61 protein-coding genes (2 of these 61 only partly in view) are annotated in these 55,367 nt (G+C 53.4%); 36 read left to right on the top strand and 25 right to left on the bottom strand.

Annotated elements, in window-relative coordinates; all coding sequences use genetic code 11:
• The 19 genes from KI809_RS04480 to KI809_RS04390 form a co-directional block, all read left to right on the top strand.
• On the top strand, nt 1-130 hold the final stretch of the coding sequence (locus KI809_RS04480; RefSeq protein ID WP_214170287.1) for an HD domain-containing protein. 275 nt of this gene lie to the left of the window's left edge; only the last 130 of its 405 coding nucleotides appear in the window; the start codon falls outside the window, past its left edge; the stop codon is at nt 128-130.
• Nucleotides 131-235: 105 nt separating this feature from the next.
• Entirely contained in the window at nt 236-1,687 is a 1,452-nt protein-coding gene (locus KI809_RS04475) for an ammonia-forming cytochrome c nitrite reductase subunit c552 (RefSeq protein WP_214170286.1), read from the top strand.
• Between the two features lie 442 nt (nt 1,688-2,129).
• Nucleotides 2,130-2,378, top strand: a complete 249-nt coding sequence (locus KI809_RS04470) for a hypothetical protein (RefSeq protein WP_214170285.1) — start codon at nt 2,130-2,132, stop codon at nt 2,376-2,378.
• A 116-nt stretch (nt 2,379-2,494) separates the two neighbouring features.
• Nucleotides 2,495-3,139, top strand: a complete 645-nt coding sequence (locus KI809_RS04465; protein WP_214170284.1) for a DUF6448 family protein — start codon at nt 2,495-2,497, stop codon at nt 3,137-3,139.
• Between the two features lie 137 nt (nt 3,140-3,276).
• Nucleotides 3,277-3,504 carry a thioredoxin family protein gene (locus KI809_RS04460; RefSeq protein ID WP_214170283.1) on the top strand — a complete coding sequence of 76 codons (228 nt, stop codon included), beginning with the start codon at nt 3,277-3,279 and terminating at the stop codon, nt 3,502-3,504.
• On the top strand, nt 3,501-3,884 hold the full coding sequence (locus KI809_RS04455) for a thioredoxin family protein (protein ID WP_214170282.1): 384 nt from the start codon (nt 3,501-3,503) through the stop codon (nt 3,882-3,884). The genes KI809_RS04460 and KI809_RS04455 overlap by 4 nt, the downstream gene beginning before the upstream one ends.
• Nucleotides 3,881-4,567 (top strand): cytochrome c biogenesis CcdA family protein, encoded by a 687-nt coding sequence (locus KI809_RS04450; RefSeq protein ID WP_214170281.1) that lies wholly within the window; start codon nt 3,881-3,883, stop codon nt 4,565-4,567. The genes KI809_RS04455 and KI809_RS04450 overlap by 4 nt, the downstream gene beginning before the upstream one ends.
• A gap of 63 nt (nt 4,568-4,630) precedes the next feature.
• Nucleotides 4,631-5,641 (top strand): 4Fe-4S binding protein, encoded by a 1,011-nt coding sequence (locus KI809_RS04445; RefSeq protein WP_214170280.1) that lies wholly within the window; start codon nt 4,631-4,633, stop codon nt 5,639-5,641.
• A 193-nt stretch (nt 5,642-5,834) separates the two neighbouring features.
• Complete coding sequence (locus tag KI809_RS04440; RefSeq protein WP_214170279.1) at nt 5,835-6,293, top strand: HPP family protein; 459 nt, start codon at nt 5,835-5,837, stop codon at nt 6,291-6,293.
• Nucleotides 6,294-6,300: 7 nt separating this feature from the next.
• Complete coding sequence (locus tag KI809_RS04435) at nt 6,301-6,993, top strand: hypothetical protein (RefSeq protein WP_214170278.1); 693 nt, start codon at nt 6,301-6,303, stop codon at nt 6,991-6,993.
• Nucleotides 6,994-7,211: 218 nt separating this feature from the next.
• Nucleotides 7,212-7,433 (top strand): hypothetical protein, encoded by a 222-nt coding sequence (locus KI809_RS04430; RefSeq protein ID WP_214170277.1) that lies wholly within the window; start codon nt 7,212-7,214, stop codon nt 7,431-7,433.
• A gap of 3 nt (nt 7,434-7,436) precedes the next feature.
• Entirely contained in the window at nt 7,437-7,892 is a 456-nt protein-coding gene (locus KI809_RS04425; protein ID WP_214170276.1) for an iron-sulfur cluster-binding oxidoreductase, read from the top strand.
• Complete coding sequence (locus tag KI809_RS04420) at nt 7,892-8,449, top strand: hemerythrin domain-containing protein (protein ID WP_214170275.1); 558 nt, start codon at nt 7,892-7,894, stop codon at nt 8,447-8,449. Before KI809_RS04425 ends, KI809_RS04420 begins: the two co-directional genes overlap by 1 nt.
• Nucleotides 8,450-8,471: 22 nt before the next feature.
• On the top strand, nt 8,472-8,642 hold the full coding sequence (locus KI809_RS04415; RefSeq protein WP_214170523.1) for a hypothetical protein: 171 nt from the start codon (nt 8,472-8,474) through the stop codon (nt 8,640-8,642).
• Between the two features lie 169 nt (nt 8,643-8,811).
• On the top strand, nt 8,812-9,402 hold the full coding sequence (locus tag KI809_RS04410) for a TetR/AcrR family transcriptional regulator (RefSeq protein WP_214170274.1): 591 nt from the start codon (nt 8,812-8,814) through the stop codon (nt 9,400-9,402).
• Between the two features lie 69 nt (nt 9,403-9,471).
• Nucleotides 9,472-10,731 carry a TolC family protein gene (locus tag KI809_RS04405; protein WP_214170273.1) on the top strand — a complete coding sequence of 420 codons (1,260 nt, stop codon included), beginning with the start codon at nt 9,472-9,474 and terminating at the stop codon, nt 10,729-10,731.
• A gap of 24 nt (nt 10,732-10,755) precedes the next feature.
• Nucleotides 10,756-11,928, top strand: coding sequence for an efflux RND transporter periplasmic adaptor subunit (locus KI809_RS04400; protein WP_214170272.1), 1,173 nt, complete (start codon nt 10,756-10,758; stop codon nt 11,926-11,928).
• Complete coding sequence (locus KI809_RS04395; RefSeq protein WP_214170271.1) at nt 11,925-13,127, top strand: ABC transporter permease; 1,203 nt, start codon at nt 11,925-11,927, stop codon at nt 13,125-13,127. The genes KI809_RS04400 and KI809_RS04395 overlap by 4 nt, the downstream gene beginning before the upstream one ends.
• Before the next feature lie 4 nt (nt 13,128-13,131).
• On the top strand, nt 13,132-13,836 hold the full coding sequence (locus KI809_RS04390; RefSeq protein WP_214170514.1) for an ABC transporter ATP-binding protein: 705 nt from the start codon (nt 13,132-13,134) through the stop codon (nt 13,834-13,836).
• A 191-nt stretch (nt 13,837-14,027) separates the two neighbouring features.
• Here the strand turns inward: KI809_RS04390 and KI809_RS04385 are convergent, their stop codons facing one another.
• Nucleotides 14,028-14,462 (bottom strand): ATP-binding protein, encoded by a 435-nt coding sequence (locus tag KI809_RS04385; RefSeq protein WP_246559171.1) that lies wholly within the window; start codon nt 14,460-14,462, stop codon nt 14,028-14,030.
• Nucleotides 14,463-14,530: 68 nt separating this feature from the next.
• On the opposite strand from KI809_RS04385, the gene KI809_RS04380 reads away from it, so the two are divergent.
• Nucleotides 14,531-16,129: a recombinase family protein gene (locus tag KI809_RS04380; protein WP_214170270.1), complete on the top strand. Its 1,599-nt coding sequence runs from the start codon at nt 14,531-14,533 to the stop codon at nt 16,127-16,129.
• Entirely contained in the window at nt 16,126-16,500 is a 375-nt protein-coding gene (locus tag KI809_RS04375) for a hypothetical protein (RefSeq protein WP_214170269.1), read from the top strand. Before KI809_RS04380 ends, KI809_RS04375 begins: the two co-directional genes overlap by 4 nt.
• Here KI809_RS04375 and KI809_RS04370 read toward each other — a convergent pair.
• The 4 genes from KI809_RS04370 to KI809_RS04355 form a co-directional block, all read right to left on the bottom strand.
• Nucleotides 16,472-17,074, bottom strand: coding sequence for a heavy metal-binding domain-containing protein (locus KI809_RS04370; protein WP_214170268.1), 603 nt, complete (start codon nt 17,072-17,074; stop codon nt 16,472-16,474). The genes KI809_RS04375 and KI809_RS04370 overlap by 29 nt on opposite strands.
• Before the next feature lie 36 nt (nt 17,075-17,110).
• Nucleotides 17,111-17,449, bottom strand: coding sequence for a YHYH domain-containing protein (locus tag KI809_RS20915; RefSeq protein WP_214170267.1), 339 nt, complete (start codon nt 17,447-17,449; stop codon nt 17,111-17,113).
• A gap of 100 nt (nt 17,450-17,549) precedes the next feature.
• The gene (locus KI809_RS04360) at nt 17,550-18,572 is read right to left on the bottom strand and encodes a RelA/SpoT-related domain-containing protein (protein ID WP_214170266.1); all 1,023 of its coding nucleotides are present in this window, start codon (nt 18,570-18,572) and stop codon (nt 17,550-17,552) included.
• Nucleotides 18,573-18,835: 263 nt separating this feature from the next.
• A complete protein-coding gene (locus KI809_RS04355) occupies nt 18,836-19,378 on the bottom strand; it encodes a recombinase family protein (RefSeq protein ID WP_214170265.1) in 543 nt (180 codons plus the stop codon).
• Between the two features lie 227 nt (nt 19,379-19,605).
• On the opposite strand from KI809_RS04355, the gene KI809_RS04350 reads away from it, so the two are divergent.
• Together KI809_RS04350 and KI809_RS04345 are read left to right on the top strand one after the other, a co-directional pair.
• The gene (locus KI809_RS04350; RefSeq protein ID WP_214170264.1) at nt 19,606-20,340 is read left to right on the top strand and encodes a hypothetical protein; all 735 of its coding nucleotides are present in this window, start codon (nt 19,606-19,608) and stop codon (nt 20,338-20,340) included.
• Between the two features lie 122 nt (nt 20,341-20,462).
• Nucleotides 20,463-20,891: a hypothetical protein gene (locus KI809_RS04345; protein ID WP_214170263.1), complete on the top strand. Its 429-nt coding sequence runs from the start codon at nt 20,463-20,465 to the stop codon at nt 20,889-20,891.
• Nucleotides 20,892-21,120: 229 nt separating this feature from the next.
• On the opposite strand, the gene KI809_RS04340 is transcribed toward KI809_RS04345, so the two are convergent.
• On the bottom strand, nt 21,121-21,321 hold the full coding sequence (locus KI809_RS04340) for a hypothetical protein (protein WP_214170262.1): 201 nt from the start codon (nt 21,319-21,321) through the stop codon (nt 21,121-21,123).
• A gap of 563 nt (nt 21,322-21,884) precedes the next feature.
• Complete coding sequence (locus tag KI809_RS04335; RefSeq protein ID WP_214170261.1) at nt 21,885-22,280, bottom strand: hypothetical protein; 396 nt, start codon at nt 22,278-22,280, stop codon at nt 21,885-21,887.
• Nucleotides 22,281-22,375: 95 nt separating this feature from the next.
• Between KI809_RS04335 and KI809_RS20680 the strand changes: the two genes are divergently transcribed.
• Nucleotides 22,376-22,504: a hypothetical protein gene (locus tag KI809_RS20680; protein WP_281416779.1), complete on the top strand. Its 129-nt coding sequence runs from the start codon at nt 22,376-22,378 to the stop codon at nt 22,502-22,504.
• A gap of 92 nt (nt 22,505-22,596) precedes the next feature.
• Here KI809_RS20680 and KI809_RS04330 read toward each other — a convergent pair whose 3' ends face one another.
• The 7 genes from KI809_RS04330 to trxB form a co-directional block, all read right to left on the bottom strand.
• A complete protein-coding gene (locus KI809_RS04330) occupies nt 22,597-22,818 on the bottom strand; it encodes a hypothetical protein (protein WP_214170260.1) in 222 nt (73 codons plus the stop codon).
• Nucleotides 22,811-23,290 (bottom strand): hypothetical protein, encoded by a 480-nt coding sequence (locus KI809_RS04325; protein ID WP_214170259.1) that lies wholly within the window; start codon nt 23,288-23,290, stop codon nt 22,811-22,813. Before KI809_RS04325 ends, KI809_RS04330 begins: the two co-directional genes overlap by 8 nt.
• 401 nt (nt 23,291-23,691) lie before the next feature.
• Nucleotides 23,692-23,982, bottom strand: a complete 291-nt coding sequence (locus KI809_RS04320; RefSeq protein WP_214170258.1) for a hypothetical protein — start codon at nt 23,980-23,982, stop codon at nt 23,692-23,694.
• The gene (locus tag KI809_RS04315) at nt 23,970-24,119 is read right to left on the bottom strand and encodes a hypothetical protein (RefSeq protein ID WP_214170257.1); all 150 of its coding nucleotides are present in this window, start codon (nt 24,117-24,119) and stop codon (nt 23,970-23,972) included. Before KI809_RS04315 ends, KI809_RS04320 begins: the two co-directional genes overlap by 13 nt.
• 140 nt (nt 24,120-24,259) lie before the next feature.
• Nucleotides 24,260-25,321, bottom strand: coding sequence for a replication initiation factor domain-containing protein (locus KI809_RS04310; RefSeq protein WP_214170256.1), 1,062 nt, complete (start codon nt 25,319-25,321; stop codon nt 24,260-24,262).
• Between the two features lie 361 nt (nt 25,322-25,682).
• Complete coding sequence (locus KI809_RS04305; protein ID WP_214170255.1) at nt 25,683-26,345, bottom strand: magnesium chelatase domain-containing protein; 663 nt, start codon at nt 26,343-26,345, stop codon at nt 25,683-25,685.
• Nucleotides 26,346-26,391: 46 nt separating this feature from the next.
• Nucleotides 26,392-27,339, bottom strand: a complete 948-nt coding sequence (gene trxB, locus KI809_RS04300; protein ID WP_214170254.1) for a thioredoxin-disulfide reductase — start codon at nt 27,337-27,339, stop codon at nt 26,392-26,394.
• A 150-nt stretch (nt 27,340-27,489) separates the two neighbouring features.
• Here trxB and KI809_RS04295 point away from each other — a divergent pair, with 150 nt between their 5' ends.
• Genes KI809_RS04295 through ilvA form a run of 3 tightly spaced genes read left to right on the top strand, consistent with a single transcriptional unit; the run spans nt 27,490 to nt 30,476 of the window.
• On the top strand, nt 27,490-28,242 hold the full coding sequence (locus tag KI809_RS04295; protein ID WP_214170253.1) for a hypothetical protein: 753 nt from the start codon (nt 27,490-27,492) through the stop codon (nt 28,240-28,242).
• A 13-nt stretch (nt 28,243-28,255) separates the two neighbouring features.
• On the top strand, nt 28,256-29,245 hold the full coding sequence (locus tag KI809_RS04290) for a cation diffusion facilitator family transporter (RefSeq protein WP_214170252.1): 990 nt from the start codon (nt 28,256-28,258) through the stop codon (nt 29,243-29,245).
• Between the two features lie 22 nt (nt 29,246-29,267).
• A complete protein-coding gene (gene ilvA / locus KI809_RS04285; protein ID WP_214170251.1) occupies nt 29,268-30,476 on the top strand; it encodes a threonine ammonia-lyase in 1,209 nt (402 codons plus the stop codon).
• Nucleotides 30,477-30,478: 2 nt separating this feature from the next.
• On the opposite strand, the gene KI809_RS04280 is transcribed toward ilvA, so the two are convergent.
• From KI809_RS04280 to KI809_RS04245, 8 genes are all read right to left on the bottom strand, one after another.
• Nucleotides 30,479-31,147 carry a TIGR04282 family arsenosugar biosynthesis glycosyltransferase gene (locus tag KI809_RS04280; RefSeq protein ID WP_214170250.1) on the bottom strand — a complete coding sequence of 223 codons (669 nt, stop codon included), beginning with the start codon at nt 31,145-31,147 and terminating at the stop codon, nt 30,479-30,481.
• 179 nt (nt 31,148-31,326) lie between these two features.
• Nucleotides 31,327-32,103, bottom strand: coding sequence for a GTP cyclohydrolase FolE2 (gene folE2, locus KI809_RS04275; protein WP_214170513.1), 777 nt, complete (start codon nt 32,101-32,103; stop codon nt 31,327-31,329).
• A 67-nt stretch (nt 32,104-32,170) separates the two neighbouring features.
• A complete protein-coding gene (gene queC / locus KI809_RS04270) occupies nt 32,171-32,854 on the bottom strand; it encodes a 7-cyano-7-deazaguanine synthase QueC (RefSeq protein WP_214170249.1) in 684 nt (227 codons plus the stop codon).
• Between the two features lie 89 nt (nt 32,855-32,943).
• Nucleotides 32,944-34,026 carry an MlaD family protein gene (locus KI809_RS04265; protein ID WP_214170248.1) on the bottom strand — a complete coding sequence of 361 codons (1,083 nt, stop codon included), beginning with the start codon at nt 34,024-34,026 and terminating at the stop codon, nt 32,944-32,946.
• 8 nt (nt 34,027-34,034) lie between these two features.
• Nucleotides 34,035-34,841, bottom strand: coding sequence for an ATP-binding cassette domain-containing protein (locus KI809_RS04260; protein ID WP_337833274.1), 807 nt, complete (start codon nt 34,839-34,841; stop codon nt 34,035-34,037).
• 4 nt (nt 34,842-34,845) lie between these two features.
• A complete protein-coding gene (locus tag KI809_RS04255; protein WP_214170247.1) occupies nt 34,846-35,616 on the bottom strand; it encodes an MlaE family ABC transporter permease in 771 nt (256 codons plus the stop codon).
• 43 nt (nt 35,617-35,659) lie between these two features.
• On the bottom strand, nt 35,660-37,987 hold the full coding sequence (lon, locus tag KI809_RS04250) for an endopeptidase La (protein WP_214170246.1): 2,328 nt from the start codon (nt 37,985-37,987) through the stop codon (nt 35,660-35,662).
• 26 nt (nt 37,988-38,013) lie between these two features.
• Nucleotides 38,014-39,924, bottom strand: a complete 1,911-nt coding sequence (locus KI809_RS04245; protein ID WP_214170245.1) for an ABC-F family ATP-binding cassette domain-containing protein — start codon at nt 39,922-39,924, stop codon at nt 38,014-38,016.
• A 221-nt stretch (nt 39,925-40,145) separates the two neighbouring features.
• On the opposite strand from KI809_RS04245, the gene KI809_RS04240 reads away from it, so the two are divergent.
• The 4 genes from KI809_RS04240 (at nt 40,146) to KI809_RS04225 (ending at nt 45,900) form a co-directional block, all read left to right on the top strand.
• Nucleotides 40,146-42,020: a tetratricopeptide repeat protein gene (locus KI809_RS04240; protein ID WP_214170244.1), complete on the top strand. Its 1,875-nt coding sequence runs from the start codon at nt 40,146-40,148 to the stop codon at nt 42,018-42,020.
• Nucleotides 42,021-42,057: 37 nt separating this feature from the next.
• Nucleotides 42,058-42,525, top strand: coding sequence for an EVE domain-containing protein (locus KI809_RS04235; RefSeq protein WP_214170243.1), 468 nt, complete (start codon nt 42,058-42,060; stop codon nt 42,523-42,525).
• A 163-nt stretch (nt 42,526-42,688) separates the two neighbouring features.
• Nucleotides 42,689-45,067: a ribonuclease E/G gene (locus KI809_RS04230; RefSeq protein WP_214170242.1), complete on the top strand. Its 2,379-nt coding sequence runs from the start codon at nt 42,689-42,691 to the stop codon at nt 45,065-45,067.
• 5 nt (nt 45,068-45,072) lie between these two features.
• A complete protein-coding gene (locus KI809_RS04225; protein WP_214170241.1) occupies nt 45,073-45,900 on the top strand; it encodes a hypothetical protein in 828 nt (275 codons plus the stop codon).
• Between the two features lie 60 nt (nt 45,901-45,960).
• Here the strand turns inward: KI809_RS04225 and KI809_RS04220 are convergent, their stop codons facing one another.
• A complete protein-coding gene (locus KI809_RS04220) occupies nt 45,961-46,179 on the bottom strand; it encodes a hypothetical protein (protein WP_214170240.1) in 219 nt (72 codons plus the stop codon).
• A 40-nt stretch (nt 46,180-46,219) separates the two neighbouring features.
• Nucleotides 46,220-46,438 (bottom strand): hypothetical protein, encoded by a 219-nt coding sequence (locus tag KI809_RS04215; RefSeq protein WP_214170239.1) that lies wholly within the window; start codon nt 46,436-46,438, stop codon nt 46,220-46,222.
• 161 nt (nt 46,439-46,599) lie between these two features.
• On the opposite strand from KI809_RS04215, the gene KI809_RS04210 reads away from it, so the two are divergent.
• From KI809_RS04210 to KI809_RS04195, 4 genes are read left to right on the top strand one after another with little or no spacing between them, the layout of a single operon-like run.
• Complete coding sequence (locus tag KI809_RS04210; RefSeq protein ID WP_214170238.1) at nt 46,600-49,311, top strand: 2-oxoglutarate dehydrogenase E1 component; 2,712 nt, start codon at nt 46,600-46,602, stop codon at nt 49,309-49,311.
• A gap of 4 nt (nt 49,312-49,315) precedes the next feature.
• Entirely contained in the window at nt 49,316-50,494 is a 1,179-nt protein-coding gene (gene sucB, locus KI809_RS04205) for a dihydrolipoyllysine-residue succinyltransferase (protein WP_214170511.1), read from the top strand.
• Nucleotides 50,495-51,910 (top strand): dihydrolipoyl dehydrogenase, encoded by a 1,416-nt coding sequence (lpdA, locus tag KI809_RS04200; protein WP_214170237.1) that lies wholly within the window; start codon nt 50,495-50,497, stop codon nt 51,908-51,910. It abuts the gene before it with no gap.
• Between the two features lie 17 nt (nt 51,911-51,927).
• Nucleotides 51,928-54,381, top strand: a complete 2,454-nt coding sequence (locus tag KI809_RS04195) for a Lon protease family protein (RefSeq protein ID WP_214170236.1) — start codon at nt 51,928-51,930, stop codon at nt 54,379-54,381.
• A 63-nt stretch (nt 54,382-54,444) separates the two neighbouring features.
• Here the strand turns inward: KI809_RS04195 and KI809_RS04190 are convergent, their stop codons facing one another.
• A complete protein-coding gene (locus KI809_RS04190; RefSeq protein WP_246559170.1) occupies nt 54,445-54,855 on the bottom strand; it encodes a response regulator in 411 nt (136 codons plus the stop codon).
• A gap of 138 nt (nt 54,856-54,993) precedes the next feature.
• Here KI809_RS04190 and KI809_RS04185 point away from each other — a divergent pair, with 138 nt between their 5' ends.
• A protein-coding gene (locus KI809_RS04185; protein ID WP_214170235.1) for a carbonic anhydrase crosses the window boundary here: on the top strand, nt 54,994-55,367 show its 5' portion. The gene runs 319 nt beyond the window's last position; the window shows 374 of its 693 coding nt (coding positions 1-374); the start codon lies at nt 54,994-54,996; its stop codon lies off the right edge, out of view.

The following is a 55,367-nucleotide window of genomic DNA, read 5'->3' as shown; positions in this document are numbered from 1 at the left end:
GGATTGTAAAACAATGAAAGTGTATGAAATCATTGCTAATCATCATTCTCCTTCAAGGCATGATTATGTAGAACTTAAAATCATCAAAGAGGCTGACAGAATCGTGAACAAGCTGGAAGGCGAGAGATAGACTCAAATCTATGTCTTCAGCTTCCATTTGAATAAAATTTTCTCGTGAAGCAACAGTTCAAATTTACAGTTGTAGCGTAAATATTCCAACCATAGGAGGTAGGACATGCAGACGAAGTATGTGAGTCGATTCACCGTACTGGCAATACTGGCAGCTACGGCAATTTGGTCAGGATGCTCGCCAAAGAAGGTAGAGCCCTTGAAGACTGTGGCAATCGAAGACGGCACGATTGACCCAGCTGAGTGGGGTAAAGTATATCCCACTCAGTATGAACTATGGAAGCAGACCGGCGAGCCGACCCCGGCTGGGAAGAGCAAATACAAGAAGGGCTACGATGTCGGCGAGGATCGTCGGGACAAACTCGACGAGTACCCGTTTCTGGCGTTGCTTTACAATGGCTGGGGTTTTGGCTCTGAATACCGGGAACCGCGTGGACACTACTTCATGGTTCAGGATCAGCTTGAAGTTGATCCTGGCAGGGTGAAAGCAGGGGGCTCTTGTCTGACCTGTAAAACGCCTTACGCACCGGCACTTGAGCAACAGATGGGGAAAGCCTACTTCTCAACTCCATACAAGGAAGTGCTTGCGAAACTTCCGAAGGACCAGCAGACCCTCGGTGTCTCCTGTATTGACTGCCACGACAACAGAGGCATGGCCCTCAAGATTTCCCGTGGCTTCACGCTGGGCAAGGCACTCAAGGTTATCGGCGTGGACGAAGCAAAGCTCACTACCCAGGAAAAGCGGACCCTGGTCTGTGCCCAGTGTCATGTCAGCTACATAATCAGCAAGGACAAAGAGATGCATTCGACGGATGTCGTCTTTCCTTGGCAGGGCAGCAAAGCCGGCAATATTAGCATTGAAAACATAATTACCCAGATCAAGAGCTCACCTGCAAACGCAGAGTGGACTCAGAGCGTGACGGGTTTCAAATTGGGCTTTATTCGTCACCCGGAGTATGAACTCTTTTCCAACAACAGCCCACACTGGGTCAACGGGGTGAGTTGCGCGGATTGCCACATGCCGACCGTTACAAGAGATGGTCAGAAGATTTCCGATCACAGGATCATGAGCCCGCTCAAAAATGATCTGGTCGCCTGTGCAGCCTGCCATGACGAGAAGCCGCAAGCACTTCGCGATAAGATCTTTGCTATCCAGGATAACACCATGATTGTGTACCTGAAGGCGGGTTATGCAACAGCAACCGACGCCAAGCTGTTCGAGATGGCGAACAAGGTCGAGGCTACAGGTAAAAAGATCGACAAGGCCCTCTACGCTGAGGCAAAAGAGCATTACGAACAAGCCATCTATCGTGTCATATTCATCGGGGCAGAGAACTCTAACGGTTTCCATAACCCAAAAGAAACCATGCGTGTTTTAACCGATGCCCTAAAACATGCAGCATCTGCCGAGGCACAGCTTCGCAAGCTGCTCGCGCAGGCTGGAGAAAAGGTGCCGGAAAAGATCGACCTTGAACTCTCAAAGTACACCAACAACCGGGGTGCAAAAAAAATCATGTTCAGACCCGAGCATGAGATAAAGTCCCCCGAAGCTAAATAACTCCATTTCCGGAGAGCGGCACATATCCGCTCTCCGGTTTTAGACAGCTATTTCGGCTTTTCGTCATTTGAATCTTCGGTGAGCGATGAAACTGGCCGTAAGCGGGGTTGTGCCTTGATCATGTGGGACGTATCTGCGAGGTGGAAGAAAGAGAGGGAATTGTAGGTGCATAAGGCTGTTTGCGAAACTAAATTGGCAGGGACATGTGGCTAGATTTCAACATATATCAAGTTATTTTGTTTATTACTCTTAAATTGACCTGAATCAAACTTATTGCGAACATACCATGAGATCGTTGAGCAAGAGTTTTCAAATTCAGGACGTAGTACATCGGAAGATGCTTATGATGTTCTCAAACAGACATAGTAGGATAGTAATAATATTATTACTGCTGGTTCAGATCTGTCTACCGCTTACCGGTTCGCTCTACATCTCAACTAATATGAGTACAAGTGAAACCGGTCATACGGAAACCGCGTGTGTCCATTCTGACGCCGATGCCGACCATGAATCCGGGGACCGGCACGATCAGATTCCCCACTGCCACGAACTTGATGCACCATGCGACGCTGTCTCCGGTACGGTAGTTAAACACTCTCCGCTCATTTCGCTTCACAAGGTCTCATACAACGGTGCCTTTCTGCCAGGCTACGGCGCTCCGCTGGAAATCCCCCCGAAATATAACGTTTGACTCATATCTGCCGGCATTATCTTCCTTCGTTGTAAGGCAGTCCCGGCAATAACGTGCAAATTCGCTTAGTACTGGTGAATCAACCGTCAAACCATACACATAAAGGAGAATAACTCATGAGATATACACACATATTTAAAACAGGCATGTTGGCAGTTTCAGTATTTACGGTGCTATTTCTTGCAACCCCGCGCGAAGCTGCTGCCCATTGTGACACCCTGGACGGCCCGGTTATCCAGGATGCCAGAATGGCGATCGAAGGCAAGGATATCACTCCAATTCTGAAATGGGTGAAGCCAAAGGATGAAAAAGCTGTCCGAGCTGCCTTTAACAAAGTGTTGTCCAGTAAATCAAAGAACCAGGAAGAAACAGAGCACAAATTCTTCGCAACCCTTGTCAAAATCCATCGGGCCGGAGAAGGTGCATCATTTACCGGTCTGAAACCGGCTGGCGCAGTAGAACCGGCCGTTGCCGCAGCGGACAAGGCCTTGACGAGCGGTTCAGCCGACGCTCTGGTGAAACTGGTCACCGATGATGTATCCGCTGGTATCAAGACCCGTTACGAGCATGCAGCGACTACATACAAGCATAAGGATGAAAGTGTTGCCCAGGGACGGGAATTTGTGGAAGCTTATGTTGCGTACACCCATTATGTAGAGCGGCTTCATCAGGATGCAACCGCTAAAGGCGCACATGGCGAGCATGGCAAAGTCGAAAAACATAACGCGCATAAAAAAGAGTCAGCGCACTCTACACACTGACGTTATTAGAGGTGTATCAGATTTGACCTCATAACACAGGATTGCTGCCTGGCAGGGACAACGCCCCGTCAGGCAGCTTTTTACTGCGAGTACCATATCGTGGACTATTGATACGTGACCAATAAGGAGATTTTACAATGAAAATACAAGTATTAGGCACCGGTTGTGCCGATTGCATCACACTTTACGAGAATACAAAGAAAGCACTCGATGAAAGTGGGAAACAGGGCGAGGTGCTGAAGGTCGTGGAAATAACCGCAATGTTAAAATATGGCGTCACCACTCTACCCGCGCTGGTTATCGACGGTCAGCTCAAGTGTTCGGGCAAAATGTTGTCAGTAGCCGAAATCAAGGGAATGCTATGAGACTGCCCTTTAAGGTGTTAGCCATAATCGTGATGCTTACAAGTACTGCCAGGGCCGAACTCCCTGCAGCTACCGCGACAGCCGTCAATCAGGCCCTGTCGTCCGGCAAGCCGACATTGATCGATTTCGGCCTCCGCACCTGTCCCGTATGTAAGAAGATGGCACCCTACCTGGAATCTCTGTCCAATGAGTACCAGGGCCGTGCCAATATTCTCTTCATTGACGTACGTGCGGACCAAACAACCGCCCAGAAATTCCGCGTTCAGATGCTGCCCACCCAAATCTTTATCAACCCGCAAGGGAAAGAGATACAACGTCACACCGGTTTTATGGACAAAGAAAATATCGTCAAAGGATTGAAATCGGCAGGGCTCAAGTGACCTTCATCGATAACATTGAGCAGGTCATTGCTGCCTATCCTTTGCTGGCTTTCGGTGCAGTATTTCTGGCAGGCGTCATCTCTTCAGCTTCACCCTGTGTACTCAGCACAATCCCGCTGGTGGTCGGATTCGTCGGCGGATATAGCGATGGTGACCGCTGGAAGGCATTCCGTTATTCCCTGATGTTCATTGTTGGACTGTCTCTCACCTTCACAGCCTTCGGCGCTGCAGCCGGATTGCTCGGCACGGTTTTCGGGGTGGTCGGTGTTTGGTGGTATGCTATTGCCGGTACCGTGGCACTGGTAATGGGTGGCCAGCTGATGGGGTTGTATGAAATCCGTCTGCCGATCAAGCGCGATTTCAAGCCGAGACAAGGCGGTATCATTGGAGCGTTCATGCTTGGTCTGTTCTTTGGCCTTGTATCTTCGCCCTGCGCCACACCGGTAATGGTTGTGTTACTGACCGTCGTCACCGGCAAGGGTCAGGTTCTCTACGGCATCATGCTGATGTTCAGCTATGCTGTCGGCCATTGTCTACTCATGCTCGTTGCCGGGACGTTTACCGGTTTTGTGGAGTCTTTTGCCAAAGCGCGAGGGGTGCTCAATTTTTCGAACTGGAGCAGAAAGATAAGTGGTTTCATAATCTCTCTTGCCGGGGCCTGGTTCATCTGGCAGGCATTCTAGGCGCTTATAAAAAGGATTGAGAAGAGTATCTCGGCAAATGCCCATGATACGAAGAGGATAATCATGTACCTAAATGGGATTTCTACAAAATCTGCCAGTACCATACGGACTGTTGTGCAGTGGTGCTTTATGTTGTGGGTGATCGGGATCGGCATCCGCTTCGGCATGTTTGTCAATTCTGTTGAACGTGGCGCAGTCGTTCCGCTGGTTTCCCGCCCTCCGGGTGTGGAAGGCTTTCTGCCAATCGGAGCTCTAACAAGTCTGAAGTACTGGCTGGTTTCAGGAGAAATTCATCCGGTACATCCAGCTGCACTGGTAATATTCGTGACAATTTTGCTCATGAGTCTGCTTGCCAAGAAATCATTTTGCTCATGGCTTTGCCCGGTCGGCACTCTTTCGGAAGGGGCATTCAAAATTGGCCGGAAGTTAGCTGGCCGGAATTATCGAATATGGAGATGGCTTGACTATGGATTGCGGAGTATCAAATATCTGCTATTGCTGATGTTTGTGAAATTTATCCTGGTGGACATGTCAGTCGAAGCGCTTGGCGGATTTTTGGATGCTCCATACTGGGCAGTTAGCGACGTCAAAATGCTCCATTTCTTCACGAGCATGTCCTTAACCACCATGGTGGTGCTGGCAATCCTGACCTTATTTTCACTTTTTTACAAAATGTTCTGGTGTAGGTATCTCTGCCCTTATGGTGCATTACTTGGACTTGCAAGTATCGTCAGTCCCTTCAAAATCCGAAGGGACTCGACTCGTTGTACTGGATGTCAACGCTGTTCCGCCATATGTCCTTCTAGCCTTGTAGTGCATTCCTCCACAGCAGTTTCTTCGCCTGAGTGCACCGGGTGCCTCACCTGTGTGGCACATTGCCCGGAGAGAAATGTCCTCGCCATGCAGCCGGTCTTCTGGAAGCGACCGCTGCCGGTGTGGGTTTTCCCTGCTGTGGTTGTGTTCATGTTCATGGCGGGAACAGGTGCTGGGATGGTCAGCGGGCACTGGCAGAGCTCGTTGAGTTATTCCGACTATCAACGGCTCATCCCTCTTGTTCAGAGCCTGAGTCATTGAGATTGAAGGACGCAATAAAATGTGGCAAAGCATTAGATAGCAAACCCGAAACATTGCGTGCGTCGGCCACATTATTGTGAAGGGAGTGTTCATCAAGAATAAAGTAAAAACTCTGGAGAGGCTCGTGCCGATAAGAAGAATCACCGGAATTGCAATACGCTGCAAGGCTCCCATGTGGGGCCCACGCCCAAAAATGTCCCTACACTATGCACTCTGGAGTTTCCTGAGTTCCACTCTTGGCATCCTGGCAATTTGCGAGATCACAAAGTTGGTCGGTCATCCCTTGCTGATCGGGTCGTTTGGAGCTTCGGCAGTTCTACTTTTTGGAGCTACTGACTCGTCGCTGTCCCAACCACGCAATCTGGTTGGTGGGCATCTCGTCTCCGCCATTGTAGCAGTAATTGTCGTTGCCCTCTTCGGGTCTACTACATTTGCCATGGCTCTTGGAGTTGGGCTATCAATTTTTGTGATGAACCTGACTCATACAACCCATCCACCGGGAGGGGCTACCGCCCTGATCGGAGTTCAAGCGGCGGTTGGCCCGGGATTCATCCTGTTGCCGGTGTTGGCAGGCGCCTTGATTCTCCTGGTTACGGCAATCTTTACGAATAATGTGGTGTACCACCGTTCATATCCTAAACACTGGCTATAGGTCTCTTATGCATCTCGTTACCGGTACCAAAACAGTTCTCTGTCTTGTTGCGATGTTCACATTTCCGCTGTCGGCATACGCCATACCCGCAATTACGTGTCATTGCTTTACCGACCGTTCTTATGATGCCGCGCATCCAGCAGCTGCCGATGCGTATTTTTTAGCCACTACGCAAAACTCCTTCTTTGCCATCGTCTTTAAAACAGACAAGAAGAGCATCGTGATGAAAAAACAGCAAGGCACTTCTCCTGACGATCTTTGGGTAGCCTATTGGGTCGCCTCAAAAGCCGGCAAGACCCCGGACAGCCTGCTCCAAGCCAAATCTAAAAGTGATTCATGGAAGAATACAGTCGTGCCATTGAATCTTCCTCCGAAATCCCTGGGAGCACGGTTTTCAAATACTCTCAACGCAAATGCACTGACTGACCAATTATCAGAAGCGGTGGTTGACGAGCTTTTTCTCAAGGAACAATTGCTGAGTGAGAGGGATTTGTCCGACATGCGTAAAGCGGGTGCCAACAATCAGGAATTGATTATCGCCACCGTTATTGCCACCAAGACGAAACAGTCGGCCAAGCAGCTCTATCTTGAAGTAAAGGCTGGAACCAAGACTTGGGGCTCACTCTTGTCGTGGACGAAGATCGACACGAAAAACATGCAGCAAGAGGTTACCAATATACTCAAATTACATTCGCAGTAGTTCATAAGCGCTATCTCAGAGTCTTGTGGATAATCACAGTATATGGACTCCGTACCTCACTCTGTTGCCTTACGAGGTGAGATTCACATAACCACGTTCTTCTCCCGTCACGATTGTAGCTCTCCCTCCGAAAATGAAATTACTTTGTTGACCCACATCAAACTAATCTGTCAATTATTTCGCTAAGCTGGATTCATAACAGAGCGAGGAGGTGTTCAATGAATTTCAATAACGAACTTGGTGATAAAGCGATACAGGATGTGATGCAGACCTACCCGGAAATCGGCGAGATACTCGCTCGTTACGAGATTGGCTGCACCACCTGTAAGGTGGGGATCTGTCTGCTGAAGGATGTTGTTTCCATTCACGGCTTATCCAAGGAAGACGAAGCGAAAATTGAGCAGGAAATCAACGCGCATTTAGCGAAAAAAGGAGAATAACTCATGGGAAATCTGGGATGTGGCTGCTCCGGCAGCATGGCGAAGGTAATCGAAAGACCGGTAACAGACGAAACAAATAACACCAGGGCCGTCTCTGAACTCAGGCAGTGGCCGGTACAACTCCATCTGGTACCGCCGACCGCACCGTACTTCAAGAACGCGGAAATCCTGGTCTGTGCCGACTGCGTGGCTTTTGCCATGGGGAGCATGCATCAGGATCTGCTGAAGGGCAAAGCACTGGCAATCGCCTGCCCGAAGCTGGATGATACGGGCGCGTATGTAGATAAACTGGCCACAATTTTTTCAACCAATGATACGCCCCATGTCACCGTGGCAATCATGGAAGTGCCTTGCTGCCGAGGGCTGGACATTATGGTAAAAGAAGCGATTCAGAAAAGTGGCCGGGATATCCCGCTGGAGACAGTGATTGTCGGTATCGACGGTGCCAGGAGGAACTGATGAAAGTAGACATCACCAAGGCCTTGGTGGACGAGCACCGTTTGATTTTGCGGATGATCGCCCTGCTTGAAAAAAATGCACCCCGGACAGCTGAAGGTAATTACCTCAACTGGCAATTCTATCTTGATGGCATCGACTTCATCCGTCAGTATGCTGACCGTTTTCACCATGCCAAGGAAGAAGATGTCCTTTTCAAAGCATTGGTTGACAACGGTATGCCGAAGGAAAACAGTCCTGTAGCTGCCATGCTGATGGAACATGATCAGGGCAGGAACTTTGTCCGCGCAATGGAATTTGCTGTTCATGAGGCACAAGCGGGGCTTACAGAAACTTACCAGGCAATTGCAGATAATGCCCTGGGGTATGCTGCCCTGCTGCGGGACCATATAAGTAAGGAAGACGAAATTCTTTACCCGTTAGCAGAACGTGTGATTCCCGAAACTATGCGTACCGGCATCCTGCAGAGGTATCAAGCCGCAGAAGCCGCAGAAGCTCAGGTACTCCCGGAGTTTGGCAAGCGTTTTCAAACCATTGTTACGCAGTATGAGCAGGAATAGTCTTGAATTCGGAGAATAAAATATGATCACCACGAGCGAAATAGCGGTTACAGCAACGATCTGGGTATTGACAGCTGCCGGTGGGTTCTTCGGTACGCGTGCGGCCTTGCGCAAAAAGAGACTGAAGTGTGAGATTACTAAAAGCAAGCTGCAGCAAACCAGCGGAGTAAATGATCGGTCAACGGACTGCTGAATCGTTGTACTCCACACGTCTGATTTGGAAAAGGAGCGGTTTCATATTTCTATCACCGTAGTCTGGTTAATAGGCCGGCATTTAATCTGATTATATTCGTTCGCTTAATCTGCTTGCACATATGTAAAAACAGGCATATTATGTGAACAGACAATCACATGAGGTGCCTATGCTAGAGAAAAAAAGCACACGCGTTCGTAAAGAAGAAATCATCCAGGCAGCCCTTGAGGTAGTAGGTAAAAATGGAGTTCGCGCTCTTACCATCGCTGCAATAGCAGCATCAGCAGGAATGAGCGAGGCCAATATTTACCGACATTTCAGCGGGAAAGACGACATCTATTCCGCTGTTGCAGAATTCATCGGAAGTTCGGTCATGAGTAATGCTTCCGCTATCGCCGGAGGGAGTCGGAAACCACTGGAAAAACTGGAGACGATCTATTTTTCCCATGTCGCTCTTATCATAGAGCATCCAGGAATTCCACGCTTCGTATTCTCCGATGATATCCATCTGGGGCAGAGGAATCTTGCTGACACCCTCGCACTGCGTATTGGTAATTATATCGAAACTATAACAGGTGTCATTGCCGCAGGCATAGCGGAAGGTGATTTGAAACCCGGCTTGTCTCCCCGGGAAACGGCCTTAACACTCCTTGGCATGATCCAGTTTACCACGTTACGATGGACAATAAGTAACGCATCCTTTGAAATACGGCCGGAAGCGGAAAAACTATGGCAAAATTTCCTGATCCTTATTCGTTGATTTTTTTTGCACCGAATGTGAATATATATTCACCTTATATTCAATTTTCAGCATGACATAGGGAACCTTATGAAACGATTTGTGTTTGTGCTGTTGTCTCTCCTGATTTCTACTCAGCCGCTGTATGCTGCAACCGACTTGACGCTGGACGAGGCGCTAGGTACAGCCCTGAAAAACCACCCCCAGGTGATCGAAGCCAAGGAAAACCTGAACGGTGCCGAAGCGAAAACTGGCCAGGCTTTGGCAAATTACTATCCTCAGATAAACCTGACTGCTGACTGGATCAGAGGCCAGACGTACTTTCCGGCCCAGGAAACCATAAAGATTTCTGAAACCAACACCGCGTCACTGTATCTGAAACAGACCATCTATGATTTTGGCCGCACCGCTGGTGTGGTCGAAGCAGCCCGTGGCAACCGCGAAGCAGCAGACAATACCCTTGCCGTGACTCGACAGGATTTGACGTTACGTGTCAGGGTTGCTTTCTATCTCGTTCTTGCGCTTGAAAAACAGGTCCAGGCCGTCAGAGAAAACGTCAAGGCTCGTGAAGAGGTTTTCCGTCAGGCGCAGGAATTTTTCACTCAGGGGATCAGGGCCAGGGTGGACGTAGCCAGGTCCGAAGCTAACTTTTTTGCTGCTAAAACGAATTTGATACGTGCGGAAAGTAATCGAGAAATTGCCCGGGTAGAACTTGCCAATGCCATGGGGATCGCCTCCCTGGGAGAACATACCCCGGTTGCAACGTCCTCCGTTTTACTGTCATTGCCGGAGCGGAACTCGTTGCAACAGGACGCCCTGCGCAACCGCGCCGAACTGCAGCAATTTGCCGCCATGAAGTCGGCAGCATCCGGTAATCTCACGTCAGCCAAAAGCAGCTATTTGCCGATTCTCTCCGGTGTCGCCAACATCGGCTATGCTGATCGTGACTTTCCACCCACCGGAAATGTCTGGGGCGTCGGTCTGAACCTGACCGTACCGCTCTTTTCCGGTTTCTCTTCCGTTGAGCAGGTGCGCGAGGCTACTGCTGCTATGAACTCCATCGAGGCCAGGCAGAATAACCTCAAACTTCAGATCATCAAAGAAGTTGAATCTGCCTGGTTTGGCGGAAACGATGCCGCTGGCCGTATAGTTTCAACACAGAAAGAAGTTGATGCAGCGAATGAAAGCAAATCGCTGGCGGAAGGGCGCTATCAGGAAGGAATCGGCAGCATCATCGAAGTCACCGATGCACAGTCCCAAACGCTTGATGCCCAGACAGCAAACATTCAGGCAAAGTTTGATTATTACACCGCACTGGCACGACTCGACAGGGCTGTGGGCAAACAATGAGAATTACCGGTAAAGGAGTGCTGTATGGATCTCTTGAATAGATTGGCAGGAAAGAAAAAATATTTGATCTGGCCCGTTGTTCTCGTGGCTGGAGGGATCATTCTCAAAATGACGATCTTAGCCCCAACAAAGGTAAATGTCGTGAGTGTTGAGAAACGCGGCCTCACTGCCCAGGTCTACGGCAACGGAACGGTTGAGGCCAAGGTTGTGGTCGGTGTTTCCAGCAAGATAACCGGCAGAATAGTGGAACTGTACGCTGATCAGGGTGATCTGGTGAAACGGGGGCAACTCCTCGTCAGGCTGGAAAATGAAGACTTTCGCCACCAGGAACAGCAGTCCGAGGCAGTACTAAGCAAATCAGCGGCCAACCTGAGTGTAGAACAGGCCAATCTCCAAAAGGCCAGGACTAATCTGACCCTGGCGGAACGGAATGCCCAGCGGTACAAAAACCTAGCCGAGAAGAACTTCGTCTCCAGGCTGGAGGCTGAACAGTATGATACCGCCAGCAAGGTAGCCAGGGAAGAGGTCGTCCGCAGCCAGGCAGCTGTAGAGGCGGTGCGCATGGAGCAGCAGGCTGGCCGGGCCAGCGTTGGTTTTGCCCGAAGCAGGGTCGCAGATACGCTGATCTACGCTCCCCAGGATGGGGTCATCATCACCCGTGACCTGGAGAAGGGAGCCACTGTTTCGCCGGGGATGTCGATCTTCACCCTGGCAGACCCCCGAACCATCTGGGTCAAGGCCAACGTGGACGAATCACAGTTGAAAGGGGTGGCTGTCGGCAAAAAAGCCATAATCACCCTACGTTCCTCGTCCGGCGAACAGCTCTCCGGTCAGGTTGCCCGTTTGGGGCGCCAGAGCGATCGGGTGACCGAAGAGCTGGAGGTGGATGTGGCCTTCAGCGAGCCCCTGAAACAGTTCCGTCTGGGGGAGCAGTCCGATGTGTACATCGTCACGGATACAAAAAAAGATGCTCCGTCGCTCCCATCCGCCGCCATTGTCGCCAAGGACAAAAAACGGGGCGTGTGGGTGATAAAAGACGGTCGGTTAACATTTAAAGAGGTGACTATCGGGATCGAGGACCGGAGCAATCTGAGCGAAATCGTTGCAGGGCTTGATGCCGGCGACCGTGTAGCAGTGGCTCCCCCCGCGAACATGGCAAAATTCAAGGAAGGCATGAAGGTACGGGCTGCGAAATGAATCTCGCCATTCGGGACATACGCTACCACCGGGGCAGGTTTATCCTGACCTCCATCGGCCTCGGGCTGCTCCTCGGGGTGGTAATAAGCATGGGAGGAATTTACCGGGGACTCATCGCCGACGCCCTGGCGATACTGCACGCGAATAAGGCCGACATCTGGGTTGTGCAGCAGAATACCAACGGCCCGTTTGCCGAGAGTTCGCGCATCCCGGAAGACATCAAGTACCGCATACGGGCGGTGCCCGGTGTGGCCGAGGCATCCCCGATTTCCTTCCAGACGATCCAGATCGAGCGTCACGGCAAACCATTCCGTTTTTTCCTGATAGGGTATGAATTGAGCGGCTTCGGCGGCCCGCCGGAGATTGTTACCGGGCGTGGTATCCGCCAGAAGCACTATGAAATGGTGGCTGCCAAGGCGATGGGGATGGAGATCGGTGAAAAGATCCATCTGGGCCTCCATGATTACACCGTCGTAGGGATAACCAGCAAGATTGTTTCTTCCAGCGGTGACCCGGCTGCCTATGTGAGCCTGGCCGACGCGCAGGATATCCAGTTCAAGAAAGACAACGACGCCATCAGGAATGACCGTGAGCGGATCGGAGCCAATCTGGCCAATATTCAAACTCTGTCTCCTGTCCAAGGAAAATACCTGCAGCAGAATATCTCAGCTATCACTGAATCAACTCACACGGTTAACACCATTGTTGTCAGATTGGCGCCGGGCGCAAACCTTCATGATGTGCAGGAGCGGATCAGCCGCTGGAACCATTTCAAGCCCATTTCCGATGCCGAACAGACCGCAATCCTGGCTAAGGGGATGATTGAAAAGGCCAGGATGCAGTTGGGGCTTTTCCGGGTAATCCTCCTCGTTATCTCGGCCGTAATAATCTCCCTGATCATCTACACCTCGACCCTCGACAAGATCAAGGTCATCGCCACACTGAAACTGATCGGGGCACAAAACCGGGTGATCATAGGCATGATTCTGCAGCAGTCGCTGCTGATGGGCTTCATTGCTTATTTTATCGGCTACGGCTTAATTCTGCTAACCTACGAAAAATTTCCCCGGCGGATCGTCCTGGAGGCTTTTGACATGCAGATACTGTTTGTCATTGTCATGGCAATTTGCATCATTTCGAGCTTTGTGGGTATCCGGAAGGCGCTCAAGGTTGAGCCGGGGGAGGCCCTGGGTGGATAAGAACATGTATGCAATCGAAGTGGAAAGGCTGACGAAGATCTACGGTAAAGGTGAGACGTCGGTGACCGCCATTGCGGATGCGACTCTGCAGGTTAAACCAGGGGAACTGGTCGCCATTCTCGGCCCATCGGGTTCCGGTAAAACGACCCTGCTGACTTGCATCGGACTGATCAATGAGCCGACCCACGGCACGGTCGTTATCGACGGCACTACTGTCGCTGATGAAGGCTGGAAAAGCGGTATTGATCTGAAGCGGATGCGCCGGGAAAAGCTCGGATTCATCTTTCAGGCCCACAACCTGATACCATTTCTGACCGCTCAGGAAAATGTCATGATTGCGTTGGAGATCAACAACGTGACAAAAAATGAAGCCAAAAGCCGTGCAACAGAGTTGCTGACTTCCCTCAATCTCGGCCACCGACTGGGCAATTACCCTTCAGCGCTTTCCGGTGGCGAAGCCCAGCGGGTGGCTATTGCACGTGCCTTGGCTAACAAACCCAGAGTGATCCTGGCCGATGAGCCGACCGCTGCGCTTGATACCGAGAATGGCAAGAATGTCATGGGGCTCCTGAAGAAACTGGCGGTGGAAAACCATTCCGCTATCCTGGTTGTCACCCACGATCATCGAATGGTGGAAGGTTTCGACCGGATATTCCAGGTCAGTGATGGTCGTATCATTGATGAGAAGAATTACATTGATGTGGGATGAGTTAATTCTAGCGGATGCAGAAATGCCTTGCCCAAATGAACGTGCAACTAATCAACGCGGATTGACATAGGCCAGATTAAGGTACTAGGAGATCGGAACTTCGATATAAATATAGATATGGTCCGTGAGAGAACCGGAGAGGTGCGTCCGATATTGGAAAACTTAACACACCGTCGAAGTGTAACAGCCTGTTATTTAAGGGTTACCTTGCAAATCCAGGGGTTCATGGCTGTCACCAGCATGAACCGGGACGGGTAGGTGATCGAGGTCAGGGCGCGGGAGATGGTGACCCGGCCGTCTTCCAGCGGCTGGCGCAGCACCTCCAGAACGTTCTTCTTGAATTCCGGCAACTCGTCCAGGAAAAGTACGCCATTATGCGACAAGCTCACCTCTCCCGGCTTGGGGGTATTGTTGCCGCCGCCGATCAGGCCGATATCCGAGATAGTATGGTGTGGTGACCGGAACGGCCTGTTGGTGATGATCGCCTTGTCCCGCTCCAACAGCCCCATGACGCTGTAGACCTTGGTGGTCTCAATCGCCTCACCGAAGGAGATCGGCGGCAGGATGGTCGGTATGCGCCGCGCCAGCATGGTCTTGCCCGATCCCGGTGGGCCCAACATCAACATGTTATGTTTACAAGACCTATCGAGATATGCCATAGTTCAAACTTATAGCATAAATAGGAGGACTTGTCATGGCACGTGCATTCAGTTATACGCGGTTTAGTCGGTTGGAGCAACGCAAGGGGGATAGCTATAGGCGGCAGACAGAAGCGGCGAAAAACTATGCTGACAGTAACGGGCTGATAATTGATGAATCTCTTGATATTGATGATCTCGGCAATTCTGCTTTCCGAGGTAATCACGCTGCAACAGGTGGTTTAAGTAAGTTTATTGAAGCAATCGAAAATGGTTATGTGAAGCCAGGAGATGTTCTCTTGATAGAGAATCTTGATCGGCTATCGAGACAAGCAATAGGTGACGCCTACGACCTTCTTAAAGCAATTTGTAATAAAGGGGTAATAGTAGTCACATTACAGGACGGCAAGCGATATGACCGCGAGACACTTAGTAATGACTTCGCATCATTAATCATTGCACTTTCATTTTTTGCAAGAGGACACGAGGAAAGTCTTACAAAGTCTGACCGGGTAGGTAAGGCCTGGGCGAATAAACGGAAAAATATATCTGATAAAGTTCTTACTAAGGCAATGCCAGCGTGGTTAGCGGTTGATGCTTCTGGGTGTATTGTGCCTATTCCTGAAAGAGCTGAGATAGTGAAAGATATTTATACTCAATATGTTTCTGGAATATCCCCACGGACAATAACAGCTAAACTAAATTCTAGTAATGTTGATACCTGGGGAACCGGTAAAAGGAAAGCTAAAAATTGGAATACTTCATATATCCAAAAAATATTGGATACTGATTATGTAATAGGTAACTTTACCTTGCACATGTATGAGCATGACAGTGGAAAGCGCAAGAGAGTACCGCTAAATACAATAAAAGACTACTATCCACAAGTTGTTCCAACAGATTTATATAATAGAGTTAGGGAGATTAGAAATAACAATAAAACTAAAGGCAGAAAGATAGACAACACTATTAATAATATCTTTTCAATGGTTTTGCGGTGTAACAAATGTGATTCTTATATGCTGCGCGTAAATAAAAGCGGAGGAAGTGTTTATCTTGTTTGTTCTGCGGCAAAGTCAGGGCTACAAAACAGTGAATCACAACATAAGGTATGTGCTGGGGGGTATGTCTCAACCCGGTATGATCTGATAGAGAAAGCGTTTGTTAGCGCTGTAATAGCTGGTAAATTCGATACCGATGGCGGCGAAGCTCTAGCGATGTTGGATGCAGATATTAAAACGACCTTGCAGCAAAAAGAAGCAACCTCACTTAAACTGTCAAATATTGCCGCGAGTATAATAGACGGTACGCTTACAGGTGATACACCGCTCCATTATGATGTGCCGAGAGCAGACGGTACAATCTCAAATTGGACAGTACGAGAAGAGCGAGAGTTCCTAGAACTTATTTTGAGAAGTGCTGATCTGCGGCTAGAACAGTTATCAATTCAACGAGAAGCATTGAAACCTCAATCAGTAGTTTTAAAGCTAGGTGAACTTAAACGAGCTGTAGAAAATGAAAGTATCGACAGAGCACGCGTGAATGTGATCCTGAGAGCGATTTGTAAAAGTGCAACTATGGATACAAAAAGGAAAGAGATTGTGTTTCAGCTGACACACTCTGTAAATCCTGTGGTGTTGGGGTGGACTAAATGAGAATATTACATTACTGCTTACTCTTTTTGCTGGCAGCAGAACCAGCTATCGCAGCCCACAAGCACCTGGAGAAGGAATATCAAAAGGAATGGTGCGACGACCACTTCTATAAAATGGAATATCCGCTTGAGGATGGCAGTCATATAGATTGCTTGACCGAGACTCACGCTGTTGAAGTAGAGTTTGCTCCTAAGTGGGCTGAGTCGGTAGGTCAATCACTGTACTATGCTTTAAAGACCGGAAAGCAGCCTGGGGTTGTGCTGATCTTGGAAAGCAGCAAAGATCGGAAGTTCCTGGAGAGACTACAGGCAGTGGCAGACGGTTACGGCATTGCTGTATGGACTATGCGACCGGGTGACTTGAAGCGTTAGGAAGTGTGGATGTTACCTTTTCAACTTTAACTGCTGTGCCCGAAGCTACGAGGAAAAGCATAGATTTTCCTTGCCCGCTGAATTCGCTGTAATTCACATTCACAGCAATAACAGCATTTGCACCGACGCAGGCTGCTTCGTGTTTCAATTCTTCTAAGCATATCAAACGAGCATCTCTTAGAGCTGTTTGTATAGAGTTGCTACGCCCTCCGATAACATCAGTAACTTTATTAAGCATATCAACAAATATATTCATACCAAATGCGCATTCAGATGTAATTACATCTATTGTTTCTGTAATTTTATAACCAGCTAACCACGGAGCTGTAGTGAGAGTTATCTTTTCTTTTTTTGGGGTTTGTTGTTGCGCGATAACTCGTTTAGACATTTTCTCTGCTAATTCGACTCTTGTTGCTTCAAGTATTTTAATTTGAGTTTTTGCGTAGTCAGCTTCTTTACTGGTAGGGTGTTGCTCTATAATTGAGCTGTACAGTGAAAATGCTTTGTCTGCATCACTTTCCTTATAATGAATATCATACGCTTTCTTGAATAAATCTTCGGTCGTATCTGGCATTGGGTTGCCTCTCCTTAACGGATTCAGTCTTTTATATTATAGCGGCGGCGTACATACCTTGCATGGAGAATACGACACTCTAGCATCCGCAAGTGATATAGGGATTTTACTCTTCAAGTGCCTGCACCCGTCTCTATGGTATTTATGACCGGTTCTTGTGACATAAACAGCCTGAGATTTTGTTTCTCTGCTATCCACCGTATGCCCAACTCTAGGACTTCTAGCGGCTGATCCCCCATTGTGGAAGTGATACTCTCCAGTTCTTCGGTTGTAATGGCCTCCGTTTGAATCTGTTCGACCTGAGTGAGCTAGTCCCAGTGATGGCAGCAAGAGAGCCAGTATTACCCATAAAGCCAATCGTTTACTTGCTTTCATTGCCGACCTCCTCTAGAGGGTGAATTGCTTTTTTTCTTCATTAGTTTAAAGGTGTTAGCACTGAATGGCGATCTTATCATATCCCTGCCTGTTGCAATGGCTAACTCATTACTTTTGCGAGGTAATTTAAAAAGGACTTAGAATCTGCAAAATAGTTTGGATAAGCAGCTTGCAGTGCATGCATTGATCCTGCCGCCACCAAAACAACATCATAAGTCGGATCATCTTTGGCGGTTCTTTCTTTCTCAAGATAAGTTCTTGTCGCTTTATCTAAGTCTGATGATGCGAATTGAGTTACCATGATTGCTTGCGCTTGGTTTGTAAGTTCTAGTAGAAAGTAGTCTGTTTTATTGTCATGTTTTGTCGCGACATATTGTGTAGAAACGGCAAAGGCATTTAGGCGGTTCACCACGTTCAAACTATTTGCAAGGTTCCTTAATTCAGTTTTGGTTTCAATCCCGTTTAGATGTTCACCTGTGGGTCTTTTCTCAAGCTTCGCAAACTCAGCACTCGCGTACTTGAAAAAGTCGAGCCAGTCTTTACTTCCTTGACTAGCCTTTAAAGCTTGTCGCGTAAAAATGTCAACTATCTCAACTGAAGTCGCCCACGCATGCTGTATTTTTGATCGCAGTTGAAGCTCCACAAAATAGTCAGCATAAGGTTTTTTGCCACCGTTGTATTTGTAAACAAGATGTATCCCTCTATAACCGGAGTCCTTTGGACATTGTATATAATCATCCTTCTTATGTAGTTTGTGCCTTGTTCTGCTATTGGTTAAAACCGTAGATAATTTTTCAACGGAATTAACAGTATTAACAACAGAGCGACAACCGCTAATATCTTGCATACGATGAAGTTTCATCTGAGGATATCTAGACAGCTTATCAAGAATTGATGGTGTTCTTTTAAGGCGTTGTACAACAACAGCCCTAGCATCTATTTTACTTGATTGAGTTCTTAGGAAAATCAGCAACGCGTGCATAGGATAAGCATGTGCGGCCCTCCAGTTGGAAAGTATATCCATAGATGCTGTTTGTTCTTCATCTGTGATATTTTCAGCTATTAATTGCTCTCCAGCTCGCATCACATCTTTTTTTGAATAAGTACATGTTACCCACTTCATCTGATTCTCCTCTGAAGGTTTTTAAACGCAGCGGTTTGGTCGCTGTTGTTAGGCATTGTAGCAGAATCTAACTCCATGGCGGCATTAATACAAGCTCATTCTATGTGTTTTTGGGTAAAATTATATAAGGTGGATTTCTTCTTTCGCGGGTGACCGGAGGGGCTAAGGCCTGGGCGAGATTCGCGCCATAAAAAGGCCACCCCCACTATATTGGGTAGGTGAAAGCAAAAAAGGCGTCAATCGACGCCTTTTTTGTCATTGTGTTACTTATATCGATACAGGGTATCCCGGCTGATCTTCAAGTCCTTGGCAATCTGTGCTTTAGGTTCCCCGGCTTCAATCCTGTTCTTGATCTCGGCAATGCGCTCCGGTGTCATCTCCTGCTTGCGGCCTTTGTAAAGTCCCTTAGCCTTGGCAATCTGGACACCTTCTTTCTGCCGCTCTTTAATAATGGAGCGTTCAAATTCTGCAACCGCGCCCATAATCTGAAGCATAAGCTTTTTCATGGGGTCATCTTCTCCGGTGAATGTCAGGCTGTTCTTGACGAACGTAACAGAGACACCCTTGTTTGTTAGTTGTTCTACAAGATTCTGAAGGTCTGCCAAGTTACGGGCAAGTCTGTCCATGCTATGCACCATAACAGTATCACCCTTGCGGACAAACTTTATCATCTCCTGCAGAGCTGGTCTTTCGGTATCCTTGCCAGACAGCTTATCGGTGAATATCTCATCAAGCTCTATTCCTTCAAGCTGGCGCTCGATGTTCTGGGTTAAGCTGCTTACTCTGATGTATCCGACCGTTGCCATGCGACACCCCCTGAATCTGATTGACTGTACGATTTACATTTTAGATGTATAGTTCAGAATGTCAAGAATTATTTTCGTACATGTATATCTGACATGAAAAGTGTCAGATGCGTCTGTACGGTTTGGGTATACCTTAATCAGGCAGAGAGGTTTATTTGAATTCGTTTAGGGGATGCTGTAGTATCGGGAACAATTAACTGACCCTCTGAAGCTATAGGCACTCAATAATGAAACTGCGGTTACTTATTTGCACTATTATCTCTGCAATCTTGTTGGCTGCTGCATTGATTACGGAAGCAGCTGAAACAGACGTTCATGTAGTGGCTCAGCAATCAAAGCATGCGCAAAGCCCTGGTAATTATTATTTAGCATTGCGGTCTTTTACCCCTGTAATTGACTCCGGAGGCGTTGTCAGGTTTGAAGTGTATATAACCGGATATGGGATTATAAGAAGCTGTAAAATTATGATGTATTCAACGACCAATAGCTTTGATGATAAGCAATCATCGGTGAATTATGGTGTAGATATATATGATGATAGTTATCAATTTGGAACATCGAGCATTAGCATGAACCCGTCCGGCTATTTCGCAATATCATTTCCAGAATTAGTACGTCACAAAAAACACTTACACCCGTTTTTTTCAGATTGCGGTACTGCTTTATTAAATCCTTCTATGATCGTCACTGAAAACAAATCTATAAGAGCACCGCTGCAATTTGATTTAAAAACAAAAGAAAAGATACCTCCTGGAACTTACAGCTGCAATTTGTACATGACTTATTTTAATGGCGTTGAGTGGAAAGGAGACACACAGCAGCTAACATTCACTGTGCGAAATATATTGCAGAGAAATGAAGAAATGGCGTGGTACTTAGCGGTTGCTGCTGCAATAGCAGCTATTGTATCGGTAATCTTTCAAGTTTTTTCATATTTCAAGAAACAGAAAAAATCTGCATAGAGGTAGCAGACTAAAAGATCAAGGCCGGGGCAAGCCGGCTTTTTCATTTTAGGATTGTTAACCGGTTAATCTTCTGCTATGCTGGCAGATGGTTAACCGGTTAATGTTTTATAGGGGGAAGTATGCCGACGAAGAAGTCTCTGGCAGTAATGAAGAGCAGGGCGAAGAATCCAGATATGCAGCGTTTAGAACTGATCGTCCCTGTCTCGGTCAAAGAGCAGTTCAAGGAGCTGGCGAAGGTTAACCGGTTAACTCTGCCGGAGATGCTGGCAACGCTGATCGATGCAGCGGTGAATCCAGTTCCCGCGCCAGTGAAATTGTCTGATGCGGACATGGCAAGGCAGCTGCTAGCAGATAGTGGTGGCAACCGTACAGCAGCAAAGCGGCAACTGATTGAGCAGCTACAAATGGAATTCCCCGGCTACAAGGTCAATGGAGCGGGAACTAAAAAAGGTGGGGAGTTTTACGAAGCACAGCGAAAATACAAAAGCGTAGCGCAAGCGGTAGACAGAGAAACAAAGCCAGCCCCTGAAGTGCTACAGGCGCGTTAATTAACGCGCCTGAATAGTCAGGGCTGGCCTTGATCTAAAAACGGCTTAGAATCGAAATTTGAAAGCCTGGGCCGGCACAAGCAACAATCAGGCCAAGCCTACAGAAAAATGCACTCCATTAGAGAATTCTCTTGACAAAAATCGATTTTGCGGGTATAATCGGGGAGTCCGTTTTCGGACGACCTATACATAATAAGATTATACCCTAGCCTTTCCTCTTGATTTAATCCTATGCCTTCTTGGCTATCCTCTCCAAATCCTCATCCTCCCATTCACCCTCATGACCTACCAGACAATCGACGTTAACGCACAAACTGATTTGTAGGTTATCTCGCTGCGTCGGATTGAGCAGCTTGAAAAGTTCCGGGTGCTGATCGGCGTGCCGTTCGCAGGTTGTACATGCTGCCGGTGTGGTGGGGGTTTGGTTCATTGGTAATTCCTCCTTTATTAAAATTAATACGGAGGCTATACCATTATTTATACAGCTTGTCAACGGTGAATATGCACATTATGCTAATGATAGCTGGATGTTACATCTGCATTATAGTGCACATGTGAATTCTATCGTTTGCCTGAATGTACACCGGAGACACTTAACACCAAGCCAGAAGGCAGCTGTTGCTTTGGACATGCTGCCATTGCTGGAGGCTGAGGCGAAGGAGAGGCAACGGTTGGCGGGGAAGCTTTACGGGGAGAATTACCCCAAGCAAGAGGTTCTCTCGACGTTGAGAGAAGCTATCCCCTCACCTCGATCCGTTGACCTAGCCGCTAGCATGATCGGGGTGAGTAACAGCAACATCTCAGAGGTCAAGCGCATATCGAGGGTAGCGCCGGAGAGGTTGGATTAGTGGGAGTCAATTCAGGCGAATCGCCGGAATTTAACAATTTAGATAAGTTACGCATTACTAGCTAATGTAAGTCAGACCCGGAAACTATCCGGGTTTGAACAATTTCGAGGCTTTAGCTCAAAGGAGGCGTTTTGCCTCCTTTGGCTCAATCCCAAGGCATGCCGCTAAGCTCGTCCTGGCACGGCAACAAGGTGTCATCGGCGAATTCCAGGGGGCTGGAGGGAACGTCGAGCCGGTCAAGCACATCTGCATATTCCATCAATTCATCTTCCTGGGCCGGTTCGTGGTTAATACCATCCACGCCGTTGGTCTGCGGTGTGTATTCTTTCGAGGCTGGCCTGCGCCTCTTGGCCTTAGCAGGTCGCCTTAGCAAAGTCGAACCGCTGTAGTCACTCCGGGGGCTGGGTTCTACGGTTCCACAATCGGCGCAGGGTAGGCCGCGCTTGTAGGTGCTGGAGCTACAAAATGGACATTGCTGTCCGGTTGCTGGCGGTACTGCTACGTGTTTATTGTATGGGTGGCAAGTTGTGTGCTCTATCATTCAGGTAATCCTTATAGTTTTTGGGGTGGTCTAGGTATGGACGATAAAAAGAAAACAGCTTAGAAAGGCTCTGAGGAGACTACTAATGGGTCAAGATGGCGCAACCTAAGCCAAGCACAGGTAATGTCAACTGCAACTGGGCCAGAAGCAGCGATTATGGATATACTGCCGGTCGTCTGCTTGCCGGTGTAGTCGGCTGCAGCGTAGCGAATGGTATGTATTGACAAGCTGGTCTCCTTTAACGACTAGAGCCGCCATTGCTGGCAGCTCTAGGCATAACTATCTAATTTTGTTCAACCCCGTCGATTCGACTGGGTTAGGCTGGGCCTAAAACTACCACCGAAATGTCATCAACATCTCGCGGATCGAATCCGCTGAACACGTCTGGCCGGCTGTATTTTTCATCGTGGTGGCCTCTAATCAAGGCTACAACAGTTTGGTGAGCGCCCTCCCTGGAAACTGCGGGAACAGCGACAGTGCCCCGGATGATCTCTCTATCGACGAGTTCGATTTTATAACTAACCATCCAGTTAAGCATTGGACACCTCCTCCACAAACATGTAAATCAGGCCGGTCTCGAAACCATCAACAACCAGCTCCTTGACTAGATAGGACTTGCCGTTGCTGGCCCGGAGAATATCATCGATCTGAACATCGGCGGTTGATGGCACGTATAACAACTGGTTCCTGAAGTTGTACGGAACATCGGAGGCTATTGCCGTGTGCTCAGCAGCTCCAGGTAATTTCCTGGAAATGGCTACGGTTTCTGAAAAAGGCCTGATAACCACTCCGATGCTGTCAGGGTTGGTGTCATCGTGGTGCTGGTGGCAGTTTGCGATGATGAACTTATTCTGTTTGTAAGCATCAACCAGGAGCGCAGCAGGCACTACATAATCGGTAGCTGCCAGCTCGAAGCTGGCACCGGAGTCGCCATCGTGGTAGATCGCCTTGAAGGTCGCCCCATCGGCAAAATGAAATTCCCGGCCATGAAACTGGATAAAATCGCTCATTAATCAACCTCCCGTAGCAAAGTTAAACGATACACATCTGCGGATAAATACCAGTATTCCACTATCTGGTGCCGATTTCCGTCCGTGTCCAGCACAATGCAAGGCGGCTTTATAGCCCTTAAGTCTAAGGGGGTGTGGACGTAAATAGTTGTAATATCAGGGGATTGTGACAGCAGCAAGTCTCCAGGGCCTACAAAGACAGGCTGCGGGGCTGGCTGGGGGTGCTCTACGATCAATTCTAGGGGTTCTGTGGGGTCTTTTCGTCTTAAAAATGCCATAAAAAATCCTTTGATTAAAATGTTGGGCGGCCAGAGCCGCCCATGCAGGAGAGTTGCCGGGTGTAGCCGCACAGCCCCCGGCGAGCTGCATCATACCGGAGGAGTACCGGCGCGGTTATGTGGTCAGTCGTCGATCTGCAACTTAGCCAAGTCGAGTATGGTTTTGGTCAGTAATAGGCTGCACTCGATGGCCTCGTAATCCTCTTCAGTTAGCCGGCTGCCGTCCTCTAGCTCAACCCATGACTTGCACTCAGCCATTGGAACAACATAGCCGCTGCCTGCCTTGATGGTTGTGGATTTGATGGGGCTGGTTGGGCCGGTGCCTGTGTCAATGAACTTCCGGGTGATTTCGCCAGGGGCTGCTTTGGTGCCTGTGGCTATGTCGTTGCTGGTGTGGTCGATTACTTTGCGCATTTTGACTCCCTTGCCGCTGAGAGGGTCGCGAGATGGTCAACGAGGATGTCGAGGACTTCGCCGATTGCCTTTCTACCTTCTGATTGCGAAGGATAGCTGTTTACGAGGTTTCTGAGCTGTTCGATAGTGGTGGACATTTTTGTGCCTTTCTTGCCCGTCAGGACTTCGTCCTTCCGGGGCTTCGCTTGGGGTTGATGTTGGATTGTTAAGTGGCTGTTATTACGGAGGTGCTGTGAATAGTGCGTAGGTATATTACTAGTGTTTTTCTGCAGGCTGCCTAATCGAACCATATATCGGGAGCAAAATTTACCTCTTGGGCTGGTAGCAACTCGATGGGTATAGCTGGCGGTTCCGATGCTGGCTGATCGAATTTACATAATTCTGTGATGCCATGCCTCGTTAAAAACTCCGATAGCATTTGGAAATCCGACTCAGTAGGTCGTGCCATCAGAGTGTCGAAATCTCTTATAAGCTCTTCCATTGTTTTGCTACGCTTAGGCTTTGCTACAGGCTTCCGGCGTGGTGCAAGGTCACGGCTGATTATCATCTTATCGACGTTGCCAAGCCATTCAGACCACCAAGCACATGATGGCCGGTTGTACTTCGTTTTGTAGCTCTTCTCCCGGAAATCCAAGAACCGTCTGACCAACCCAGAAACTAGAGGGCCGAGTTCGTCGCCGGTTGCTATCCGCTCTGCGATTGCCTTGGCTGTTGGTCTGTCCTGCGTCCGATATTCGACCCGGAGCCAGGGGAACTTGGTTTGCTCCAGCCGATCTTTTCTGTAGATGCAGATGGAGTTCCGGCCTGATCTGCGCCCAAAGTAAACAGTCTCGTTATTGATACAGATAGGCGGTTGTGGGGTGCCATCGTGTCGAGGTCTTATTAGTGGGGATACGATTTGTTCTTGGTAGCGGTCGGGGCTTGACAGCTCAACAATCTCCGACCAGGGCAACCGGTTCGCTGTGTCGTCCATTGCGATGTGCAGCACGGTAGGCTTGCCACCGAGATACAGCACTTGCCTGAAGAGTTCCGGCACGTCTATCGATAGCGGATTACCTGCATACGCTGAAAGAGCATACCCGCTGATCTGTATCAGGGTTGTGTTGGGGTTCTTGTCGGTGTCCGGGTCACAGAAAATCTCTATGAGCTTATCGCCGTTCTGACCAGACAGCAGGAACGACCGTTTGTAGTAGTTGCGCTTCCGGTTCTGCAGGTGGAAAAGCTCAAACGGGGTAGCAAACAGATTGCCAATAAGCTGTGGTAATGTGGATTCGTTATAGATAGCCGGAAGTGTAAAGCTAATCCAATCGAATTTGATGCCGGGTATGTCTGGGGTCATGCGTACACTCCATTAATGAGGTCGAGGCGTTTATTGATGGTGAACACGCTCTCATTAATTTTATGTACCTGGAAACGACCTGATTTTATCAAGCTTGGATCAAATTTTTTTACTTAGGTATGCTGGCGGTTATTCTGAGAGGAGGGCTATATAGTTTTCCTCGGAGAAGAGGGTGTGCGGGAATCCCCCCATATAACAAGTAGGGAGTCTAACGATAGAGGCGGGGCTGGGAGAGGTAGAGGTGTAATCCACTGTAATTACTTTGAATATATGAATATAATCGCTGTGGAGTTGGTGCTGGAGAGGCTTTGGGAAGATTTTGGAAGAAGAGAGTATTATCTGTTTCTAATGGGTCTTGCAATTACAACATCAAAATATTATGGCCGCCACTGGCTGCCACCTCCAGCGCCCGCTTGGCATGCTCCTGCCCCTTGACCTCGGCAAAGTCATCGCCAAAACCGACCTCCCGGTTGAACAGCTCCTCCAGATTGAGCCGATGCGGTGATATTTCCCTGGTGCTGTTCAGGAACTCGACCACCTCGGCCAGTTCGGCAACGCCGATCACCTCGATCCCCTCGACAACCGCGGCTTCGCAGGCATTCTCTGCAGGCAGGATTACCCCGGCCAAGCCGCTTTCCCGGGCATTGACCGCAATTGACAGTGCTCCGCGGATCGGCTTCACCCGGCCGTCCAGCGACAGCTCGCCCACCAGCAGGTACTCTTTCAGACGGTTCCCCTTGACCACGCCGGTGGCAGCCAGAATTCCGATGGAAATCGGCAGGTCGAACGATGCCCCTTCCTTGCGGATGTCAGCAGGGGCAAGGTTTACGGTGATTCGCCGCTGGGGATAGTCGTAACCGGCATTCTTCAGCGCCGATTTTACCCGGTCTTTGCTCTCCTTGACTGCGCCGTCCGGCAGTCCGACGGTGGCGAACTGCGGCAGACCCTGGGTGATATCCACCTCGACTTCGACCTGGATGGCATCAATGCCGATGACGGCGCTTGATAGAACTTTTGCGAGCATAGCTTTCTTTCAAGGCTGCTGTTTATGGGTGATCAGAATTGCGGTATCACGGTTTGAGCATGTCCAGATAGCGTTCCGCGTCCAGGGCCGCCATACATCCGGTGCCTGCGGAGGTGATTGCCTGCTTGTAATGCTGGTCCTGCACGTCGCCGGCGGCAAAGACCCCCGGAACGCTGGTGGCGGTGACATTGCCCTCACTGCCGCAAACTGTGCGGATATAGCCGTCGTCCATTTCCAGTTGCCCCTCGAAGATCTGGGTGTTAGGCGCATGACCGATGGCAATGAAACAGCCGTGAACCGGGATGTCTTTGGTGGAGCCGCTGGTGTGGCGGATCCGGATTCCGGTTACGCCGCTGTCGTCGCCCAGCACCTCGTCCAGCACGTGATGCCACTCGATGGTGACGTTGCCACCCTTGGTCTTTTCGATGAGCTTGTCAGCCAGGATCTTTTCGGAGCGGAACTTGTCGCGGCGATGGATCACGGTGACATGGCTGGCTATGTTGGAAAGATAAAGCGCCTCCTCGACTGCTGTGTTGCCGCCGCCGATGACCGCTACCGGCTTGTTGCGGTAGAAAAACCCGTCGCAGGTGGCGCAGGCAGAAACCCCTTTGCCTTTGAACTGCTCTTCAGAAGGGAGTCCGAGGTACTTGGCCGTGGCGCCGGTGGCGACGATCAGGGCATCGCAGCTATATTTGCCGGCATCTCCGGTGAGCACAAAGGGCCGTTTTGAGAGGTCTGCCTTGCTGATATGGTCGTAAATAAAAGTGGTATTGAAGCGTTCGGCGTGGCTCCTCATCCGCTCCATCAGGTCAGGCCCCTGGACACCGTTCGGGTCGCCGGGCCAGTTGTCGACCTCTGTGGTGGTCATGAGCTGGCCACCCTGCTGAAGTCCGGTTATCAGTACTGGCTGAAGGTTGGCGCGGGCCGCGTACACTGCCGCCGTGTAGCCGGCAGGTCCTGATCCGAGAATGATAAGCCTGTGATGAGACGACATCTGGTTGGTACCTCCTAGTTAATATGTGCAAACAATAACAGCAGGGGGGGCAAAAAGCAAGGCAAGCGGCTGCAGAACGGCATCTGCTTTGACCATGCGGCGATCCTCTGATACAATCTCTACATAACAGGCAAGCCCAAGGAGGAAGTGATGAAAAAGATCATTCTGCTTATTACCGCATTATCGCTATTGCTGTCAGCAACTGCTGTCTTGGCTGCGGATATCAGGTTTGTCTCGCCTCTTGTGCAAGGGGAGTTCAAAGACCTCAGCAAAGAGTTCGGAGCGGCGCTTGGCTACAAAAACGTCGCACCGCCGGTGCCGTTGGGCATCACCGGTTTTGACGCCGGGGTCGAGCTGTCGTTCATTGATGTCAAAAAAGAGAGTCGCTACTGGCGCTCTGCCTTCGGCAATGACGCCTCCGGTTATCTCGTCTACCCGCGCCTCAGGGTGCGCAAAGGACTGCCGTTCGGCATCGACGTGGGCGCCATGTATTCCTATGTCCCAGACAGCAACGTCAAGAGCTATGGTTTCGAGCTGAGCAAAGCGATCCTAGAAGGCGGGGCGTTATCTCCTGCCTTAGGGGTCAGGGCCACCTACACCAAGCTGGCCGGGGTCAGTGATCTGGACCTGCAGACTGCCGGGATCGATGCCACGATCAGCAAGGGGTTTGCCATCATCACCCCCTATATCGGCGGCGGGATGCTCTGGATCGACAGCAAGGCCAAGGGTGACTTGCAGCGCCTGTCAACAGCTGCCGGGACTCCGCTCAGCGAAGAGAAGATCTGGCTCCCCCGCGGCGTGGTCGGGGTGAAGGTAGCGCTGTTGCCGGTGGTCTCGGTGACTGCCGAAGCTGAATACGCAGTCAGGCCGATCTATTCGCTGAAAGCAGCAATCGGCTTCTGACAAAGAGGATTTCATGCACGCCGAATCGCATCTTGATCAAAGCATTGCCGGCCGCTTTATCTGGGCCATCCTGCTAACCGGTCTAACCCTGGTGGCCGAAGTGATCGGCGGGTTGTGGACCAACTCCCTGGCGCTGCTTTCCGATGCCGCCCATGTATTTCTGGATCTGTTCGCCCTGATCCTGTCGCTGGCGGCGATCCGCCTGGCTGCCATGCCCGCCTCGGAGACCAGAACCTTCGGCTGGCACCGGACCGAGGTCTTTGCCTCGTTCATCAACGGAGTCACCGTCTTTCTCATGGCAGTGGGGATCTTCTACGAGTCTTGGGTGCGCTTTCAGAATCCGGAAGAGGTGAAGAGCCTGCCGATGTTTATTATCGCCGCCATCGGCCTGGTGGCAAACCTGCTGTCTGCCGGGGCGCTTCACCAGCATTCCCATGACGATCTCAACGTCCGGAGCGCCTTCCTCCATGTGATCGGCGACGCTGCCGCTTCGGTCGGGGTCATAATCGGCGGGGTCATCATGTACTTCACCCACTGGTACCTGCTGGATGCCGTCATCTCTGCGGGGATCGGTTGCGTCATCTTCTGGGGTTCGTGGCGGGTGATCCGGGAATCGGTCCATATCCTGCTCGAAGGAGTGCCGCGGGGAATGAGCATCGATGAGGTGCATGATGCCATCATCAGTGTTGACGGGGTCAATGATGTTCATCACTTGAATATCTGGACCATTTGCTCGCATATCCTGGCCTTCTCCGCTCATGTCGATGTCAAACCGGAATTCAAGGGAGAGCAGGCAGGGGTGCTTCGTTCTATCGAGGAACTGCTGTTCGACCGGTTCCATATTTCCCACACCACCCTGCAAGTCGAATGCACCAGGTGCATCGAAGGGCCGGTGATCAAGGATATCCACCACCGCCCCCGTGCCAGTTCTCTGCACAGCCACGGTGGACACGCGCATGGACACGGACACCAACATGGGCAGGGCTGCAGCCATGACCACTGATGCTAACAGACAGGAAGACTGAATGCTTGATTTGCAGCTGATCCATGAAGCGAGTGATCGCCTGAAAAAAAGGGTCCGCAGGACCGAACTGATTCATTCCCATTATTTCAGCGAAAAGTTGGGGATTCCACTCTGGTTCAAGTGCGAAAATCTGCAGCGGACCGGCGCCTTCAAGATCCGCGGTGCACTTAATTTTATGACCTCACAACCGCGTGAGGCCCTGGCAAAAGGGGTAATAACGGCGTCTGCCGGGAATCATGCCCAGGGGGTCGCCTTTTCCGCCGATCTGCTCGGTGTGGCAGCCACGGTCTTCATGCCGGAGAGCACGCCGCCGCAGAAGGTCTTTGCCACCAGAGACTATGGGGCCGAGGTGGTGCTGACCGGCAGGACCTTTGACGATGCCTATGCCGCTGCGGTGGAAGCGGGCAAGGCGAGCGGCGCCCTGTTCGTTCACCCGTTCGATGACCCGTTGGTCATGGCCGGCCAGGGAACGATCGGGCTGGAGGTGTTGGAAGAGGTCCCCGACCTTTCCACAATCATCGTACCGATCGGTGGCGGTGGCTTGATCGCCGGCATTGCCACGGCGATCCGCGAGACCCACCCCCATGTCAGGATCATCGGCGTGGAATCGACGGCAGCGCCATCGATGCACTACTCGCTGCAGAAGGGGAAAATCTTTACCGCGCCAGTCACGGTCTCGCTGGCAGACGGCATTGCGGTCAAACGGGTGGGGAAAAACACCTTTCCGATCGTGCGCGACCTGGTTGACGAGGTGGTGCTGGTCGAGGAGGAGGATATCGCCCTGGCCATTGTCGCCCTGCTGGAGCGGACCAAGCTGCTGGTCGAAGGCGCCGGCGCGGTGCCGCTGGCGGCACTGATGGCCGGCAAGGTGGAGAATGTTTCCGGCAAGACGGTCTGCGTGCTCTCCGGCGGCAATATCGACGTCAAGACGATTTCGGTGGTGGTCGAGCGGGGCTTGCTGGCTGCCGGTCGCTACCTGAAGCTGAAGATCGAGCTGGACGACCTCCCGGGCGCTTTGGCAAAGCTGACGGTGGAGATTGCCGAGACCAAGGCCAATATCTCGATGATCACCCATGACCGTCGCTCCAAATCACTGCCGATCGGCAAGACCGAGGTGCACCTCGAACTGGAAACCCGCGGTTACGAGCATATTCAGGATGTGATCGGTCATTTGAAACAGGCAGGTTATGAGATCGATGTCTTAAAATAGGATTAAGGCATGATTCGGGAGAGAAGCGACAGGGTTCTTGGTGCCGCAGGGCGCGCTTCCTGTTTCAGCCGCAGAAGATCTGCAACCGTGTCCAGATCAAAGCCGGTCGCCAGCAACGCTGGACTTAACCCGAGGGATTCGGTTTTTTCCAGGCTCCTGGCCAGGGTATCCTGGCTGCTCCAGGGGATGTCAGCGAAGACTCCGGGATTGAGGCTGTTCATGGCAACCAGGTAATAGCCGCCATCTTCACTGGGACCGAATATGACATCTGCACATTGGCTATTAAGAAGATGGAACGCCTCGCTGATTCGCGCAACCGGCATATGCGGGGAATCGGTGCCAACAACGGCAACCGAACGGTAGCCAAAGGCAAAGGCCTTGGCAAAGGCATTCGCAAGTCGCTCCCCCAGATCGTCCCCCTCCTGCACCACCACCTCGGCATCGGGCGCCAGCAGTTTGAAGTCGGCACTCCGTCCAGGTTCGCCATCGAAAAAGATCATCCTGCTGGTCCCGATAATATCAGCACTGTTCTCCAGCGTGTCCAGCAACATGCAGCGATACAGCTCGGTTGCCTCATGAGTTTCAAGCGGGGGCGAAAGACGGGTTTTTACCTTGCCCGGTTCCGGCCATTTGGCGAAAATCAGCAAGGCATTTAGATGGTTAGAATTCATATCCATTACAATAAGTGGAGATTAAACCCGTAACTGGTTGAAATCCCGTGGAGGGCCGATTGTCAAGGTTTTACGCGGTTTTGTCTTTCGGGAAAAAGTTAGACTTTTCCACAGTTTCGGCGATTTTCCACAGAATTGTCAACAGTGTCCCGGAGTGCCGTCAAAAGGCAGATGACGGCTCATCGCTTCCGTAAATCCCTTTCAATCCGGGCGTATGCCGAATGCTTGTGGATTGACTCGAAGTTTTCAGCCGAAACACTGAACCAGGTGATTGCATCCAGCGCCGAGAGTCCCTGGGTAACTTCGCGGACCATATCTTCGACGAATTTCGGATTTTCAAAGGCATGTTCGGTTACGAATTTCTCGTCTTCCCGCTTCAGCAGCGACCAGACCGGGCTTGAACCGCACTGCTCGATCAGTTCAATCAAGTCCTCGATCCAGATGAAGTCGCGGTAGCGGATATTGACGGAAACGATGCCGCGCTGGTTGTGAGCGCCGTAGCGGCTTAACTCCTTGCTGCAGGGGCAGAGCGAGGTAACCGGCACCTGGACCCCGAGCACGAAGTCGAAATCGTCGCCCAGGGTTGCGCTGAAGCTGCAGGTGTACTCCATGAGGCTCTTTGCCTTGGACACCGGGGCGCGCTTTTCGATGAAATAGGGAAACTCCATCTCCAGGTGAGCGCTGGATGCACCGAGTTTTTTCTTCATTTCCTGGAGGATGGTCTCCAGCTTGTCCAGCGCGATCTCTTCCCGATAGGTGTTGAGGATCTCCACAAAGCGGCTCATGTGGGTCCCCTTGAAGTGGTGGGGGAGGTCGACGTACATGTTGATCCTGGCCACGGTATGCTGGAACTTGCGGTTCTTGTCCATCACCACTATCGGGTAAGAGATGTCCTTGACCCCGACCTTGTCGATAGCGATCTTGCGGGTATCGAGCCGGGTCTGCATGTCCGGCATCGCCGGACTGGTGGTCTCAGCGGCAACAGCTGTTTTTTTCGAGTTAGTCATATTTTTCCCAGGATGCTCACGATTCGCGCGTCAGGTATTTCACCGGATCAGGGATGCCTGCCTCGATGAACCCTTTCAACCGCAGGCGGCAGGAGTCGCACAGTCCGCAGGCAATCCCTTCCGGTGACGGGTCGTAGCAGGAGTGGGTCAGGCTGTAATCAACCCCGAGCGCGACCCCTTTCTGGATGATCTCCGCCTTGGTCAGGTTGATCAGCGGCGCGTGGATGGTAAGGCGATTGCCCTCAACACCGGCCTTGGTCGCCAGATTGGCCATTGCTTCAAACGACGCGATGTATTCCGGACGGCAATCCGGGTAACCGGAGTAATCAAGGGCATTGACGCCGATGAAGATGTCGAAGGCGCCAAGCACTTCGGCCCATCCCAGGGCAAAGGAGAGAAAGATCGTGTTGCGGGCCGGAACGTAGGTAACAGGGATCTCGCTCCCCACTCCTTCCTTGGGTACTGCGATGTTGCTGGTCAAGGCGCTGCCGCCAACCTTGCGATAGTCGAAATCAACCACAAGGTGCTCGGCGGCGCCGGCCTTCTTTGCATGCTTCTTAGCAAGATCAAGTTCCACAGAGTGGCGCTGGCCGTAGGAAAAGCTGATGGCAAAGGGTGAATAACCCTCTGCTTTGGCAATTGCCATGCAGGTGGTGGAGTCCAACCCTCCACTGTAAAGGATAACGGCTTTCTTGGTCATGGTGTTACCCTCATTCACTGTTGTTTTGACTGAGCATTATCTAAGCAGCCTATCAAGAGTGACGCCGGATTGCAACGGCCTATCCGGATTCAGAACAACGAGAACTTCACGTACCGCTTGGGGTTCTCCTTGATATCCTTGACCAGGGCGTCCAGGCTGTCGACGGTCTTGTTCATCTTCTCGTAAAGTTCTTTGTCCGACACCAGCTTGCCGGCAGTGCCGTCTCCTTTTTCCAGCTTCGAGGTTACTGTTTCCAGCGACTTGAGTGAGCTGTCGGCCTTTTCCAGCAACTCCATCCCCTTGTCGTAAAACTCCCGGTCGCCGAGCAGCTTGCCGATGGTGCCGTCGGTTGAGGTGAGCTTCCGGTTGAGCTCGCGGACATCGTCAGCAGCCTGGTTGCTCTTGTCAGCCAGGGTCACCAGCTTGTCGTATAGCTGCCGGTCTCGTACCAGCCGCCCGAGGGTGCCATCGGCAGAGTGGATGTCTTTCAGGGTATCCTCGGCCCGCTCCAGAATAGCGATCAACCGGTCATACGGTTCCGAACTCTTGCTGAGCTTGCCCAGGGTTCCCTGGCCGGAGTTGACCGAGTGGGCAAAGACCTTCAGTTCGGCGGTGAGGTTCACCAGGTGGTCGTAGAGCTTGGGGTCCTTGGTAAGACGGCCGAGCGACCCCTCGCCATTGTCCATTTTGGTCATGATGCCGTTGAGCTTGTCGAATGCGGCGCCTGCCTTTGACATCACTTCGTCCAGCCGGGTAACGCTGGTGCCGTAAACAACGGTCAGCGGCGGTTCGCTGACCGAAACGCTCGGAGTGATGTCCACGTATTTTTCTCCCATCAGGCCGCGGGTCTTGATGGTGATGACCGAGTCTTTGCCGATCTTTTTGAGCGACTGGCGCTCGACTTCGAGCAGGATTTCCACCTCGTTGCTCTGGTTTGGTTTCGAAAAGCGGATATCCTTGACAATCCCCACGTCCAGACCGGCCAGCCACACCGGTGCGCCGACCTTGAGCCCGGCAACATCGGTCATGATCACCGAGAGATCGCCCTTGGGTATGAAAAACTTGGTCTTGTCCCCCATGACCAGCACTCCCCCGGCAAACAGGAGCAGTGCGCACACGATCAGGACCCCTGCCTTGACCTGCGCCCATCCTATGTTATCGCTCCGCTTCATTTTCAGCCTCACTCCTTGTGGGGGATCGCCAGTCCGATTATCGGTTCGACTATATGGTCGGTGATAAACAGCGATTCCCTGGTCGGCGAGAAGAACTCGCGTATGGCATTATCGTCACAGTTTTTCAGGTCGTCTGCCGTTCCATCCAGTATCAGCCTGGTGTCATGGAGGAACGAGAACTTCTGGGAGACGGCAAAGGCGGTATGCAGGTCGTGAGTGACCATCAGAGTCGTCTTTCCCTGCTGCTGCAGCATCTGCATCAGGTGGCGGATGTTGTAGATACCGATCGGGTCGAGGCCGGTGGTTGGCTCGTCGAAGAAAATATACTCCGGTTCGGCGGCAATGGCCCGGGCAATGGCCACCCGTTTTTTCATGCCGCCGGAAAGCTCGGCCGGATAAAGGTCGATGGTGTTCTCCAGCCCGACAAAGCTCAGCTTTTCCAGCACAATCCGCTTAATCTCAGCCAACTCCAGTGTCCCCTCTTCGAACAGCCGGTAGCCGACGTTTTCCCCGACGGTCATGGAGTCGAACAGCGCTCCCCACTGGAAGACGATGGCGATGTTGCGTCGCAATACCGACAGCTCATTTTCCCGCATGCCGGCAATCGGGCGGCCATTGAGGTAAATGGCGCCGGAGTCGGGTTTCAGCAGGCCGAGCAGCAGCTTGAGGATGGTGGTCTTGCCGACGCCCGATACCCCGAGAATGGTCCGGTTGACCCCTTTCTCCAGGGTCAGGTCGAAATTGCGGATGATCTGCCGCCCTCCTATCGAGTAGGAGACCTTTTCCATCCGTATGCCGGGAAGGGTTTCACTCACTGCATCACCTGAACACGATGAAGATCTTGGTCATAAAAAAGTCTGTGATAAGAATCAGCACTGATGACAGCACCACTGCCCGCTTGGCCGAGGCACCGACCCCCTCGGCGCCGCCGTGGGTGGAGAGGCCGACATAGCAGCCGATCATGGCGATGATGAAGCCGAACACCGCCGGTTTCACCACCCCTTCGATCAGGTCCTGGAACACCATGAATTGCGGCAGCGACTTGTAATACATGAGCGGGTTGATGTCGTAACCGGCGGCAATGATGTAGCCGCCGAGCAGCGCCACTGCATCGGTGAAGATCACCAGCAGCGGCAGGGCAAGCACCGTTGCCTTGAGCCTGGGAGTCACCAGCCGCTTGATGACGTCGGTGCCCTCGACCCGCATGGCATCGACCTGCTCGGTGACCACCATGGTGCCAAGTTCCGCGGTGATGGCAGAGCCGACACGGCCGGAGATCATCAGCGATGCCAGCACCGGTCCCAGCTCCTTGACCATGGTGACGCAGACCATGCCGCCGACATAGCTGGTCGCCGCGAACGGCTTCAACTGGATCAGCGCCTGCAAGGCCATGACCATGCCGGTAAAGAGCCCGGTCAGGCAGCTGATGAAGATGGAATCAACACCGATCTTCTCAAACTGGACCGCAAACTCCCGGTAGTAGAAGGGAGCGGAAAATACCCGGACGACCGCCTTGGCCGACAGTTTGAAGAAGTCCTGGACATTGAGGAAGAAGATTTTCAGGCGTCGTTCCGCAAAGGTGTCTTTCATGGCAGGATTACCTGGAAGGATAGGGGCTGATGGTGCCTGGGGTTCATGGCTGTTTCAGCGCGTTAAGGAGCGCTTCCCGGGCATCTTCGATAAAAATGAACTCCAGGTCGTTTTTTACCGCTTCCGGGATATCTTCCATGGCGTCACGGTTGCGTGCCGGTACCAGCAGGGTTTTGACACCGGCGCGGCGGGCGGCCAGTGCCTTCTCTTTCAGTCCGCCGATCGGCAGGATCCGGCCGGTCAGGGTGATCTCTCCGGTCATGGCGACATCACGGCGGGCGGGCTGGCCTTTCAGCAGCGACACCAGAGCCGTGGCAATGGTAATGCCTGCCGACGGTCCGTCCTTGGGGATACTGCCGGCCGGGACATGGATATGGATGGTCATCCCCGCAACTGAGGTCGCCTCAATGCCGAGTTCATCGCGGTTGGCCTCGACAAAGGAGAGCGCTGCCCGGGCCGACTCCTTCATCACATCGCCAAGCGAGCCGGTGAGGATCAGTTCCTCTTTCCCCTGCATCCTGGTGGCTTCAACAAAGATGATGTCTCCGCCGCTTTCGGTCCAGGCCAGCCCGGTCACTACCCCGACCCGGTCAGCCTCGGCTGCCACCTCGTTGAAAAATTTGCGGGGGCCGAGGAACTCTTCGACTATGGCTGGAGTGATTTCTACTCGCTCCGGTTTCCCCTGGGTTTTCTCCTTGGTGACCTTGCGGCAGATCGAGGCGATGTTGCGCTGTAGGTTCCTGACCCCGGCTTCCCGGGTATAGTTATCGATTACCGCGCGGATCGCTGCCTCGCCAAAGCGGGTGGTCTCGCCGGAGACCCCGTTTTCCTCCATCTCCCTGGGGATCAGGAAGCGGGCAGCAATCACCTCTTTTTCCTCTGCCGTGTAACCGGATAGCTGCAGCACCTCCATCCGGTCCTTGAGCGCCGGGGGAATCGGGTCCAGCTGGTTGGCAGTGGTTATGAACATGACATTGGACAGGTCGAACGGCACATCCAGGTAATGATCGGTAAAGGTGCTGTTCTGCTCGGGATCAAGCACCTCCAGCAGGGCACTGGCCGGGTCGCCGCGGAAGTCGAGCCCGATCTTGTCGATCTCGTCCAGCATGAACACCGGGTTGTTGCTGCCGGCGCGGAAGATCTCCTGCATGATCCGTCCGGGAAGGGCGCCGATGTAGGTACGGCGGTGGCCGCGGATCTCCGCCTCGTCGCGCATGCCGCCAAGCGACATCCTGATGAACTTTCTCCCCAGTGCCCGGGCGATAGATTTGCCGAGCGAGGTTTTGCCGACCCCTGGAGGCCCCACGAAGCAAAGGATCGGCCCTTTCATCTTATCCTTGACGGTTCGGACCGCCAGGTATTCCAGGATCCGTTCCTTGACCTTTTTCAGGTTGTAGTGGTCCTCGTCAAGCACCCGTTCGGCCTCGTTGATATCGCGGTTATCCGCGGTTCCTTTCTGCCACGGCATGCCGGCCAGGTAATCGAGGTAGGTGCGGGACACCGTATATTCCGGGGATGAGGGGTTGATCCGATCCAGCCGCTTGATCTCCCGGTCGGCAATGATGCGGACCTCCTGGGGCATGGTCGCTGATTCGATCTTTTTGCGCAGCTCGTTCATTTCGGCGTTGCGCGGGTCTTCTTCCCCAAGTTCTTCCTGGATATGTTTCATCTGCTCGCGCAGCAGGTATTCCTTCTGGGTCTTGCCCACCCGTCGCGACACCTCGCTCTGGATCTCGTTCTTGATCTGCAGCCGCTGGATATCCTCGGTAAGATGGAGGTAGACCTTTTTCAGCCGTTCCACGGGATCAATGGTTTCCAGCATCTCCTGAAGCTGATTAGGCGGCAGATTGCAGTAGATCGCCACCAGATCGGCCAGTCGGGCCGGGGTATCGATGTAGTCTACCATCTTCATCACGTCTTCAGGGAGCGGCCTGCCATAGGAGAGGGCGATCTTGAGAAGGGCGGAGAGGCTTGATACCAGGGCATCGGTGACGATGTTCTTTTCATAGAATTCGCGAACTATTTCCAGCTTGGCCAACGGCACCGGCGATTCCTCGACCATCTCCTGAATAGTGCAGCGCGCCAGCCCTTCGAGGGTGATCTTGGTGCTGCCGTCGGAGGTCAGGTGGGTAAGCTCCACGAGCTTGCATACCGTGCCTATTGGACGCAGCGCTTCAGCAAGCTCGACCTGATGCTCCTCCCGGCGCATGAAGATTGCCAGCAGGCTGTCATGCTTGCGGCTCTCCTCAAAGACCGACAGGTCTGCCCCTCTCAGGTACAGGGTTATCATCATGTACGGGAAGGCCACCAGTTCGGACTGGATGTAGAGCGGCACACTCTCCGGCAAGGTTATGGATTGAGTTGTTGGCATGGCTAAATCGTACCGGCACTAATAGGTTATGTCAAGGATGCGGTCTGTTCCCATTCGGCGTAAAGTGCCTTCAATCGGGCATCGATGGCGGAATGCTCTTCGGCGGCAGCGTGGATGGCCTGGTAGTCTCCGGCAATCTCGGGATCGGCAAGCTTTAGCGCCAGCTCCGCCAACAGGGCTTCCTCTGAAGCGATGGTGGCCTCAAGCTCGGCAATTCTTTTTTGTCGGGCGCGTTCCTCTTTTTGCCGCTGCTTGTCAAGTTCGCGTTGCTGCTGCCGGTCCTCCTTGGAGACAGGGGCATCATGTGCGGGCAATTCACGAATTGCCCCTACGTCGGTTCCGGCCTTCTTGGCCAGGTAGTATTCGTAGTCGCCCATGTACGAGGTCAGCGTGCCCCCTTCCACTTCTACCACCCTGGTGGCCAGGCCGTCGATGAAGTGGCGGTCATGGGAGACAAACACCACGGTGCCGCTGAACGAGCGGAGCGCGTCAAGCAGCACATCCTTGCTGAACAGGTCGAGGTGGTTGGTCGGTTCGTCCATCAGCAGCAGGTTGGCCGGTTTCAGCAGCATCCGGGCCAGGGCCAGCCGGTTCTTCTCACCGCCGGACAGCACTCCGATCTTTTTATGGATATCGTCGCCGGAGAAGAGGAAGGCGCCGAGGATGTCGCGCAGCTGCGGCACCATATCGTAGGGGGAGGTCGCGAGCAGCTCCTCGTAGGCACTTTTCTGCTGGTCCATCACCTGGGCCTGGTCCTGAGCAAAGAAGTCGACGGAGACATTGTGGCCGATATGGCGCTCACCAGCCTGGAAGGTCTCGCCGTTCAGGATCCGCATCAGGGTCGATTTACCGGCGCCATTGTGGCCAACCAGGGCGATCCTCTCCCCGGACTCGATGGTCAGGCCGATGTCTGCCAGCACCTGCTTCTCGCCATACGACTTGCAGATGCCGGACAACTCCATGACCACCCGGCCGCTCTTGGGCGGGGAGGGGAAGCGGAACCTGATCCGTTTCCGTTCCGGCGGCAGCACGATCCGCTCGACCTTTTCCAGCTGCTTGATGCGCGACTGCACCAGCGATGCCTTGTTGGCGTTGTAGCGGAAGCGGCGGATGAAGTCCTCCATGGCCGCCACTTCCTCGTCCTGTCTTCGTTTGGCCTCGCGCAGCGCCGCAACCCGCTCTTCGCGCTGGACGAGATAATTGCTGTACGAGCAGTGATAATCGGTGAGGGTATGGTTCCAGACCTCGGAGATCCGGTGACAGACCTGATCGAGGAAGAAGCGGTCGTGAGAAACCAGGATCACCGAGTAGGGGTAGCTGCAGAGGTACTCCTCCAGCCAGTTGCGCGCCTCGATGTCCAGGTGGTTGGTCGGCTCGTCGAGTAGCAGCACGTTCGGCTTCTGCAGCAGTAGCCGGGCCAGGGCGATCCGCATCTGCCAGCCGCCGGAAAAGTCGCTGCAGTCCTTTTCCCAGTCTGCCTGCACAAAGCCGAGTCCCCGCAGCACCTTGGCCACTTCGGCCTCCATGGCATAGCCGCCGCGGACCCGGAACTGCTCCTGGATATGGCCGTAGCGCTCCAGCAGCGCCTCATGTTCCGGCGCATCAAAAGCCACGGTGGTCATCCGCTCTTCCAGCTCTTTCAGCTCGTTGCCCATGGCCTGCAGATCGGCCAAGGCCGCCAGCCCTTCCGCAAATAGCGACTTGCCCCGGGTGACGATCCCTTCCTGTGGCAGGTAGCCGACCGTTGCCCCTTTGGCAAAACGGAGCTCACCGGATGATGTCTCCACTTGTCCGGCAATGATCCGCATCAAGGTCGATTTGCCGGCGCCGTTTTCGCCGACCAGGCCGACCCGCTCACCCTTGGGGAGGTGCCAGTTGATGTCGGTGAACAGGGGCTTTCCGGCGAACTCTTTGGTCAGGTTGGCAAGCTGCAGCATGGAATGACTCTCCCGAATTCGATAAACGCCTTATTTAGCGGCAATTCACCTTGGTTGTCAATGCCCGGGCTGTTTTTTTCTCAACGGTGGCCTGCTTCAGTCAGGCGCATCAAGGTCGTGTTGGTTCGTTAGAATTGTGTGACTTTTTGTATTTGAAATATAATTTTTCAAGCGGCTTGATATAATCAGGAACCAAAGAACGGGCGGGTATAATCTTAATCATGGGCAATGTGAGGCAAATACTCAGACTCAGCAACTGCGACATCTCTGATACGGCGTATCGCAGGATAATCATCTGGGCCATTATTCTGCTGGGGTCCGCGCTCTACGCGCATACCTTGCCGTTTCCTTTTGTCTGGGATGGGCGCGGCTATATCTTAGGCAATCCTTTGGTTAAAGGGTTTGGTTACTACGATGACATCCTGAACATCGGCAAGTTTGTCCAGCTCGACGAAAAGCTCGGTATTCCTTCGGACTACGTTACCAACTTTATCCAACGCCCTATTACCTATTTTACCTTTAGCATCAACTATCTGCTTGGCGGCAACAATCCAGCCGGTTACCGGGCGTTCAACATCGCAATCCACCTTTTCAATACAATCATTATCTACCGCTTGCTGGAAAGGATTCTGCAGAGGAGCAGTGACAGCAAACTGCTTGACCGGTTCTCAACACGATTCATTCCGACTGCCAGCGCCATGTTGTTTCTGGTGCATCCGCTGCAAACCGAGTCAGTTATCTATATCACCCAGAGATTCACCTCAATGGCGGCCGGCTTTTACCTGATGACGGCCTATCTCTATTTTTGTTCAACAACAGGCAGTGACAAGCGGCGTGCGACATTGCTTTACTGGGCTTCAGTTGCCACCCTGCTTGCCGGGATGCTGACCAAGGAAGTTGTCTTCACTGCCCCTTTTGTTCTGCTGCTCCTGGAGATTATTGTTCTGGGGAATCCCTGGAAGAGCTCGTTGCAAAAAGTCTTGCCGCATATGCTGTGTCTGCCGGTTATCCCATCGCTGGTGATGGTCGCCACCGCCGCACAAAAGAGTTCAACTGTTTCACTGAAAAATTCGCTTAATGCCATCAACTTCTATGACTATTCCATTGCGGATTATGCGACCACCCAGTTATGCGCCATTGTAAGCTATATTCGCCTGATATTTCTTCCTTACGGGCAAAATGCCGATCATGACTACCCGCTGTACACCTCGCTCCTGCAAGGCAGAGTGCTGCTGTCACTTACTGTGCTTACCGCTATTGTCGTATCATCATTGCTTCTCTATCGGCGCAAGCCCCAGGAACAGCACCAATCGCTGCTGTTTTTTGGAGTAATGTTCTTCTTCATCTCGATATCTGTTACTTCCAGCATTGTTCCCATGGCAGAGCTGCTGGTTGAACGGCGCACGTATCTACCCTCGTTTGGGGCTTTCTTGTCAATCGTCTCTGCCGCTGACCTTTTGAGGATAAAATGGCGCGCTATTATTGCCAGAAAAGTAATGATGGCCGGATTTGCCGTGTGGTTGATCATTCTTTGCGGGGTCACCTATGCGCGTTCCGAAGTGTGGCGATCAACCGTCTCATTCTGGCAGGATTCGGCATTGAAAAGCCCCAATAAGCTGCGCCCGATGCTGGCCCTGGTTGCTGCCTACTTTGACCGGAAACAGTATGAGCGTGCTGCGGCCTGGCAAAAAAAAATAATAGCCCTATATCCAGCGGAACAGAATTATTACGTTATTCTTGAAGAATTGCAGTACTTGCAGGGGCTGTACACCGATTCCATCGAAACCGGCGTACAGGCTTTGTCACTGGGGGATGGTAGTGCGACGATCTATTATTTCCTTGGGCTGGCATATGCTAAAATCGGTTTGCCCGGCGATGCCGAGCAAGCTCTGAAATATGCCATAGCCCTGGAGCCGAAGTTCTTGGATGCCCATCTGGCGCTGGCGGAATTTTACAGATCTGCAAAAAACTACGCCGGCGCCCTGGAACAGTACCGCGTGGCGGCAAAACTCGACCCGCAAAAAAAGCATTTTGCCAAAATAATTGAAGATCTTGAGGGGATTACGGCCACCGGGCGGCTGACCAAAAGTAAGTAGGCTGCTGACCGCTGGCTTCACCGAAAGGGGGCAAATCATGTCCTACTGGCTGTTTAAATCCGAACCGGGCTGTTTTTCCTTCGATGACCTGAAAAATCGCCCCGACAGCACCGAGCATTGGGATGGGGTACGCAACTACCAGGCGCGCAACTTCCTGCGGGACCAGGTCAAGCCGGGGGATCTGGTGCTGTTCTATCACAGTAATATCCCGGAGCCTGCCGTGGTCGGGCTGGCAGAAGTGGTGCGGGAAGGTTACCCCGATTTCACCGCCTTTGATCCGCACAGCGAGCACTTCGACCCCAAATCCTCTGTCGCAGCCCCGATCTGGTACATGGTCGATGTCCGTTATGTCGAGCCGATGAAGAAACCGGTGACCCTGGAACGGATCAAGACCAACCCGCTGTTGTCCGAAATGCCGCTCGTCAAGCGCAGTCGGCTCTCCATTCAGCCCGTGACGCCAGAGCAATGGCAGATGATTCTCGCCATGGCCGGCATGGAAACCTGACCTTATCGTTGGTCCCAAAAGCTGTTTTTCATGGCGTTAAGCTAAATCTCTGCTATAGTTGCATAAAATTTCATGCCAATGATCGCCAGACGGCGTTATTGATACATCAGCCGGTGGAGAACCTTGATTTTCCCGGCACTAAAGAGATTGGAGAAGAGAGTTAATGTCGAAAAAGATGCTGATCAACGTGATGCACCCCGAAGAGGCGCGGGTGGCAATTGTCCAGGATGGCCGCCTCATGGAGCTGGATATAGAGATCGCCGGGAGTGAGCAGACCCGCGGCAATGTCTACAAAGGGGTGGTGGTGCGGGTAGAGCCTGCGCTGCAGGCTGCGTTTGTGGATATCGGCCTGAAACGGCTCGCATTCATGCAGATGGGTGAGCTGCACCCGGATTACTGGCAGTGGCGCGACGACATCCTGGAGGACCAGCGCAAGCGGCGGCCCCGGATCCAGGAAGTGCTCCGCCGCGGCCAGGAGCTGATCGTCCAGGTGGAAAAGGGCGAGCGGGATATGAAAGGTGCGGCGGTTACCACCTACATGTCATTCCCCGGCCGTTACATGGTGCTGATGCCAGGCAGCGATTCCGCCGGCATCTCCCGCAAGGTCGAGGGTGAGGGAGAGCGGAAGAAGCTCAAGGAGGCCATTGCCGAGATGGAGATCCCGGAGGGGATCGGCTACATCGTCAGGACCGAAGCGGTCGGCAAGACCAAGACCGAGCTGAAGAAGGACCTGCAGTACCTCCTCAAGCTGTATCAGGGCATCCTCGACAAAGGGGCTACGGTCAAGGCGCCGGCGCTGATCGCCGAGGAAACCGACCTAGTCACCCGCACCATCCGCGATTATTTCACTGCAGAGATCGACGAAGTTCTGGTGGACAGCCAGGCCCACCACAAGCAGATCAAGGCGTTCTTCAAGGCGACCATGCCGAAGTTCGAGAAACTGGTGAAGATGCACCAGGAGAAACGGCCGATCTTTTCCAAGTACCAGCTGGAAGAGCAGATCGACCTGATCTACGAGAAAAAGGTACCGCTCCCGTCTGGCGGGTCGCTGGTGATCGAGCCGACCGAGGCGCTGGTCTCCATCGATGTCAACTCCGGCAAGACCACCGGTGAGCGGGGGGTGGAAGATACCGCATTCAAGACCAACATGGAGGCGGCCGAGGAGGTTGCCCGCCAGCTGCGGCTGCGCGACCTCGGTGGTCTGATTGTCATAGATTTCATCGACATGCGCGATCGCAAGCATATGGCCGAAGTTGAGAAGGTGCTGAAGAACGCCCTCAAGCTGGACAAGGCACGGGTGACGGTCGGCAAGATCTCCCAGTTCGGCATGCTGGAGATGTCGCGCCAGCGGATCAAACAGACCATCGAGCAGGCTATTCACTTGGAGTGCCCGCACTGCAGCGGCCGCGGCAAGGTCAAGAGCGTGGAGGCAGTGGCGCTCTCCTTCCTCAGAAAGGTCCATGGCGCTGCTGCCAAGGGGACCGCTGCCGAGATTCGTGGCGGTCTGCCGCTGGAGGTCGCCTATTACCTGCTCAACCGCAAGAAGCGTGAGCTGGTGGGGATCGAGAACGACTACGATATCAGCGTGACGGTCAAGGGCAAGACCTCGTTCCTGATGAACCAGGTGGAGCTGGAGGTGATCAAGCGCGACAAGCCGCTCCACGAGGAGCGGTCGCATGCCGAAGAGGTTGAACTGAAGCCGGCTGCTGCTGAGGTCAAGAAGGAAGAAAGTCAGGAGCATGGCGAGCCTCAGACCGAAGAGGCCAAGGCCAAAAAGAAGCGGAAGCGGAGCCGGAAAAAGAAGCATCCCGAGGGGAGCGAAGCCGCAATAGCGGCCGAGTCTTCGGAGCAGTCGGAGATAGCTGAAGAGGAACCTCTTGCATCTGTAGAGGCCGACGAGGATGCTCTTCATGAGGAGCCAGTGGCTGCAGAAGCCGAAGGGGGCGAATCCGGCGAGCATGCCGATGGCAAGAAGAAGCGTCGCCGTCGGCGTAAAAAGAAGAAGAGTGGGGGCGTTGCTGGCGAGGTTGCTGCTGATGCCGAATCTGGCGGACAGGGTGAGGTTGCCGAAACTGAGCCGGAAGAGGCTGCAGCAACCGATGAAGAACCGGCGGCTGCTGAGTCTGAAGAGTCGCATGCGGCAGGCGAGGCCAAGAAGAAGCGCCGTCGTCGGCGTCGCAAGCCGAAAGCTGCCGGAGAGTCGGGGGGCGAAGAGCTGCCGGTTAGCCAGCCTGAAGAGCCTGTTGCCGTGGCGGTGGCTGAACCAGCACCGGCTGAAGAACCGGCAAAGAAGCCGGCCAAACCCCGTAGGTCGCCGCGGAAGAAGGCAGAACCTGTTGAAGCCGCACCTGAAGTAGCCGTAGTTCCCGAAGTTGCTGCCGTAGCAGTTGAACAGGCTGCACCGGCAGCAAAAAAAGCAGCCAAGCCGCGGCGCACGACGAAAAAAGCGGTGGTAGAAGCCGAACCAGCGGCAGAGCCGGTGGAAAAGCCGAAGACAGCGCGCAAGCCGCGAGCAAAGAAGAAACCTGCTACCGAGGAGTAATGGTCATGAAGCCGATTTTCTACTGTCTGGCTCTGGCATCATTGGTTGTGGCGCTGGCCGCCCCTGTTGCCGAAGCCGCGGGGACCGATGTCATCCGTGAAGCGAGTGTCTATCCGTTCTTCCAGTATTTCAAATGGGAAGAGTTTAGTCGTGACGGCGCCAAACTACTCAAGGAAACCGGTCCGCAATTTGGCGTTGGTGGCAATATCAAGCTGGACCTTCTCAAGGGAAACGCGGGTGCCATGACCGTTGCGGCTAAGCAGGAGCTGTTCGGCGGGGTGGTGGACTATGACGGCCAGTTGCAGGACGGCACTCCGCACAAGACCGATGTCAACTATTTCGGGAGCTATACAGAACTGGACCTTGGTTGGGCGATCCCTTACCGGAAGATGACAATCGAACCGTTCAGCGGTTTGTCGTATCGCTGGTGGCTCAGGGACCTGCAAGGTTCCGGCGGCTATACCGAGAACTGGTACTCGCTTGCCCTGTTGCTCGGTCTCCGCAGCCAGTACGAACTGGGCACGGAAGCCCGGTTCTTTGTGGCCGGTGCGGCTAAATATCCGTTCAGCAATAGGAATGCAATTGACAATTACCCTGGCGTCGGCGAGATCAATCTCTCTCCGGGGAGCGAATGGTCAGCGTTGGCCGAAAGCGGGATAAAGTACAAACAGTTTACGGCAACGGTCTACTATGAAAACTTCATCTTTCCGGCATCTGACCCGGTCACTCGGTACAATGCCTTCCGGACGCCTACTCCTGGTCCATCCAGCTTTGTCCAGCCCCGCTCCGAATCCGAAATCTTCGGCCTGCGGTTCGGCTGGGCCTTCAAATAACAATAAAAATGGGGACGGCCGCTAACGGCTGTCCCCATGATGGTTGCTCTCCTCGGCCGGTCAGGCTCCCTTGAGGATCAACTCGGCGCGCTCTCGCTCGCTGGGGGACAGATCGGGCGGCACAAGCGCCTCTCCCCTCTTTTCAAAGACAATAAAGCGGGCGCACTCCTCGAACTTCCCCTTGCAGTAGTTGTTCTGCACCATCATGGCTGTCGATGGGCTATTCTTCATGTTCTCCACGAAAAACCGACATTTGCTGTAATTGATGCACTCTGTCATAACCACTACCTCCAGCTTCTTGATTATATTAAATACCTGATCATCCTTTTTTCACGATCTCCAAGGCCTTTGCCGCCTGGTTGGGAAACAGGTCGAGCGGGACTTTTTCCCGACCGAGGGATTTTACGACGATCATCCGGGCACAGTTGCTGAATTCTCCCTTGCAGTAAATAGTCTTGAAGATTTCAGCTGTTGACGGCATGTCTGCCATCTTGTCGTTAAAAAAGATGCAGCCTTTGATCAGTTCGCATTCCGCCATATGTCACCTCCATAGGTCTTGTTTGTTAGGACCTTATCGGAAGAAACCCGTATAACTTGAAGTTAAAATAAGTGCCGCTACTGACTGTAGTGCCTGACGCATTGCGCCGGGTACCGGCTCTGTTATACTTTTGCCAGAGCGAGCTGTTACTGGAGAGTACCATGTCATTCAAGGACGCACTGGACCCTTCCTGGCTGGAAGGGCAATATCTGCTGTGGCGCAGGAACCCGGAATCGCTGTCGCCTGACTGGCGGGCATTTTTTGAGGGGTTTGAGCTGGCTGACCAAAAGGCCGGTCCTCCCGGCCCGGTGCCTGGCAAGGCTTCCTGTGTTGGGTGCTCCGCGAAGCAATCGGGCGTCCAGTCGCTCATCTACGGTTACCGGGATATCGGCCATCTGATGGCCTGTACCGATCCTCTGGCCGAATCCTGCCCGGTTACGCATCCGCAACTGGAACTCTCTTGCTTTGGTCTTGACCCTTCTGACCTGGCCACTGAATTCTCCCCTTGGTCGGATTCCGGCAGGTCAGCCACGCTTCAGGCTATTCTGGACAGCCTGCGTGAGAGTTACTGCGGGTCCATCGGGACCGAGTTCATGCACATCCAGGAGCCGGCAGAGCGCCAGTGGCTTATCGAGCGGCTGGAAACGGCCAATAACGATAAACGTCTCAGCACCGAAGAGCGGATAGCGGTCCTGAAACGGCTGGTAGAGGCATCGCTGTTTGAGTCGTTTCTGCATCGGAAATTTCTTGGCCAGAAACGGTTTTCGCTGGAAGGCGGGGAGTCGCTTATCGTGTTTCTCGATGAGGTGGTTAATGGTGCTGCCGCTACCCGAGTCTCGGAGATCGTCTTCGGCATGGCCCATCGCGGCAGGCTCAATGTGCTGGCCCATATCATGGGGAAGCCGCTGGCCAACATCTTCAGCGAGTTCAGCGACAATCGGGAGCTGGCCTTTGTCGGCGAGGGTGACGTTAAGTACCACAAGGGGTTCTCCACAGACCGGCGCTTGACAGATGGCCGCAGGTTGCACCTGACCCTTGCCTTTAATCCGTCGCACCTTGAGGTGGTTGACCCGGTGGTGGAAGGGAAGACCAGGGCCATTCAGGATACACTCGGCAGTGAGGGCAAAGACAGCGCGTTGCCGGTGCTGGTGCATGGCGATGCCGCCTTTGCAGGTCAGGGGATTGTTGCCGAAACCCTCAACATGTCGCAACTTGAAGGGTACACCACTGGCGGGACCATCCATGTGGTGCTCAACAACCAGATCGGCTTTACCACGCTGCCGAAAGATGCCCGCTCCACCCGCTACGCCACCGATATTGCCAGGATGTTGATGATCCCGATCTTCCATGTCCATGGGGACGATCCGGATGCGGTTGCCCGTGTCGGCAGGCTGGCGCTGGAGTACCGCCAGGCATTCAAGCGCGACGTGGTCGTGGAAATCATTTGCTACCGGCGCCATGGCCATAACGAGGGGGATGAGCCGGCCTTTACCCAGCCGCTGATGTACCAGCAGATCAGTCAGCGCCCCCTTTCCTACAAGATTTTCGCCTCGAAACTGGACGCTGAAGGTGTCGATTTTGGCGGGGTTGAGTCAATCGAACGTGACATAACCGGCCGCCTGGAGCAGGCATTGACCGAAGAGCCGGATCCAACGCTTGACCTTGGCTTTACCGCCGGGTGGCAGGGGATTGAACGGGATTATGAAGTGCAGCCGGTCGCGACCGGCGTGCCTCATGCTGTGCTGGCCGATCTCACCAGCCGGCTCTCCACTCTGCCGCCGGGGTTTGCTCCGCATCCCAAAGTTGCGGCCGTCTACCAGCGGCGCAATGAGGCGGTGCAGAGCGGCCATGGCCTGGACTGGGGCGGGGCTGAGGCGCTGGCCTTTGCCACACTGCTGGCCGAGGGGGTGGCTGTCCGGCTCTCCGGCCAGGACTCCCGGCGGGGCACCTTCAACCACCGCCATGCCGTGCTGCATGACAGCAACAGCGACGAGACCTTTACCCCGCTGGCCGGAATCGGTGTTGACGGCGCCAGGTTCTCCGTTTACGACAGCCTGCTTTCCGAGGCCGGAGTGCTTGGTTTCGAGTACGGCTACTCAGTGGCATCCCCCGAGTCGCTGGTCATCTGGGAGGCCCAGTTCGGCGACTTTGCCAACGGCGGCCAGGTGGTGATCGACCAGTTCATTGCCGCCGGAGAGAGCAAGTGGGACCGCTCCTCCGGCCTGGTCCTGCTCCTGCCGCACGGCTACGAAGGTAACGGCGCCGAACACTCCAGCGCCCGGGTCGAACGGTTCCTGCAGCTTTGCGCCGAAGAAAACATGCTGGTCTGCTACCCATCGACCCCGGCTCAGCTTTTCCATCTGCTGCGGCGCCAGGTCAAACTGCCGTTTCGCAAGCCGCTGGTGGTATTTACCCCCAAGAGTATGCTGCGCCATCCGGCCTGCGTTTCCTCGCTTGACGGTCTGGCCACCGGAGGCTTCTGCGAAGTGCTGCCGGACCCGGTGGAGCCGTCAACGGTCAGCACGGCGATACTCTGCAGCGGCAAGCTCTATTTCGAGCTGGTCGAGCAACGGGCAGCGTCAGGCAGGAGCGATGTCGCCATTATCCGGATCGAGCAGCTTTATCCGTTCCGGGCCGGGGTGCTGCTGGCCGCTGTGGCTCCATTGCTTGGCGTTGGCGATTGGCGCTGGGTGCAGGAAGAGCCGGCCAATATGGGGGCATGGCCGTATATCCGGTCGCTGCTTACGGCCGCAATCGGCAGGGAGTTCCGTTACGTCGGGCGGCCGGCGTCGGCGGCCCCGGCAACCGGTTCGCACCGGATGCACGGCATCGAGCAGAAGAAGCTTCTTGATGAAGCGTTTCAGAAGGGGTGAGCAAATGGAGATCAAGATTCCGGAAGTCGGTGAATCGGTTCATGATGCCCTTGTTGCCAAATGGCTTAAGGACGACGGCAGCACCGTGACCAAGGATGAGCCGCTCTGCGAAATCGAAACCGACAAGATAACCCTTGAACTGAATGCCGATGCTTCTGGGGTGCTGACTATCACGATTCCGGCTGGTCAGACGGTGCCGGTCGGTACTGTCATCGGCAGCATTGCACCAGGCTCTGCCATTGGTGCGCAACCCCAGGCCATACCGCCTGCCTCCCCGGCAGCCAGAAAACTGGCGGCCGAGAAGGGGGTCGATGCCGCCACTCTCAGCGGCACTGGCAAAGGAGGCCGGATTACCCCTGAGGATGTCATGAAGGCAGCAGTCCCTGGTGATGAGACTGGATCTGGGCCTGAATTGCTGGTGGTAAGGTCCGAGTCGCCGGTTCCCTATACCACACATCACGAGCCGCCACCCTCGAACCTCAAACCTCGAACCCGCCGCGTGGCGATGACCCCCATCAGGCGAAGGATTGCGGAGCGGCTGCTGGCGGTGCGCCAGCAGACCGCCATGCTGACCTCGTTCAACGAGGCGGACCTCACCCGGATCATTGCCTTGAGAAAGGGTCATGGAGAACATTTCCGCGAGAAGCACGGGGTGAAACTCGGCTTCATGTCGTTCTTTGTCAAGGCCTGCTGCGAAGGGCTGAAGGAGTTTCCGGCCATCAATGCCGCCATTGACGGCAGCGACATTGTCTACCATGATTACTGCAACATCGGCATCGCGATCGGCGCGGAAAAGGGGCTGGTGGTGCCGGTGCTGCGCGATGCGGAACGGCTGCATTTCTCTGAAATCGAGCAACAGATCGAGAGTTTTGCGGTCAAGGTCAAGGAGAACCGGCTGGCCATCGCCGACCTGGAGGGGGGCACCTTCTCCATCTCCAACGGCGGGGTCTACGGCTCACTGTTATCGACGCCGATCCTCAATCCGCCGCAGAGCGGCGTCCTCGGGATGCATGCCATCCAGGACCGCGCCGTGGTAAGGGACGGCCAGGTGGTGATCAGGCCGATGATGTATCTGGCCCTCTCCTACGACCATCGCATCGTCGATGGCCGCGAGGCGGTCGGTTTTCTCAAGCGGGTGAAGGAGTATGTGGAAGAGCCGGAAGAGCTATTTCTGGAGGGATAAATGTCTGATATGGTTTACGATCTCATTGTCATCGGCGCCGGTCCGGGCGGGTATGTGGCGGCGATCCGCGCCAGCCAGCTGGGGATGAAGGTCTGTGTGGTGGAAAAGAGCGATACCCTCGGCGGGGTCTGCCTCAACGAGGGGTGCATTCCGAGCAAGGCGCTGCTCGACTCTTCGGAGCATTTCGCCCAGGCGCGGGATAAGTTTAGCCAGCATGGGGTTATTATCGACCCGCCACGGCTTGACCTTGCCCGGATGCAGGGCCGCAAGGCCGACGTGGTCAAGAAACTCACCGATGGTGTTGTCTTCCTGTTCAAGAAGAACAATATCGAACGGCTGCAGGCTACTGCCCGCATCGGCACTGTTGACGGGGAGCTGCGCACGGTCCACCTCTCCGGGGGGGCGGCAGGCGAAGCAACGGTTAAAGGCCGCCGGCTGCTGTTGGCAACCGGCAGCCGGGCTGCCGAGATTCCGACAATACCCTTTGATGGCGAGTTTGTGGTGGATGCCCGCGGCGCCCTTTCATTTGACAAGGTGCCGGAGCATCTGGTGGTGATCGGTGCAGGTTACATAGGGCTTGAGCTGGGCTCGGTCTGGCGCAGGCTCGGCAGCAAAGTTACCGTGGTGGAAATGCTTGCCAAACCGCTTCCGGCAACCGACGGCCAGGTGGCTGATACCCTGGTGCGTTCCCTGAAGAAGCAGGGGATGACGTTCCACCTTGATACCAAAGTGGTTTCCGTTGCAAAGCTGAACGATAAGATAAGCCTTAATCTGGAAGGCCCCGGCGGCCCGGTTGCCATTGACTGTGACCGGGTGCTCGTGGCCGCCGGACGGGTTCCAAACAGCGATATCCCAGGTGTTTTAGAGGCTGGGATCAAGGTCGATGGCCACGGCAGGGTCACGGTTGATGAAAACTACATGACCTCTGTCCCTGGCATCTACGCCATCGGCGATCTCGTTGCCGGGCCGATGCTCGCCCACAAGGCTTCCGAGGAGGGGGTAGTCTGCGTCGAACGGATGAACGACGAGAAATCGGTGGTAGACTATGAATTCATTCCGGGGGTTGTCTATACCTGGCCCGAGGCTGCCGGGGTCGGCAAGACCGAAGAACAGCTGAAAAATGAGGCGGTGCCGTATGCGGTCGGCCGGTTCAGTTTCATGGCCAATGGCCGGGCCAAGTGCCTGGACGAGACTGAGGGGTTTGTCAAGGTGCTGGCGCATCCGGAGACCGGGCGGGTGCTCGGGGTGCATATCATCGGTCCGCGGGCATCGGACATGATTGCCGAGGCGGTTACTGCCATGACTTACGGCGCAACGGCCGAGGATATCGCCATGACCTTCCACGCGCATCCGACCTTGTCGGAGGCGCTGAAGGAAGCGGCGCTGGATGTGGGGAAAAGGGCTATACATTCTTGACGTTGAAAGGATAGATAATGGCAACTGATCTGCTGAGGATTGCTCCGGACAAGCTTCGCTGGGAGTGTGATGAGAGCGAATTTGATTTTGCCACCACTGACGAGCTTCCGGAGCTTGAAGGAACCATAGGCCAGGAACGGGCCCTGAAGGCGCTGGATTTCGGCTTCGGCATCACCGATTGCGGCTACAACCTCTTTCTGGCAGGCGAGGCCGGGACCGGGCGCTCATCGACGATCCGCAATATGCTCAAAAAGCTGACCAAGGAGCAGCCGACCCCTTCAGACTGGTGTTATGTCTACAACTTCAAGGACCCTGACCTGCCCGTAAGCCTTGCCTTGCCTGCCGGACAAGGAGTCGAGCTGGAAAAGGACATGAAGGAGCTGCTGGAAGGGATCAAGTCGGACATCCCCAAGGCGCTTGACAGCAAGGACTACGAGAGCCACAAGGCCACGGTATTTGAAGAGTACCAGGAAAAGAACGGCGAGCTGTTCGGCGCCCTGGAAAAGGAGGCTGAAGAGCGAGGCTTCTCCTTGCAGCGGACCGTATCCGGGCTGGTGATGGTCCCCCAGAAGGATGACCGGAACTACACCCAGGAAGAGTACGAGGCCCTTTCCGACGAAGAGCGGGAGAAACTGGAGGCAACCGGCAAGGACCTGACTGACAAGCTGAACGACGTGCTGCGCCAGGTGCGGGAGAACGAGAAGGGGACCAAGGAAACCCTGGGCCAGCTCGATCGTGAGCTGGGGCTTTCCGCGGTGGGGCGCCATATCGAGCCGCTCAAGGAGAAATACCGCGAGCTGGAAAAGGTGGTTAAATACCTGGACTCGGTGCAGGAAGATATCCTCAATAACCTGGAGGATTTCAAGCCGCAACAGCAGCAGTCGCAGATTGCCGGGCTCAGGATGGCAAAACAGGAGCCCTCATTCGAGCGCTATGCGGTCAATGTCTTTGTGGACAATCGGGAAACCAAAGGGGCGCCGGTCGTCTTCGAGCAGAACCCGACCTACAACAACCTGTTCGGTCGGATCGAGAACGTCTGGCAGATGGGCGGGGTGGCCACCACCAACTTCACCCTGATCAAGCCGGGGGCGCTGCACCGGGCCAATGGCGGTTATCTGATCATCGATGCCCGCGAGGTGCTGATCAATCCCTTTGCCTGGGATGCCCTCAAGCGCTGCATGCGGAGCGGTGAGATCAAGATCGAGGACGCCATGGAGCAGTACCGCTTCATGACCATTGTCTCTCTCAAGCCGGAGCCGGTGCCGCTGCGGGCCAAGATCGTCATGATCGGTTCACCCTGGATTTACTACCTGCTGTTCCATCTTGAGCCCGACTACCGCAAGTTCTTCAAGGTCAAGGCCGATTTTGACAGCCGGGTGAACCGAACTCCGCAAATTATGAAAGATTACGCGCTGTTCGTCGCTACCCACTGCAAGAACGAAAAACTGGTGCCGTTCGACCGGAGCGGCGTTGCCGGGCTGCTGGAGCATTCGGCAAGGCTGGTCGAGGACCAGGGGAAGCTCTCTTCTCAGTTCATGGAGATTGCCGACCTGATCCGCGAAGCGAGTTACTGGGCTGCCAAGGACGGCAGCGTTACCGTATCGCGCGACATCGTCAAGAAAACCATCTCGGAAAAGATTTACCGGAGCAACCGGGTTGAAGAGCGTCTCCAGGAGCTGTTCGAGGACGGCACCATCCTCTGCGATACCGATGGCAGTGAGGTCGGCCAGATCAACGGCCTGTCGGTAATGACCATTGCCGACTACATGTTCGGCAGGCCTTCCCGTGTGACTGCCAGGGTTTACCTGGGGCGCGGCGGCATGGTCAATATCGAGCGCGAGGTGAAGCTTTCCGGTCCGATCCACGACAAGGGGGTGCTGATCCTCACCGGCTATCTGGGCGGCAAGTTTGCCCATGACAAGCCGCTCTCGTTCTCGGCGTCGATCTGTTTCGAACAGAATTACGATGGAATCGAAGGGGACAGTGCTTCATCAACCGAGCTCTATGCGCTGCTCTCTGCGCTCTCGGGAGTGCCGATCAAGCAGGGGATTGCCGTTACCGGCAGCGTCAACCAGCTCGGCAAGATCCAGCCGATCGGCGGGGTGAACTACAAGATCGAAGGGTTCTTCGCGGTATGCAAGGCCAAGGGGCTGACCGGCGAGCAGGGGGTAATCATTCCCAAGAGCAACGAAAAGCACCTGATGCTGAATGACGAGGTCAGTGAGGCGGTTCGCGCCGGCAAGTTTCATATCTGGAGCGTCGAGACCATCGACCAGGGGATCGAGATTCTGACCGGTGTCCCGGCCGGGGCACAACAGCCGAACCAGGGCTACCCGGAAGGGAGTATAAACTTCCTGGCGGACAAACGGCTGCGGGAGATGCTGGAGCTGATGAAGAAATTCGGTAGCTCCAGTGAAGGTAAGGGGCGAGGCAAAGGCAAGGCAAAGAGTTCAGAGCCCGAAACCTCTTAATCCTTGCTTAGGTCGCCGATACCTGTGGTTCTCAATTGTCGAGCCCGCCGCAAACGGCGGGCTTTATTTTGGTACTCTCAAGCCGATCTTGCTCAGGGTTTCCCGGAGTTTGTGCGGTTCCACCGGCTTGACCAGATACGCCGATGATTGCGACGAAATCATCGACTGCATCACGTCATCCGGCGTGTTGAGTGCCGTGAGCATGACAATCTTGGTTCGCTCGCTGGCAGGAATGTTTCTGTCCCGCTCCCGCTGACGTATCGCTTTCCCTGTTTCATGGCCATTCATATCAGGCATCATTATGTCGAGCAGTACCAGGTCAATGCGTGGTCCGTTATCCAGTGACGCTTCAAACTTGGCAACGGCCTCATTGCCGTCTTTTGCCATTTCGCAATCAACACCGGCAAGTTGCACTGATATCGTTTCCCGCGCCAATTCATCATCATCAACTATGAGGCACTTCATAAGATCCATTTGAGTCACTCCTTTCCTGAAAAAAATAACAGCTAAATAAAAAAAATCAAACATTGCCCCGTTTTCAGGCATTAAGCAGTTGACCGGTTAAAAATGAAAATGCTAATTACAAAGATCAAATTTAATAAGGGGGAAGGGATGTTATCAGGAAGAATAAGGAATGCGGTTATTGTAATGTGTGCCCTGTGTGCTGTAAGCGGGGCCGTGGCTTTTGCATCAGGAGCAAAAGCGGCCATGTCGGCGGATGAAGCGCTTAAGAGTCTTATCTCCGGCAACGAGCGCTATGTTGCCAACCAGATGACTGGCCAGAAGCTGTGCGATCTGCCGACCCGTCAAGGGCTCGCCAAGGGGCAGAACCCTTACGCTATTATCCTGTCCTGCTCAGATTCCCGGGTGCCACCGGAAATCATCTTTGACAAGGGTCTTGGCGAGATCTTCGTGGTGCGCGTTGCCGGGAATATCCCTGATCCGGTCGTGCTGGGGAGCATTGAATATGCTGCCGAGCATCTCGG

This window comes from Geoanaerobacter pelophilus (genome assembly GCF_018476885.1).
Lineage (GTDB): Bacteria > Desulfobacterota > Desulfuromonadia > Geobacterales > DSM-12255 > Geoanaerobacter > Geoanaerobacter pelophilus.
The sequence above is the reverse complement of the archived record's forward strand: the minus strand, read 5'-3'. Positions and strand labels throughout refer to the sequence as shown.

Bases quoted from the DNA above. Each gene is read 5' to 3' on its own strand.
- KI809_RS04225 (WP_214170241.1), top strand. From the start codon at position 45,073: ATGAAGCCGATTTTCTACTGTCTGGCTCTGGCATCATTGGTTGTGGCG.
- sucB (WP_214170511.1), top strand. From the start codon at position 49,316: ATGGAGATCAAGATTCCGGAAGTCGGTGAATCGGTTCATGATGCCCTT.
- KI809_RS04405 (WP_214170273.1), top strand. From the start codon at position 9,472: ATGAAACGATTTGTGTTTGTGCTGTTGTCTCTCCTGATTTCTACTCAG.
- KI809_RS04410 (WP_214170274.1), top strand. From the start codon at position 8,812: ATGCTAGAGAAAAAAAGCACACGCGTTCGTAAAGAAGAAATCATCCAG.
- KI809_RS04470 (WP_214170285.1), top strand. From the start codon at position 2,130: ATGAGTACAAGTGAAACCGGTCATACGGAAACCGCGTGTGTCCATTCT.
- KI809_RS04395 (WP_214170271.1), top strand. From the start codon at position 11,925: ATGAATCTCGCCATTCGGGACATACGCTACCACCGGGGCAGGTTTATC.
- KI809_RS04240 (WP_214170244.1), top strand. From the start codon at position 40,146: ATGGGCAATGTGAGGCAAATACTCAGACTCAGCAACTGCGACATCTCT.
- lpdA (WP_214170237.1), top strand. From the start codon at position 50,495: ATGTCTGATATGGTTTACGATCTCATTGTCATCGGCGCCGGTCCGGGC.
- KI809_RS04295 (WP_214170253.1), top strand. From the start codon at position 27,490: ATGAAAAAGATCATTCTGCTTATTACCGCATTATCGCTATTGCTGTCA.
- KI809_RS04320 (WP_214170258.1), bottom strand. From the start codon at position 23,982: ATGCGCAAAGTAATCGACCACACCAGCAACGACATAGCCACAGGCACC.
- KI809_RS04340 (WP_214170262.1), bottom strand. From the start codon at position 21,321: ATGAACCAAACCCCCACCACACCGGCAGCATGTACAACCTGCGAACGG.
- KI809_RS04400 (WP_214170272.1), top strand. From the start codon at position 10,756: ATGGATCTCTTGAATAGATTGGCAGGAAAGAAAAAATATTTGATCTGG.
- KI809_RS04315 (WP_214170257.1), bottom strand. From the start codon at position 24,119: ATGTCCACCACTATCGAACAGCTCAGAAACCTCGTAAACAGCTATCCT.
- KI809_RS04305 (WP_214170255.1), bottom strand. From the start codon at position 26,345: ATGCTCGCAAAAGTTCTATCAAGCGCCGTCATCGGCATTGATGCCATC.
- queC (WP_214170249.1), bottom strand. From the start codon at position 32,854: ATGACCAAGAAAGCCGTTATCCTTTACAGTGGAGGGTTGGACTCCACC.
- folE2 (WP_214170513.1), bottom strand. From the start codon at position 32,103: ATGCCGGACATGCAGACCCGGCTCGATACCCGCAAGATCGCTATCGAC.
- KI809_RS04195 (WP_214170236.1), top strand. From the start codon at position 51,928: ATGGCAACTGATCTGCTGAGGATTGCTCCGGACAAGCTTCGCTGGGAG.
- KI809_RS04445 (WP_214170280.1), top strand. From the start codon at position 4,631: ATGTACCTAAATGGGATTTCTACAAAATCTGCCAGTACCATACGGACT.
- lon (WP_214170246.1), bottom strand. From the start codon at position 37,987: ATGCCAACAACTCAATCCATAACCTTGCCGGAGAGTGTGCCGCTCTAC.
- KI809_RS20680 (WP_281416779.1), top strand. From the start codon at position 22,376: ATGGCGCAACCTAAGCCAAGCACAGGTAATGTCAACTGCAACTGGGCC.
- KI809_RS04360 (WP_214170266.1), bottom strand. From the start codon at position 18,572: ATGAAGTGGGTAACATGTACTTATTCAAAAAAAGATGTGATGCGAGCT.
- KI809_RS04415 (WP_214170523.1), top strand. From the start codon at position 8,472: ATGATCACCACGAGCGAAATAGCGGTTACAGCAACGATCTGGGTATTG.
- KI809_RS04370 (WP_214170268.1), bottom strand. From the start codon at position 17,074: ATGCCAGATACGACCGAAGATTTATTCAAGAAAGCGTATGATATTCAT.
- KI809_RS04430 (WP_214170277.1), top strand. From the start codon at position 7,212: ATGAATTTCAATAACGAACTTGGTGATAAAGCGATACAGGATGTGATG.
- trxB (WP_214170254.1), bottom strand. From the start codon at position 27,339: ATGTCGTCTCATCACAGGCTTATCATTCTCGGATCAGGACCTGCCGGC.
- KI809_RS04245 (WP_214170245.1), bottom strand. From the start codon at position 39,924: ATGCTGCAGCTTGCCAACCTGACCAAAGAGTTCGCCGGAAAGCCCCTG.
- KI809_RS04190 (WP_246559170.1), bottom strand. From the start codon at position 54,855: ATGGATCTTATGAAGTGCCTCATAGTTGATGATGATGAATTGGCGCGG.
- KI809_RS04460 (WP_214170283.1), top strand. From the start codon at position 3,277: ATGAAAATACAAGTATTAGGCACCGGTTGTGCCGATTGCATCACACTT.
- KI809_RS04310 (WP_214170256.1), bottom strand. From the start codon at position 25,321: ATGACCCCAGACATACCCGGCATCAAATTCGATTGGATTAGCTTTACA.
- KI809_RS04330 (WP_214170260.1), bottom strand. From the start codon at position 22,818: ATGCTTAACTGGATGGTTAGTTATAAAATCGAACTCGTCGATAGAGAG.
- KI809_RS04280 (WP_214170250.1), bottom strand. From the start codon at position 31,147: ATGAATTCTAACCATCTAAATGCCTTGCTGATTTTCGCCAAATGGCCG.
- KI809_RS04475 (WP_214170286.1), top strand. From the start codon at position 236: ATGCAGACGAAGTATGTGAGTCGATTCACCGTACTGGCAATACTGGCA.
- KI809_RS04385 (WP_246559171.1), bottom strand. From the start codon at position 14,462: ATGTTGATGTTGGGCCCACCGGGATCGGGCAAGACCATGCTGGCGCGG.
- KI809_RS04455 (WP_214170282.1), top strand. From the start codon at position 3,501: ATGAGACTGCCCTTTAAGGTGTTAGCCATAATCGTGATGCTTACAAGT.
- KI809_RS04345 (WP_214170263.1), top strand. From the start codon at position 20,463: ATGCCGACGAAGAAGTCTCTGGCAGTAATGAAGAGCAGGGCGAAGAAT.
- KI809_RS04435 (WP_214170278.1), top strand. From the start codon at position 6,301: ATGCATCTCGTTACCGGTACCAAAACAGTTCTCTGTCTTGTTGCGATG.
- KI809_RS04255 (WP_214170247.1), bottom strand. From the start codon at position 35,616: ATGAAAGACACCTTTGCGGAACGACGCCTGAAAATCTTCTTCCTCAAT.
- KI809_RS20915 (WP_214170267.1), bottom strand. From the start codon at position 17,449: ATGAAAGCAAGTAAACGATTGGCTTTATGGGTAATACTGGCTCTCTTG.
- KI809_RS04425 (WP_214170276.1), top strand. From the start codon at position 7,437: ATGGGAAATCTGGGATGTGGCTGCTCCGGCAGCATGGCGAAGGTAATC.
- KI809_RS04390 (WP_214170514.1), top strand. From the start codon at position 13,132: ATGTATGCAATCGAAGTGGAAAGGCTGACGAAGATCTACGGTAAAGGT.
- KI809_RS04210 (WP_214170238.1), top strand. From the start codon at position 46,600: ATGTCATTCAAGGACGCACTGGACCCTTCCTGGCTGGAAGGGCAATAT.
- KI809_RS04265 (WP_214170248.1), bottom strand. From the start codon at position 34,026: ATGAAGCGGAGCGATAACATAGGATGGGCGCAGGTCAAGGCAGGGGTC.
- KI809_RS04440 (WP_214170279.1), top strand. From the start codon at position 5,835: ATGTCCCTACACTATGCACTCTGGAGTTTCCTGAGTTCCACTCTTGGC.
- KI809_RS04350 (WP_214170264.1), top strand. From the start codon at position 19,606: ATGAAACTGCGGTTACTTATTTGCACTATTATCTCTGCAATCTTGTTG.
- KI809_RS04420 (WP_214170275.1), top strand. From the start codon at position 7,892: ATGAAAGTAGACATCACCAAGGCCTTGGTGGACGAGCACCGTTTGATT.
- KI809_RS04235 (WP_214170243.1), top strand. From the start codon at position 42,058: ATGTCCTACTGGCTGTTTAAATCCGAACCGGGCTGTTTTTCCTTCGAT.
- ilvA (WP_214170251.1), top strand. From the start codon at position 29,268: ATGCTTGATTTGCAGCTGATCCATGAAGCGAGTGATCGCCTGAAAAAA.
- KI809_RS04380 (WP_214170270.1), top strand. From the start codon at position 14,531: ATGGCACGTGCATTCAGTTATACGCGGTTTAGTCGGTTGGAGCAACGC.
- KI809_RS04230 (WP_214170242.1), top strand. From the start codon at position 42,689: ATGTCGAAAAAGATGCTGATCAACGTGATGCACCCCGAAGAGGCGCGG.
- KI809_RS04220 (WP_214170240.1), bottom strand. From the start codon at position 46,179: ATGACAGAGTGCATCAATTACAGCAAATGTCGGTTTTTCGTGGAGAAC.
- KI809_RS04325 (WP_214170259.1), bottom strand. From the start codon at position 23,290: ATGAGCGATTTTATCCAGTTTCATGGCCGGGAATTTCATTTTGCCGAT.
- KI809_RS04335 (WP_214170261.1), bottom strand. From the start codon at position 22,280: ATGATAGAGCACACAACTTGCCACCCATACAATAAACACGTAGCAGTA.
- KI809_RS04465 (WP_214170284.1), top strand. From the start codon at position 2,495: ATGAGATATACACACATATTTAAAACAGGCATGTTGGCAGTTTCAGTA.
- KI809_RS04290 (WP_214170252.1), top strand. From the start codon at position 28,256: ATGCACGCCGAATCGCATCTTGATCAAAGCATTGCCGGCCGCTTTATC.
- KI809_RS04355 (WP_214170265.1), bottom strand. From the start codon at position 19,378: ATGGCAACGGTCGGATACATCAGAGTAAGCAGCTTAACCCAGAACATC.
- KI809_RS04375 (WP_214170269.1), top strand. From the start codon at position 16,126: ATGAGAATATTACATTACTGCTTACTCTTTTTGCTGGCAGCAGAACCA.
- KI809_RS04215 (WP_214170239.1), bottom strand. From the start codon at position 46,438: ATGGCGGAATGCGAACTGATCAAAGGCTGCATCTTTTTTAACGACAAG.